This window comes from Streptomyces sp. NPDC054794 (genome assembly GCF_053611585.1).
This window is the reverse complement of record NZ_JBSHAQ010000005.1, coordinates 170134-226652: the sequence shown is the minus strand read 5'-3', so window position 1 is coordinate 226652 and position 56519 is coordinate 170134. Positions and strand designations below refer to the sequence as shown.

General features: G+C 71.4%; 53 protein-coding genes, 1 pseudogene and 1 riboswitch (2 of these 55 only partly in view). Of the genes and pseudogenes, 25 read left to right on the top strand and 29 right to left on the bottom strand.

What is annotated here, in order from left to right; genetic code table 11:
• Window positions 1-274, bottom strand: the beginning of a protein-coding gene (gene glnA, locus ACWGKT_RS07435; protein WP_453272847.1) for a type I glutamate--ammonia ligase. It extends 1136 nt beyond the left edge of the window; only the first 274 of its 1410 coding nucleotides appear in the window; the start codon lies at window positions 272-274; its stop codon lies off the left edge, out of view.
• A gap of 210 nt (window positions 275-484) precedes the next feature.
• Between glnA and ACWGKT_RS07430 the strand changes: the two genes are divergently transcribed.
• A complete protein-coding gene (locus ACWGKT_RS07430) occupies window positions 485-952 on the top strand; it encodes an RDD family protein (protein WP_356141815.1) in 468 nt (155 codons plus the stop codon).
• 106 nt (window positions 953-1058) lie between these two features.
• Here ACWGKT_RS07430 and ACWGKT_RS07425 read toward each other — a convergent pair whose 3' ends face one another.
• The 4 genes from ACWGKT_RS07425 to lipB all read right to left on the bottom strand — a co-directional run bounded on the left by ACWGKT_RS07425 (window position 1059) and on the right by lipB (window position 4133).
• A complete protein-coding gene (locus ACWGKT_RS07425; RefSeq protein WP_356141817.1) occupies window positions 1059-1760 on the bottom strand; it encodes a DUF4191 domain-containing protein in 702 nt (233 codons plus the stop codon).
• 59 nt (window positions 1761-1819) lie between these two features.
• Window positions 1820-2017 (bottom strand): SCO2195 family GlnR-regulated protein, encoded by a 198-nt coding sequence (locus ACWGKT_RS07420; protein WP_356141819.1) that lies wholly within the window; start codon window positions 2015-2017, stop codon window positions 1820-1822.
• 212 nt (window positions 2018-2229) lie between these two features.
• Window positions 2230-3195 (bottom strand): lipoyl synthase, encoded by a 966-nt coding sequence (gene lipA / locus ACWGKT_RS07415; protein WP_235456395.1) that lies wholly within the window; start codon window positions 3193-3195, stop codon window positions 2230-2232.
• A 134-nt stretch (window positions 3196-3329) separates the two neighbouring features.
• Window positions 3330-4133, bottom strand: a complete 804-nt coding sequence (lipB, locus tag ACWGKT_RS07410) for a lipoyl(octanoyl) transferase LipB (RefSeq protein WP_453272846.1) — start codon at window positions 4131-4133, stop codon at window positions 3330-3332.
• 238 nt (window positions 4134-4371) lie between these two features.
• Between lipB and ACWGKT_RS07405 the strand changes: the two genes are divergently transcribed.
• Window positions 4372-5847 carry a regulator gene (locus ACWGKT_RS07405; protein WP_356141823.1) on the top strand — a complete coding sequence of 492 codons (1476 nt, stop codon included), beginning with the start codon at window positions 4372-4374 and terminating at the stop codon, window positions 5845-5847.
• A gap of 22 nt (window positions 5848-5869) precedes the next feature.
• On the opposite strand, the gene ACWGKT_RS07400 is transcribed toward ACWGKT_RS07405, so the two are convergent.
• Both ACWGKT_RS07400 and ACWGKT_RS07395 read right to left on the bottom strand, forming a co-directional pair.
• Window positions 5870-7231 carry an NAD(P)/FAD-dependent oxidoreductase gene (locus ACWGKT_RS07400; protein WP_453272845.1) on the bottom strand — a complete coding sequence of 454 codons (1362 nt, stop codon included), beginning with the start codon at window positions 7229-7231 and terminating at the stop codon, window positions 5870-5872.
• A 199-nt stretch (window positions 7232-7430) separates the two neighbouring features.
• Window positions 7431-8330, bottom strand: coding sequence for a TIGR01777 family oxidoreductase (locus ACWGKT_RS07395; RefSeq protein ID WP_453272844.1), 900 nt, complete (start codon window positions 8328-8330; stop codon window positions 7431-7433).
• A gap of 37 nt (window positions 8331-8367) precedes the next feature.
• Between ACWGKT_RS07395 and ACWGKT_RS07390 the strand changes: the two genes are divergently transcribed.
• Window positions 8368-8856 (top strand): N-acetyltransferase family protein, encoded by a 489-nt coding sequence (locus ACWGKT_RS07390; RefSeq protein ID WP_453272843.1) that lies wholly within the window; start codon window positions 8368-8370, stop codon window positions 8854-8856.
• Window positions 8857-8887: 31 nt separating this feature from the next.
• Here ACWGKT_RS07390 and ACWGKT_RS07385 read toward each other — a convergent pair whose 3' ends face one another.
• Window positions 8888-10072: a MarP family serine protease gene (locus tag ACWGKT_RS07385; RefSeq protein ID WP_356141830.1), complete on the bottom strand. Its 1185-nt coding sequence runs from the start codon at window positions 10070-10072 to the stop codon at window positions 8888-8890.
• 188 nt (window positions 10073-10260) lie between these two features.
• Between ACWGKT_RS07385 and ACWGKT_RS07380 the strand changes: the two genes are divergently transcribed.
• Window positions 10261-11085, top strand: a complete 825-nt coding sequence (locus tag ACWGKT_RS07380; RefSeq protein WP_453272842.1) for a peptidoglycan recognition protein family protein — start codon at window positions 10261-10263, stop codon at window positions 11083-11085.
• A 101-nt stretch (window positions 11086-11186) separates the two neighbouring features.
• Complete coding sequence (locus ACWGKT_RS07375) at window positions 11187-11318, top strand: hypothetical protein (protein WP_453272841.1); 132 nt, start codon at window positions 11187-11189, stop codon at window positions 11316-11318.
• 3 nt (window positions 11319-11321) lie between these two features.
• Here ACWGKT_RS07375 and ACWGKT_RS07370 read toward each other — a convergent pair whose 3' ends face one another.
• From ACWGKT_RS07370 to ACWGKT_RS07355, 4 genes are all read right to left on the bottom strand, one after another.
• Entirely contained in the window at window positions 11322-11840 is a 519-nt protein-coding gene (locus ACWGKT_RS07370) for a DUF4240 domain-containing protein (RefSeq protein WP_235456421.1), read from the bottom strand.
• Window positions 11841-11896: 56 nt separating this feature from the next.
• A complete protein-coding gene (locus tag ACWGKT_RS07365) occupies window positions 11897-12880 on the bottom strand; it encodes a helix-turn-helix transcriptional regulator (protein ID WP_453272840.1) in 984 nt (327 codons plus the stop codon).
• Window positions 12881-12968: 88 nt separating this feature from the next.
• Window positions 12969-15671, bottom strand: a complete 2703-nt coding sequence (gene aceE / locus ACWGKT_RS07360; RefSeq protein WP_453272839.1) for a pyruvate dehydrogenase (acetyl-transferring), homodimeric type — start codon at window positions 15669-15671, stop codon at window positions 12969-12971.
• A gap of 273 nt (window positions 15672-15944) precedes the next feature.
• Entirely contained in the window at window positions 15945-16568 is a 624-nt protein-coding gene (locus tag ACWGKT_RS07355; RefSeq protein ID WP_356141840.1) for a GntR family transcriptional regulator, read from the bottom strand.
• A gap of 292 nt (window positions 16569-16860) precedes the next feature.
• On the opposite strand from ACWGKT_RS07355, the gene ACWGKT_RS07350 reads away from it, so the two are divergent.
• Window positions 16861-17610, top strand: coding sequence for a hypothetical protein (locus tag ACWGKT_RS07350; RefSeq protein WP_453272838.1), 750 nt, complete (start codon window positions 16861-16863; stop codon window positions 17608-17610).
• Window positions 17611-17670: 60 nt separating this feature from the next.
• Here the strand turns inward: ACWGKT_RS07350 and sucB are convergent, their stop codons facing one another.
• The 5 genes from sucB to ACWGKT_RS07325 all read right to left on the bottom strand — a co-directional run bounded on the left by sucB (window position 17671) and on the right by ACWGKT_RS07325 (window position 24016).
• Entirely contained in the window at window positions 17671-19071 is a 1401-nt protein-coding gene (gene sucB, locus ACWGKT_RS07345; protein ID WP_453272837.1) for a 2-oxoglutarate dehydrogenase, E2 component, dihydrolipoamide succinyltransferase, read from the bottom strand.
• Between the two features lie 62 nt (window positions 19072-19133).
• Window positions 19134-20522: a dihydrolipoyl dehydrogenase gene (lpdA, locus tag ACWGKT_RS07340; RefSeq protein WP_235454790.1), complete on the bottom strand. Its 1389-nt coding sequence runs from the start codon at window positions 20520-20522 to the stop codon at window positions 19134-19136.
• Window positions 20523-20806: 284 nt separating this feature from the next.
• Entirely contained in the window at window positions 20807-22333 is a 1527-nt protein-coding gene (locus ACWGKT_RS07335; RefSeq protein ID WP_453272836.1) for a leucyl aminopeptidase, read from the bottom strand.
• Between the two features lie 237 nt (window positions 22334-22570).
• Window positions 22571-23176: an RDD family protein gene (locus ACWGKT_RS07330; RefSeq protein ID WP_453272835.1), complete on the bottom strand. Its 606-nt coding sequence runs from the start codon at window positions 23174-23176 to the stop codon at window positions 22571-22573.
• 45 nt (window positions 23177-23221) lie between these two features.
• Window positions 23222-24016, bottom strand: coding sequence for an adenosylcobinamide-GDP ribazoletransferase (locus ACWGKT_RS07325; RefSeq protein ID WP_453272834.1), 795 nt, complete (start codon window positions 24014-24016; stop codon window positions 23222-23224).
• A gap of 72 nt (window positions 24017-24088) precedes the next feature.
• On the opposite strand from ACWGKT_RS07325, the gene ACWGKT_RS07320 reads away from it, so the two are divergent.
• A complete protein-coding gene (locus ACWGKT_RS07320) occupies window positions 24089-24853 on the top strand; it encodes a hypothetical protein (protein WP_356141851.1) in 765 nt (254 codons plus the stop codon).
• A 137-nt stretch (window positions 24854-24990) separates the two neighbouring features.
• Here the strand turns inward: ACWGKT_RS07320 and ACWGKT_RS07315 are convergent.
• The 3 genes and pseudogenes from ACWGKT_RS07315 to cobT all read right to left on the bottom strand — a co-directional run.
• Window positions 24991-25641 (bottom strand): annotated as a pseudogene (locus ACWGKT_RS07315) (hypothetical protein); the annotation flags it as partial.
• Window positions 25638-27437, bottom strand: coding sequence for a phosphatidylglycerol lysyltransferase domain-containing protein (locus ACWGKT_RS07310; RefSeq protein ID WP_453272833.1), 1800 nt, complete (start codon window positions 27435-27437; stop codon window positions 25638-25640). The pseudogene ACWGKT_RS07315 and the gene ACWGKT_RS07310, both read right to left, overlap by 4 nt.
• Before the next feature lie 135 nt (window positions 27438-27572).
• A complete protein-coding gene (gene cobT, locus ACWGKT_RS07305) occupies window positions 27573-28685 on the bottom strand; it encodes a nicotinate-nucleotide--dimethylbenzimidazole phosphoribosyltransferase (protein ID WP_356141855.1) in 1113 nt (370 codons plus the stop codon).
• 133 nt (window positions 28686-28818) lie between these two features.
• Here cobT and ACWGKT_RS07300 point away from each other — a divergent pair, with 133 nt between their 5' ends.
• Window positions 28819-29829: a class I SAM-dependent methyltransferase gene (locus ACWGKT_RS07300; RefSeq protein ID WP_453272832.1), complete on the top strand. Its 1011-nt coding sequence runs from the start codon at window positions 28819-28821 to the stop codon at window positions 29827-29829.
• Between the two features lie 33 nt (window positions 29830-29862).
• On the opposite strand, the gene ACWGKT_RS07295 is transcribed toward ACWGKT_RS07300, so the two are convergent.
• Entirely contained in the window at window positions 29863-31071 is a 1209-nt protein-coding gene (locus ACWGKT_RS07295) for a bifunctional adenosylcobinamide kinase/adenosylcobinamide-phosphate guanylyltransferase (RefSeq protein ID WP_453272831.1), read from the bottom strand.
• A 113-nt stretch (window positions 31072-31184) separates the two neighbouring features.
• Between ACWGKT_RS07295 and ACWGKT_RS07290 the strand changes: the two genes are divergently transcribed.
• The gene (locus ACWGKT_RS07290; protein ID WP_235454781.1) at window positions 31185-31397 is read left to right on the top strand and encodes a hypothetical protein; all 213 of its coding nucleotides are present in this window, start codon (window positions 31185-31187) and stop codon (window positions 31395-31397) included.
• 73 nt (window positions 31398-31470) lie between these two features.
• Here the strand turns inward: ACWGKT_RS07290 and ACWGKT_RS07285 are convergent, their stop codons facing one another.
• Window positions 31471-32172, bottom strand: coding sequence for a class I SAM-dependent methyltransferase (locus tag ACWGKT_RS07285; RefSeq protein WP_453272892.1), 702 nt, complete (start codon window positions 32170-32172; stop codon window positions 31471-31473).
• An 83-nt stretch (window positions 32173-32255) separates the two neighbouring features.
• Window positions 32256-32930, bottom strand: coding sequence for a DUF3043 domain-containing protein (locus ACWGKT_RS07280; protein ID WP_453272891.1), 675 nt, complete (start codon window positions 32928-32930; stop codon window positions 32256-32258).
• Between the two features lie 211 nt (window positions 32931-33141).
• Here ACWGKT_RS07280 and ACWGKT_RS07275 point away from each other — a divergent pair, with 211 nt between their 5' ends.
• The 4 genes from ACWGKT_RS07275 to ACWGKT_RS07260 are packed head-to-tail and all read left to right on the top strand — an operon-like array spanning window position 33142 to window position 36230.
• On the top strand, window positions 33142-33933 hold the full coding sequence (locus tag ACWGKT_RS07275; protein ID WP_235454780.1) for a PspA/IM30 family protein: 792 nt from the start codon (window positions 33142-33144) through the stop codon (window positions 33931-33933).
• Between the two features lie 29 nt (window positions 33934-33962).
• Window positions 33963-34241: a PspA-associated protein PspAA gene (gene pspAA, locus ACWGKT_RS07270; RefSeq protein ID WP_453272890.1), complete on the top strand. Its 279-nt coding sequence runs from the start codon at window positions 33963-33965 to the stop codon at window positions 34239-34241.
• 25 nt (window positions 34242-34266) lie between these two features.
• Window positions 34267-35550, top strand: coding sequence for a sensor histidine kinase (locus ACWGKT_RS07265; RefSeq protein WP_453272830.1), 1284 nt, complete (start codon window positions 34267-34269; stop codon window positions 35548-35550).
• Window positions 35547-36230, top strand: coding sequence for a response regulator (locus tag ACWGKT_RS07260; RefSeq protein WP_453272829.1), 684 nt, complete (start codon window positions 35547-35549; stop codon window positions 36228-36230). The genes ACWGKT_RS07265 and ACWGKT_RS07260 overlap by 4 nt, the downstream gene beginning before the upstream one ends.
• Window positions 36231-36430: 200 nt before the next feature.
• On the opposite strand, the gene nadA is transcribed toward ACWGKT_RS07260, so the two are convergent.
• On the bottom strand, window positions 36431-37615 hold the full coding sequence (gene nadA / locus ACWGKT_RS07255; protein ID WP_453272828.1) for a quinolinate synthase NadA: 1185 nt from the start codon (window positions 37613-37615) through the stop codon (window positions 36431-36433).
• 253 nt (window positions 37616-37868) lie between these two features.
• On the opposite strand from nadA, the gene ACWGKT_RS07250 reads away from it, so the two are divergent.
• A complete protein-coding gene (locus ACWGKT_RS07250; protein ID WP_356141870.1) occupies window positions 37869-38225 on the top strand; it encodes a HesB/IscA family protein in 357 nt (118 codons plus the stop codon).
• Between the two features lie 94 nt (window positions 38226-38319).
• Here ACWGKT_RS07250 and ACWGKT_RS07245 read toward each other — a convergent pair whose 3' ends face one another.
• Together ACWGKT_RS07245 and ACWGKT_RS07240 are read right to left on the bottom strand one after the other, a co-directional pair.
• Window positions 38320-40125, bottom strand: coding sequence for a hypothetical protein (locus ACWGKT_RS07245; RefSeq protein ID WP_453272827.1), 1806 nt, complete (start codon window positions 40123-40125; stop codon window positions 38320-38322).
• A gap of 117 nt (window positions 40126-40242) precedes the next feature.
• Complete coding sequence (locus ACWGKT_RS07240) at window positions 40243-40452, bottom strand: hypothetical protein (protein ID WP_356141874.1); 210 nt, start codon at window positions 40450-40452, stop codon at window positions 40243-40245.
• A 181-nt stretch (window positions 40453-40633) separates the two neighbouring features.
• On the opposite strand from ACWGKT_RS07240, the gene ACWGKT_RS07235 reads away from it, so the two are divergent.
• The gene (locus ACWGKT_RS07235; RefSeq protein WP_356141876.1) at window positions 40634-41608 is read left to right on the top strand and encodes a carbohydrate kinase family protein; all 975 of its coding nucleotides are present in this window, start codon (window positions 40634-40636) and stop codon (window positions 41606-41608) included.
• 1 nt (window position 41609) lies between these two features.
• On the opposite strand, the gene ACWGKT_RS07230 is transcribed toward ACWGKT_RS07235, so the two are convergent.
• Complete coding sequence (locus tag ACWGKT_RS07230) at window positions 41610-42989, bottom strand: aminotransferase class V-fold PLP-dependent enzyme (protein ID WP_453272826.1); 1380 nt, start codon at window positions 42987-42989, stop codon at window positions 41610-41612.
• A gap of 304 nt (window positions 42990-43293) precedes the next feature.
• Here ACWGKT_RS07230 and ctaC point away from each other — a divergent pair, with 304 nt between their 5' ends.
• The 4 genes from ctaC (at window position 43294) to ACWGKT_RS07210 (ending at window position 47819) form a co-directional block, all read left to right on the top strand.
• Complete coding sequence (ctaC, locus tag ACWGKT_RS07225; protein ID WP_453272825.1) at window positions 43294-44253, top strand: aa3-type cytochrome oxidase subunit II; 960 nt, start codon at window positions 43294-43296, stop codon at window positions 44251-44253.
• Complete coding sequence (gene ctaD, locus ACWGKT_RS07220; RefSeq protein ID WP_453272824.1) at window positions 44250-45986, top strand: aa3-type cytochrome oxidase subunit I; 1737 nt, start codon at window positions 44250-44252, stop codon at window positions 45984-45986. Before ctaC ends, ctaD begins: the two co-directional genes overlap by 4 nt.
• The gene (locus tag ACWGKT_RS07215) at window positions 45983-46381 is read left to right on the top strand and encodes a cytochrome c oxidase subunit 4 (RefSeq protein ID WP_235454768.1); all 399 of its coding nucleotides are present in this window, start codon (window positions 45983-45985) and stop codon (window positions 46379-46381) included. Before ctaD ends, ACWGKT_RS07215 begins: the two co-directional genes overlap by 4 nt.
• Window positions 46382-46556: 175 nt before the next feature.
• Window positions 46557-47819, top strand: coding sequence for a L,D-transpeptidase (locus tag ACWGKT_RS07210; protein WP_356140874.1), 1263 nt, complete (start codon window positions 46557-46559; stop codon window positions 47817-47819).
• A 356-nt stretch (window positions 47820-48175) separates the two neighbouring features.
• Here ACWGKT_RS07210 and ACWGKT_RS07205 read toward each other — a convergent pair whose 3' ends face one another.
• Entirely contained in the window at window positions 48176-48577 is a 402-nt protein-coding gene (locus ACWGKT_RS07205; protein WP_453272823.1) for a hypothetical protein, read from the bottom strand.
• Window positions 48578-48767: 190 nt separating this feature from the next.
• On the opposite strand from ACWGKT_RS07205, the gene ctaE reads away from it, so the two are divergent.
• The 6 genes from ctaE to ACWGKT_RS07175 all read left to right on the top strand — a co-directional run bounded on the left by ctaE (window position 48768) and on the right by ACWGKT_RS07175 (window position 55927).
• The gene (gene ctaE, locus ACWGKT_RS07200; RefSeq protein ID WP_235454765.1) at window positions 48768-49388 is read left to right on the top strand and encodes an aa3-type cytochrome oxidase subunit III; all 621 of its coding nucleotides are present in this window, start codon (window positions 48768-48770) and stop codon (window positions 49386-49388) included.
• Between the two features lie 80 nt (window positions 49389-49468).
• The gene (qcrC, locus tag ACWGKT_RS07195; RefSeq protein WP_453272822.1) at window positions 49469-50281 is read left to right on the top strand and encodes a cytochrome bc1 complex diheme cytochrome c subunit; all 813 of its coding nucleotides are present in this window, start codon (window positions 49469-49471) and stop codon (window positions 50279-50281) included.
• The gene (gene qcrA / locus ACWGKT_RS07190; protein ID WP_453272821.1) at window positions 50278-51336 is read left to right on the top strand and encodes a cytochrome bc1 complex Rieske iron-sulfur subunit; all 1059 of its coding nucleotides are present in this window, start codon (window positions 50278-50280) and stop codon (window positions 51334-51336) included. Before qcrC ends, qcrA begins: the two co-directional genes overlap by 4 nt.
• Complete coding sequence (gene qcrB / locus ACWGKT_RS07185; protein ID WP_453272820.1) at window positions 51333-52970, top strand: cytochrome bc1 complex cytochrome b subunit; 1638 nt, start codon at window positions 51333-51335, stop codon at window positions 52968-52970. Before qcrA ends, qcrB begins: the two co-directional genes overlap by 4 nt.
• A gap of 137 nt (window positions 52971-53107) precedes the next feature.
• Entirely contained in the window at window positions 53108-54172 is a 1065-nt protein-coding gene (trpD, locus tag ACWGKT_RS07180; protein ID WP_453272819.1) for an anthranilate phosphoribosyltransferase, read from the top strand.
• Window positions 54173-54258: 86 nt separating this feature from the next.
• Window positions 54259-54375: riboswitch (SAM riboswitch) on the top strand.
• A 190-nt stretch (window positions 54376-54565) separates the two neighbouring features.
• Complete coding sequence (locus tag ACWGKT_RS07175) at window positions 54566-55927, top strand: aminotransferase class V-fold PLP-dependent enzyme (RefSeq protein ID WP_453272818.1); 1362 nt, start codon at window positions 54566-54568, stop codon at window positions 55925-55927.
• A gap of 574 nt (window positions 55928-56501) precedes the next feature.
• Here ACWGKT_RS07175 and ACWGKT_RS07170 read toward each other — a convergent pair.
• Window positions 56502-56519, bottom strand: partial view of an Lrp/AsnC family transcriptional regulator gene (locus tag ACWGKT_RS07170; protein WP_356140858.1) — the 3' portion only. Its footprint extends 264 nt past the window's final position; the window shows 18 of its 282 coding nt (coding positions 265-282); its start codon lies off the right edge, out of view; its stop codon occupies window positions 56502-56504.

Here is a 56519-nt window from a genome sequence, read left to right as displayed (position 1 = left end):
GGATGAAGAAGTTGATGTTGAGCGTCTTGTCGCGGCGGAACGGGTCCACGCGGGCGGTGGACAGGTCCGCGCGGAGCGCCATGTCGGACTCGTGAATGGCCTGGAAGCCCCGGATCGAGGACCCGTCGAAGGCAAGCTCCTCGTCCGGGTCGAACGCGTCGACGGGCACCGTGAAGTGCTGCATCACGCCCGGCAGGTCGCAGAAACGGACGTCGACGAACTTGACGTCCTCGTCCGCGATGAACTTCTTGGCCTCGTCGGCGTTCTGGAACATCCAGCTCCTCCTACTCCCGACCGTCCTCGCCGGGGTGGTAGATCGTTCGTGCTGCCAGTGCGGTGGCACACTCAGGCCTCGACCCTAGGGACGGGTGATTTCTCGGGCGTGACCCATTTGTTTCGCAGAAGTTAACCGGCCACGGTTCCACCCTAGCCCCGGGACACCCCGCCGTCCCGTGGGCAATTGCGGGCGCAGTACCGTGGACGGGTGGACAACAGGCAAGCAATGGGATCGTGGCTCTCCGGGCCGCGCGCGGCCATGGAAGAGGCCGGTGCCGACTTCGGATACCGGGGCGAGCAGCTCGGTCTGCCGGAGGAGGGGCCGGGCTCGATCGCCCGCCCGGGACGCCGGCTCGGGGCGCTGGCCGTGGACTGGGGGCTGTGCGTCTTGATCGCATACGGCCTGATCACTGACGGCTACAGCCCGGCGACCAGCAACTGGGCGCTGCTCGTCTTCTTCGTGCTGGGCGTCCTGACCGTCGGCACGGTCGGCTTCACCCCCGGCAAGCGGCTCTTCGGCCTGCGGGTGGTCGGCGTGGACACCGGCCGTGTACAGCCGCTGCGGTCCCTGGTCCGCACGCTCCTGCTGTGTCTCGCCCTCCCGGCCCTGATCTGGGACCGCGACGGCCGCGGCCTGCACGACCGGCTGGCGCGGACCGTCGAGGTGCGGGTCTAGTCCCGCGTACGACGAAGGGGGCGCCCGGAGTGATCCGGGCGCCCCCTTCGTGTTGCTGGGGGTCAGCGGGCCTTCGGGCAGTGCCTGGCGGGCCTTCGGACAGTGCCTAGCGGGCCTTCGGCCCGCCCTTCGGCATCCGCATGCCCTTGGGCATCGGGCCCTTCGGCAGCGGCATGTTGCTCATCAGGTCGCCCATGGCGCGCAGCCGGTCGTTGGTCGTGGTCACCTGTGGCCCGGTCAGCACGCGCGGGAACTTCAGCATGGTCGTGCGCAGCTTCTTCAGCTCGACCTGGCCCTCGCCCGTGCCCACGATCACGTCGTGCACCGGCACGTCCGCGACGATCCGGTTCATCTTCTTCTTCTCGGCGGCCAGCAGGCCCTTCACCCGGTTCGGGTTGCCCTCGGCCACCAGCACGATGCCGGCCTTGCCGACCGCGCGATGCACCACGTCCTGGCTGCGGTTCATCGCCACCGCGGGCGTGGTCGTCCAGCCCCGGCCGATGTTGTCCAGCACGGCCGCCGCGGCGCCCGGCTGGCCCTCCATCTGCCCGAAGGCGGCCCGCTCGGCCCGGCGGCCGAACACGATCGCCGTCGCGAGGACGGCGAGCAGCACGCCCAGGATGCCGAGATAGATGGGGTGACCGATCAAGAAACCGATCGCGAGGAAGACACCGAGGATGCCGATGCCGACAGCCGCGAGTACAAGACCGATCTTCTTGTCGGCCCTGCGGGTCATCTTGTACGTCAGGGCGATCTGCTTCAGTCGCCCGGCATTCGCAGCGTCCGCTGCGGTTTCCTTCCCAGCCATGCCACGAAGTCTACGTGGCCCCGGGAGTGCCCACGACGGCAGTGCCCGGCGGGAAGGCGTCAGGGGCGGGAGGCGGCCTGTTCCAGGACTCGCTGCGCCTCGACCCGGTCCTTGGCGCGACGGCGATCCTCCAGGACGGACGTCCAGGCGTTGCGGCGGGCGGTGCGCTGTCCACCGCTCATGAGCAGGGACTCGACGGCGCGGAGCGCGTCGGTGAACGACGGGATGGCGGTGGCGCGAACGGGCGCGGCCTGCATGGCGGGGGTCTCCTCAGGACGGGAGTACGTGACGTGATACCAGGGTCACTGATTGGTGTTACCAGGGCGTGACCGACCGGTCAAACACCGATGACACCTTCACACGTGTCCCGGAAACGCTGACGCGGCCCTGACGTAGGCCCTCATCTGCGAGGACGGTCAGGACCGCGGCCAAACGGTTATTACTGCTCGGTAGCTCCTAGTGCGTGAATTCACACGGCCTGGGAGGCGATGTACGTGCCGCGCTTTTCGACCGCCATCCGGTACAGCCGCCCGGCACGGTACGAGGAGCGGACCAGCGGGCCGGACATCACCCCGGAGAAGCCGATCTGCTCGGCCTCCTCCTTGAGCTCCACGAACTCCTGCGGCTTGACCCAGCGCTCCACGGGGTGGTGCCGCACGCTCGGCCGCAGGTACTGGGTGATGGTGACCAGCTCGCAGCCGGCGTCGTGCAGCTGCTTGAGCGCCTCGACGACCTCCTCGCGGGTCTCGCCCATGCCGAGGATCAGGTTCGACTTGGTGACCAGGCCGTAGTCGCGGGCGGCCGTGATGACCTTCAGGGAGCGCTCGTAACGGAAGCCGGGGCGGATGCGCTTGAAGATCCGCGGCACCGTCTCGACGTTGTGCGCGAAGACCTCGGGGCGGGACGAGAAGACCTCTTCGAGCTGCTCCGGGACCGCGTTGAAGTCGGGGGCGAGGAGCTCGACCTTGGTGCGGCCGGCCTCGCGCTCGGCGGTCTGCTGGTGGATCTGGCGCACGGTCTCGGCGTACAGCCAGGCGCCGCCGTCCTCCAGGTCGTCGCGGGCGACGCCGGTGATGGTGGCGTAGTTCAGGTCCATGGTGACCACGGACTCGCCCACGCGGCGCGGCTCGTCCCGGTCCAGGGCCTCGGGCTTGCCGGTGTCGATCTGGCAGAAGTCGCAGCGCCGGGTGCACTGGTCGCCGCCGATGAGGAAGGTCGCCTCGCGGTCCTCCCAGCACTCGTAGATGTTCGGGCAGCCGGCTTCCTGGCAGACCGTGTGCAGGCCCTCGCTCTTCACGAGGTTCTGCATCTGCGTGTACTCGGGACCCATTTTCGCCCGGGTCTTGATCCACTCGGGCTTGCGCTCGATGGGGGTCTGGCTGTTGCGGACCTCCAGGCGCAGCATCTTGCGTCCGTCGGGTGAGACTGCGGACACGACCGGCTCCCTGCTGATTGCTTTGAGTAGTCTTCGATTCCTCGGCGTACACCAGCGTACGCCCGTGCTTGTTGGGCCCTGTCGGTGAGGCCGACCTGCGGGCCTCGGGGTCCATTCCCCCGTCGGGCGCCGCGCTAGGCGGTCGCCGTCGCCTTCTCGACCACGCGCGGCTTCAGTTCCGCATGTTCCAGGATGTCCGTCAGGTGCCGCTCGACCACCGGCAGGACCTCCTCGACGGTGAGGTCCCGGCCCAGCTCGCCTGCGAGCGAGGTGACGCCCGCGTCGCGGATGCCGCACGGGATGATCCGGTCGAACCAGACGTTGTCCGGGTTCACGTTGAAGGAGAAGCCGTGCATCGTGACGCCCTTGGCGACGCGGATGCCGATCGCGGCGATCTTGCGGTCCTCGCGGCGCTGGCCCGCGTTGGAGGGCGCGTACTCCGGGCCGTTCAGGCGGGGGTCGAACTCCTCGTCGGTCATCCGCGGGTCGAGGTCGAGGGAGAGTCCTCCGAGTGCCGGGCGCTGCTCGACCGGGTCGCCGAGGACCCACACGCCGCTGCGGCCCTCGACCCGGGTGGTCTCGACGCCGTACTCCGCGCAGGTGCGGATCAGCGCCTCCTCCAGGCGCCGCACGTGTGCGACCACGTCCACCGGGCGGGGCAGCTTCTGGATCGGGTAGCCGACCAGCTGGCCGGGGCCGTGCCAGGTGATCTTGCCGCCGCGGTCCACGTCGATGACCGGGGTGCCGTCGAGCGGTCGCTCGCTGTCCTCGGTGCGGCGGCCCGCCGTGTAGACCGGGGGGTGCTCCAGGAGCAGCACGGTGTCGGGAATCTCGTCGGCGAACCGCGCCGCGTGCACCCGGCGTTGCTCGTCCCACGCCTCCTGGTAGTCGACGGCCTCAGCGCCGAACCCCATGCGGACGAACCGCAACTCACTCACGGCAAGCGCCTCCCTCGGGCGATGGGTGTGTCAGGCATGTAACGCGCCCAAGCCACTGTACGTCCGCCTGCCACGCGTCAGCCCTGAGGGCAATCCTCACACGATCGGATGAATGAGTGGCGAAGCGTGCGACCGGCCGCTCACTCTCCGCTACATTCGCGCCGTTCACGAGGCCATAAGGGCTGCTCACAGGCAATCCGGGCACAACGCGCCCGAAAGGCAGGAGACCGCACCGCAGATGACGGAACGACCCGCGCAGCGCACCCCCAACCGCCAACTCGCCGCGCTCATCTCAGAAGCGGGGTTCTCCAACGCAGGTCTGGCCCGTCGCGTCGACCAGCTCGGCCTCGAACACGGGCTGGATCTCAGATACGACAAGACGTCCGTGACCCGGTGGCTGCGCGGGCAGCAGCCCCGAGGCACCACCCCCGCCCTCATCGCCGAGGTCTTCACGCGTCGGCTCGGGCGTCGGCTCAGCGCCCAGGACCTGGGCCTGGACGCCTGTGCGCCGGTGTACGCCGGGCTGGAGTTCGCCGCCACCCCCGAGGAGGCCGTCGACATCGTCAGCGGGCTGTGGCGCAAGGACTCCGGCAGCCACGCCGAGCTGCGCAAGATCGCCTTCACCCCGGCGGGCCTCGTCGTGCCCAGCCGGGACTGGCTGATCGGCCGGGCCGACGACAGGGTGGCCCGCGGCGAGCCCACTGTCCGGGTGCCCGTCCAGAGCCGCCCGGCCCCCGTCAAGCCCATTGCCCTGCCCGCCCAGGTCGCGCCCCCGGCGCGCCCGCGCGCCCAGTCCGAGCGCGGCCCCGGCCAGAAGGTCACCGGCGGCGACATCTCCGCGCTCCGCTCGGTCGGTGACCTGTTCCGCTCCCTCGACGACCAGTACGGCGGCGGCCACGCCCGCCAGGCGCTCGTGCGCTACCTGGAGCACGAGTGCGAGCCGATGCTGCGCGGCAGCTACGGCGAGCAGACCGGCCGCCGGCTGTTCGCCGCGGCCTCCGACCTGACCCGGCTGGCCGGCTGGACCTCGTACGACATCGCCGCGCACGGACTCGCCCAGCGCTACTTCGTCCAGGCGCTCCGGCTCGCCCAGGCGGCCGGCGACCGGGCCTACGGCTCCTACGTCCTGGTCACCATGAGCCGCCAGGCCGTCTACCTCGGGCACGGCCGGGAGGCCGTCCAACTGGCGCGGGTGGCGCAGCAGGGGGTCGGGACCAACGCCCCGCCCGTGGTCCAGGCGCTGCTGCACTCTGCCGAGGCCCGCGCGCACGGCGTACTGGGCGAGGTGCGGGCGTGCACCGGCGCGCTGGTGCGCGCCGAGCGCGCCCTGGAGGCGGCCCGGCCCGGGGACGAGGTGCCGTACTGGGCCCGCTTCTTCGACGAGGCGCAGCTCGCCGACGAGTTCGGGCACTGCCACCGGGACCTGCAGCAGTTCCGCGCCGCCGCCCAGCACGCCGAGCGCTCCCTGCAGCTGCGCGCCCCCGCCTTCGCCCGCAGCCGCCTGTTCTGCCGGGTCGTCCTCGCCACCGCCCGCCTCGGCCTCGGCGAACTCGACCAGGCGTGCACGCTGGCCGCCGAGGCGGCGGGGCAGGCGGCGGAGATGCGCTCGGTGCGGGCGCTCGAATACGTCAGGGACTTCGAGCGCCGGCTGGAGCCCTACAAGGACGCGGCGCCGGTCCGGGGGTACCGGGACAGGGTCGCGGCCCTCGGGTGACCGTGACCGGCGCCCGGCCGGTTCAGGCCGCCCGACGCATCGCCGGCAGCGGGTCCGCCCGGTGCAGCGGGCCCGCCGCGCCCAGGTCCGCCAGGATCGCCGAGGCGGCGCGGTGGGCCGAGTGCAGGGCGCCCTGGACGGTGCTGGTGTCGCGGTGGTCGCCGCAGACGTACAGGCCCGCCAGCAGCCGTACGGGGCGGCGCAGGTCGTGCGGCGGGCGCATCGCCGGGACGGCCTCGGCGGTGTGGTGCACGGCGAGGGTCTCCCAGCGGCGGGTGGAGGTGCCGTAGAGCCGCGCGAGGTGCATGCGGACGGCGGTGTCGACCTCGTCGGGCGGGGTGCCCAGCACGGTCGACGACACGAGCGCCCGGCCCGCGGGCGCGCGGCTCGGGTCGACGTTGCTGACGACCGCGGTGTGCGCGACCGGGCCGCCGCGGTCGGCGTCGAGCAGCAGCGAGGCGCCGGTGGACAGGTCCGCCGGCTCGTCCGTGGTGTGGTGCACCACCGTCACCGGGTGGAAGTCCGGTACGCGCAGGCCGGGCAGCAGCCCCGCGGCGGCCCGCGCGTCGGTGGCCAGCAGGACGGCACGGCAGCGGATCTCGCCGTGCTCCGTGGTGGTCACCGAGGTCGTGGAGACGGAGGCGGCGCGGACGCCGGTGTGCACGGTGCCGGGCGGCAGCGAGCGGGCGAGCAGCTCCGGCAGCACCTCGGCGCCGCCCTCCGGCACGCACAGCCGCCCGCTCGCGAAGGCGCGCAGCGCGAGATCGGCGCACCGGCTGGACGTGGTCAGCTCCGGGTCGCAGAGCAGGGCGGCGAGCAGCGGGCGCAGGAACGCGTCGATGGTCCGGGCGGGTACCCCGCGGGCGCCGAGGGCTTGGACGGCGGGCAGTTCGGGGCGGGCCAGCATGCGTTCGACGGGCGTACCGGCGGTGCGGGAGAGCAGCGCGCGCAGCCGGGCCTGGTCGACGGCGCCGCCCACCGGCGGGCCGGTACGTACCGGCGACACGGCCGAGCCCCGGGGAGCGCTCGCGAGGGCGCGCACGGCATGGAGTGCGCCCCTCGCGCTCCCACCGGGCGCCGGAGTGCCCGCCCGGTGCCGCCGTCCGTCGTGGTGCAGCAGCACGCCCGGCGCGAAGGAGCGCAGGACGAGGGCGTCGAGGCCCGGTGTCAGGCGCAGCTCGGGATACGACGTGGACAGGAGCTGTCCGATCCGATCGAGCCGGAAGCCGTCGACCTTCTCCGTCGACATGCGGCCGCCCACGTAGGGGGCGGCCTCCAGGACTGCGGTCGTCACTCCTGCGCTGGTCAGCCGATGGGCCGCAGAGAGGCCGGCGATCCCGGCTCCTACGACGACGACGTCCGCCTGGTACGCGGGCTCAAGCACGTGGCCCCTCCTCAGGGTTGCGCGGCCGGTGGAGACGTCATGCCCCCAACTGGCTCCAGGGATACCCGAGTTCGCGTCGAGGTTAGGTGCGTGACCGGTCAAGAACAGTCGCGCATGGACAGAGCACGGTCGCACGACGGTCGCATACGGTCACGCGTACGGTGACCGCCCTCCGTGGCACCGCGCGCGTCCGCGCCCGCTAGGTCAGCGCCGCGCGGATCGCGTCCTCCGCGGTCGGGAAGGCGAACGTGAACCCCGACTCCAACAGGCGTGTGGGCAGCACCCGTTGGCTGCCGAGGACGTCGCCGGCCATCTCGCCCAGGACCGTACGCAGCACCGGCGCCGGGACGGAGAAGAGCGTCGGGCGGTTCAGCACGCGGCCCATCGCCTCGGTGATCTCACGGTTCGTCAGGGGCTGCGGGGCGGTCACGTTGAACGGCCCGGACAGGCCGTCGGTCTCCAGGAGATGGCGGATCGCCGCCACCTCGTCGTGCAGCGCGACGTACGACCAGTACTGCCGTCCGTCCCCCAGCCGTCCGCCGAGCCCGGCCCTGAACAGCGGGAACAAGCGGCCCCAGGCCCCGCCCTGCCGGGCCACCACCAGCCCGGTGCGGACGAACACCGTCCGCACGCCCGCCTCCTGCACCGGCGCCGCGGCCTCCTCCCACTCCACGCACACGGAAGGCAGGAAACCGTCCCCGGGCGGTGTCTCCTCGTCCACGGCACGGTCCCCGGTGTCGCCGTAGATGCCGATCGCGCTGCCGTTCACGAAGACGCGCGGCGGCTCCTCCAGGGCGGCGACGGCCTCCGCCAGCGCCGCCGTGCCGAGCACCCGACTGTCCCTGATCTGCTTCTTGTACGCGTCCGTCCACCGCCGGTCGCCCACCCCGGCCCCCGCCAGGTTGACCACGGCGTCGCAGCCGACGAGCCCGGCGGCGTCCACGTACTGCCCCTCGGGGTCCCAGCAGACCTCGTCCGGGCCGTGCTGTCCATGCCGGACCAGACGCACCACCTCGTGCCCGTCCGCGGCCAGGGACCGCACCAGAGCACTGCCGATGAGACCGGACGCGCCGGCCACCGCGATTCGCGAACGTTCCATACGTCCATCCTGCCCCCTCGCGTCTAGGGTGGCCCTCATGCCGGAGCCGTACATACGCACCGCCCTGCCGGACGACGACGAGGAGTTGGGCGTCCTGGACCGGGCCACCTGGTCGCACCTGCACGCGGTCGTGCCCGCACCGCAGCCGCCGTACGCCCCCTTCTTCGACGACCGCCACAGCGCCGCCGACACCCTCGTCGCCGAGCTCGACCGGCGCATCGTCGGCTACCTCCGCCTGGGCTTCGCGACCCCGCTCGCCGCGAACGTCCACGTCCGCCAGATCCAGGGGCTCGCCGTCGCCGAGGAGGCGCGCGGGCGGGGCGTCGGCCGCGCGCTGATCAGGGCCGCCGTCGAGGAGACCCGGCGGCGCGGCGCACGCCGGATCACGCTGCGTGTGCTCGGGCACAACGCCCCGGCCCGGAAGCTGTACGAGTCCGAGGGGTTCGTCGTCGAGGGGCTGCTGCCGGAGGAGTTCCTCCTCGACGGGAAGTACGTCGACGACGTGTTCATGGGCCGCCCGGTCTGAGGCAGGGGCCGTCCGCCCGGCCCGCCGAGCCCTACGAGGTGACCAGGTCCCCGGTGTCCACCGGCGCCGTCGCGTCCGCCGCGCGCTCGGCGGCGGAGGCCACCTCGTCGGCCGTCAGGACGTAGCCCGTCTCGTCGTCGGAGGTGGAGCGGGCGAAGACCACGCCGTAGACCCGGCCGTCGGCGGTCAGCAGCGGGCCGCCGGAGTTGCCGGGACGGACCGTCGAGCGGATCGAGTAGATCTCACGGGTGACCGTCTCGTCGTTGTAGATGTTCCGGCCCGTCGCCCGCACCCGGCTCGCGACCGTCGCCGCCTGCAGGTTCAGGTCGCCGTCCTGCGGATAACCCGCGACGACCGCCGAGTCGCCGCGGGACGCGCCGTCGTCGAACCGCAGCACCGGGGCGGTCAGCTCGGGCACGTAGAGCACCGCGACGTCCTTGTCCGGGTCGAAGAGCACCACCCGCGCCTCGTACGACCGCCCGACCCCGCCGATCCGCACGCTCGGCCGGTCGATGCCCGCCACCACGTGCGCGTTGGTCATCACATGCCGCGGCGCGTACACGAACCCGCTGCCCTCGCGGCCCTGGTCACCGGAGGCGCCCTCGATCTTCACCGTGCTGCGCCGGGCGGCGTTCGTGGCGCTGGGCGTGACACTGTCCCCGGTGGGCTTGGCGACCTCGGCGGTCGACTCGTTCTCGAACGGGTTGAAGACCTGCGGGAAGCCCGCCTCCGTGAGCGCGGACGTGGCCCCCGAGAACCACGCGGGCGTGGTGTCCGGCATCGCGTCCTGCACCGCGCCGAGCAACGCCGAGTCGCGGATCGCCGTCGTCACCACCGGGGACGAGGAGGCGCCCAGCACGCTCGCCGCCACCCATGCCACGATCAGCACGGCGATCGAGTTGGCGGCCGCCCCGCCCATCCCGTCGGCCACCCGCAACGCCCCCCGGTCCAGCTCGCCGCGCAGCCGCAGCGCCAGCCGCCCCGCCAGCTCGTGCCCCAGCACCGCCGGGACCAGCACCGTCAGCACCGCGGTCACCGTGGCCGTCGTCGTCCCGCGGGTGACCAGGTCCATGATCCACGGCAGGATCCACACCCCGACGACCGCGCCGCCCACGAACCCGGCCAGCGACACACAGCCGGCCACCAGTCCGCGCCGGTATCCGGACGCCGCGTAGACAAGGATCACCAGCGCGAGCAGCAGGTCGAGAAGATCCACGGAGCCGCCTTTCTCTCTGACCCCTACTTACGGGCGGGACGGGCCCAGTGATCAGTAACGCGCGCGTGACCTCCGGGGCCGGTCACACGTGCGTCCACCCACGAAAACGTCGCGGAACGGGACGATGGTTCCGCCAGGTGGCACAGCGCACATCGCGGGCGCCCCCGCCCGGCTCGACAGTGGAACGCATGCGTGTCCCGTGTGTCCTGCGAAGAGCGTGGTGGGCCGAGCGGCGGTCCGCCGTGCGCCTGCCCCGCCACGTCCTGGTGCTGCTCGGCTGCCTGCCCGGCCTCGCCGCCGTCCTCGCGCTGGTCCTGTGCGCCCGGGGCGTCGAGCGGCCGGTCGCCCAGGCGCGCCCCGCCCAGCCCGCGCACGCCCGCCCGGCGGCGCCGCTGCACCCCGCGCCCAAGCCCCGCATCGTGCCCCGGTCGGTCTGGCTGGAACCCACCGCGAGCCACGCCCAGCCGCCGCCGCGCTACGACGACAAGGTCGTCGCGGTCTTCGTCCACCACACCGACTCGCCCAACGGCTACGCCTGCGCCGACGTGCCCCGCGTCATCCGGTACCTGTACGCGGGCCAGACCGGCGCCCGCAGCTGGGACGACATCGGCTACAACTTCCTCGTCGACCGCTGCGGCACCATCTACGAGGGCCGCGCGGGCGGCGTCGAACGCGCCGTCACCGGCGCCCACACCCAGGGCTTCAACCACCGCACCGCGGGCATCGCCGCGATCGGCACCTTCACGGCCGGGGTCCCCGTGCCGCGCGCCATGACCGACGCCATCGCCGCCGTCGCCGCCTGGAAGCTGGGCCTCGCCGACGTCGACCCGCGCGGCACCGCCCGACTGACCTCCAGCAACGGCCACAGCCGCTACGCGGCCGGTACCACCGCCGCCCTGCCCGTCCTAGCCGGCCACAACGACGGCTTCATGACCAGCTGCCCCGGCGCGGCCCTGACGGCCAGGCTCGCGGACATCAGACAGACGGCGGCCCGCCTCCAAGGGCGGCGGTGACCCCCCGGCCCACAGCCAGGCCACAGCCGCCCCGCAGCCCCCTCAGATCCCCGCGCCCCACGCCGGTTCTCTGCGCCGTCGTCACCGTCGTCACCGTCGTCTTGGGTCCGGCCGCCGTCACCGCGTCCGCCCTGGACCAGGCCAACCAGGCGCCCCTGCACCACGCGGTACGGGCCGAGCGGACGCAGGCGTACCTCCCGTCGGACACCGGCCGGCGGCGCACGGCCCCCTGAGGCTCACTCCCGGAAGCGGTCCCACAGCTTGGGGTAGCGCTCGGCCAGGATCCGCTCGTTCTCGAAGTCGAGGGGGGTGCCCTCCGGTTCCGAGGGCGCGGGCGCGATGCCCAGGTCCGGGGCGACCGTCCCGGTGAGCTGCTCGTACGCCTCGTCCGCCGCGTAGCCGAGCTCCTCGCCGTCGCCGTCGATCTCCTCGTCGAAGTCGTCCAGCAGATCGGCCAGCGAGTCCGGGTCGTGCACGGCGCCCTCGAAGGCCTCCCGGCCCTGCCCGATCAGCCAGCACCGGAAGAAGTCGAACGCGTCGTCGCTGGCCCCGTCGAGCAGCACCCAGGCGGCGCCCCACAGGTCCCAGCGGTAGGCGCGGTTGTAGCGGGCCTCGAAGTGACGGGCGAAGTCCAGGACCATCTCCGGGTCCAGCTGCAGGAGCCGCTCCACGAGCAGGTCGGCCTGGTCCTCCGGATCACCCTCGGCGGCCTCGCGCGTGGCGTCCACCAGGTCCCAGAACTCCGTCTCGTCCATCACGCGTCCAGCATCGGGCCTGAGCGGGTGGGGCGCACGTGGAGTGCGGCGGATTGTTATCGGCGCTCGCGGCCGTAGAGTGCGGCGATCCGGGCGGCGTCCCGGGCGAACCGCTCACGCAGGTTCGTGGGGGCCAGCACCTCCACCTCCGGGCCGAGCGCGGTGAGCTGGGTGTGCGCGACCTCTTCGGACTCCACCGGCACGGTCACTCTCACCCACCCGTCGTCCTCGGCCCCGGCCGCGCCCGCCAGTGCCTCGCGCGCGGAGACGGGATCGACGGCGTACGGCAGCCTGCGCACGCCCTCGGCGGACAGCCGGACGACGACCTCGGCCCGCAGGATCGACCGGGCGAACCGATCGGCCTGCCGGGCCCAGAAGCCGGGCAGGTCGAAGTCCTCGTCGCGGTCGAAGCGGGTGCCGGAGGGGTCGACGGAGGTGAATCGCTCGATCCGGTACGTGCGGAACGCCTCCTTGTCCGCGACCCGCGCGCACAGGTACCAGACGCCGGCCTTCAGCACGAGCCCGTACGGCTCGATGTCCCGCTCGACCTCCTTCTCCCCGCGCCGGTAGCGGGCGGTGACGCGGCGGTCGTCCCACACCGCGTCGGCGATCGCGGGCAGCAGCACCGGTGCCTTGGGCTCCCGGAACCAGGCGGGCGCGTCCAGATGGAAGCGCTGCGCCGCGGTGCGGGAGGCGTCGCCGAGGGAGGGCAGCAGGGCCGCCGACACCTTCAGCCGGGCGGCCGAGGCCGCGTCCTCCAGGCCCATCTCGCGCAGCGCGCCCGGCACTCCGCTGAGGAACAGCGCCTCGGCCTCGCCGCGCGCCAGCCCCGTCAGCCGCGTCCGGTACCCGCCGATCAGCCGGTAGCCCCCGGCCCGCCCCCGGTCCGCGTACACCGGCACGCCCGCCTCCGACAGCGCCTGCGCGTCCCGGGCCACCGTCCGCTCCGACACCTCCAGCTCACGGGCGAGCTCGCCGCCGGTCATGGAGACCCGGTTCTGCAGGAGGAGCACCATCTTGATGAGACGAGCCGCGCGCATGGAGCCATGATGCCGGGGCCGCCGGCAAAGGGAGCCACTCATGCCGAAGGGGTCGGCAGCCCATGGCTGCCGGCCCCTTCGATCCGCGTTACAGGCCGTACTTGTCGCGCGCTTCCTTCACCGACGTCGCCTTGACCTCGCCGCGCCGGGCCAGCTGGGCCAGGGCCGCGACGACGACGGACTGGGCGTCGACACCGAAGTGGCGGCGGGCCGCCTCACGGGTGTCCGACAGGCCGAAGCCGTCGGCGCCCAGCGAGGAGTAGTCCTGCTCGACCCACTGCGCGATCTGGTCCGGGACCTGGCGCATGTAGTCGGAGACCGCGAGCACCGGGCCCTCGGCGCCCTGCAGGGCCTGCTGGACGTACGGGACGCGCTCCTCGCCGCGCAGCAGGGCCGCGTCCGCCTCCAGGGCGTCCCGGCGCAGCTCCGTCCAGGACGTCGCCGACCACACGTCGGCCGCCACGCCCCACTCCTCGGCGAGCAGCTTCTGCGCCTCAAGGGCCCAGTGGATGGCCGTGCCGGAGCCGAGGAGCTGGATGCGCGGGGAGTTGGCCGCGGGGGACAGGCCCGCCGACTCCGCCGTGTTGAAGCGGTACAGGCCCTTGACGATGCCCTCGTCGACACCGGGGCCGGCCGGCTTCGCCGGCTGCGGCAGCGGCTCGTTGTAGACGGTGAGGTAGTAGAAGACGTTCGGGTCCTCGCCCGGTGCCGCCTCGCCGTACATACGGCGCAGACCGTCCTTGACGATCGTCGCGATCTCGTAGGCGAACGCCGGGTCGTACGTCAGCGCGGCCGGGTTTGTCGCGGCGATCACCGGCGAGTGGCCGTCGGCGTGCTGCAGGCCCTCGCCCGTCAGCGTCGTACGGCCCGCCGTGGCGCCGACGAGGAAGCCGCGGCCGAGCTGGTCGGCGAGCTGCCACATCTGGTCGGCCGTGCGCTGCCAGCCGAACATCGAGTAGAAGATGTAGAACGGGATCATCGCTTCGCCGTGCGTGGCGTACGCGGTCGACGCGGCGATGAAGTCGGCCATCGAACCGGCCTCGGTGATCCCCTCGTTGAGGATCTGGCCGTTCTTGGCCTCCTTGTAGTACATCAGCTGGTCGCGGTCGACCGGCTCGTACGTCTGGCCCTTGGGCGAGTAGATGCCCAGGGACGGGAAGAGCGACTCCATGCCGAAGGTGCGCGCCTCGTCGGGGACGATCGGCACCCAGCGCTTGCCCGTCTCCTTGTCGCGGACCAGGTCCTTGATCAGGCGGACGAAGGCCATGGTGGTGGCCACGTTCTGCGAGCCGGAGCCCTTGTCGAAGGAGGCGAACGCCTTCTCGGAGGGGGTCGGCAGCGGGGCCGGCGGCTGCGTGCGGCGGGCCGGGGCCGGGCCGCCGAGCGCCGCGCGGCGCTCCTGGAGGTACCGGACCTCGGGGGAGTCGGCGCCCGGGTGGCCGTAGGGCACCTGGCCGTCGGCGAAGGCGCTGTCCGGGATCGGCAGCTCCAGCAGGTCGCGCATCGTCTTGAACTCGTCCACCGTCAGCTTCTTCATCTGGTGGTTGGCGTTCTTCGACGCGAAGCCCTGGCCGAGCGTGAAGCCCTTGACCGTCTGGGCGAGGATCACGGTCGGCGCGCCCTTGTGCTCGACGGCGGCCTTGTAGGCGGCGTACACCTTGCGCGCCTCGTGACCACCGCGCGAGAGGTGGAAGCACTCCAGGATCTTGTCGTCGCTCAGCAGCTTCGCCAGCTCGACGAGCGCCGGGTCCTTGCCGAAGAAGTCCTGGCGGATGTAGGCGGCGTCGCGGGTCTGGTACGTCTGGACCTGGGCGTCCGGTACCTCGCGCAGTCGGCGTACGAGCGCGCCGGTGGTGTCGAGCGCGAACAGCTCGTCCCAGGCGTTGCCCCACAGGCTCTTGACGACGTTCCAGCCGGCGCCGCGGAACTGGGCCTCCAGCTCCTGCACGATCTTGAAGTTGGCGCGGACCGGGCCGTCGAGGCGCTGCAGGTTGCAGTTGATGACGAAGGTCAGGTTGTCCAGGCCCTCGCGGCTCGCCAGCGCGAGTGCCGCCGTGGACTCGGGCTCGTCCATCTCGCCGTCGCCGAGGAAGGCCCACACGTGGGAGGCGGAGAGGTCCTTGATGCCGCGGTTGGTCAGGTAGCGGTTGAAGCGCGCCTGGTAGATCGCGGACAGGGGGCCGAGGCCCATGGAGACCGTCGGGAACTCCCACAGCCAGGGCAGGCGCCGCGGGTGCGGGTACGACGGGAGTCCGTTGCCGCCCGACTCCTGGCGGAAGTTGTCCAGGTGCCGCTCGTCCAGGCGGCCGTCGAGGTAGGCGCGGGCGTAGATGCCGGGCGACGCGTGGCCCTGGATGTAGAGCTGGTCGCCGGAGCCGTCGCCCTCCTTGCCCCGGAAGAAGTGGTTGAAGCCGGTCTCGTAGAGCCAGGCCGCGGAGGCGAAGGTGGCGATGTGGCCGCCGACGCCGTACTTGCTGCCGCGGGTGACCATCGCGGCCGCGTTCCAGCGGTTCCACGCGGTGATCTTCCGCTCCATCTCCTCGTCACCGGGCACGATCGGCTCGGCGGCGGTCGGGATGGTGTTGACGTAGTCCGTCTCCAGCAGCTTCGGCAGCGCGATGCCGCCCTCCTCGGCGCGCTCCAGCGTGCGGCGCATCAGGTACGCGGCACGGTGCGGCCCGGCCTCCCTCGCGACGGCGTCCAGGGAGGCCTGCCATTCGGCGGTCTCCTCCGGGTCGCGGTCCGGGAGCTGGTCGAGCGCGCTCGGCTGGATGGCCTGGGGGTCGGTCATGTCGCCGCCTTCCTCAGTCGAAGGGGGTTCCCTCATCGGTAAGGGTTCGGGGTTGCCCTTGGTCTTTGGCAGGACAGGGCAGAGGGCTCGGGTGGAAGCCCGTCGGCGACTGTAACTCCCTGATCGATGATCGATCAAAGGTTTCAGGCCCAAAACCTCTCGATTCCGAGAAAGTCGGCACGGGGTGCCTTGGGTCGTGGCACCGGGTGACGCTTTTGGGCAGGGTTTTCGCAGGTGAGGCAGCGTTTGAGCGGGGGAGCGCTCGCGTGTTCCTCAGGCCCGCGGCGCGCAGCCCAGGACGTGGGACTTCACCAGGTCGGCGATGCGCGGATCCCGTCGCTTGAACGCGGCGACCAGTTCCTCGTGCTCCTCCGCGTACGACTGCTGCACCGTCCCCAGCCACCGGATCGACAGGGCCGTGAACACCTCGATGCCCAGCCCCTCCCAGGTGTGCAGCAGCACCGAGTTCCCCGCCGCCCGGACCAGCTCGCGGTGGAAGGCCACCGTGTGCCGCACCTGCGCCGTGCCGTCGGCCAAGCGGTCGGCCTCGTAGAGCGCGGCGACATGCGGCTCCAGCGCCGAGCAGTCCTGCGCCAGCCGCTCCGCCGCCAGCTCCGCCGCGATGGCCTCCAGACCGGCCCGCACGGGGTAGCTCTCCTCCAGGTCGGCCGCCGTGAGGTTCCGCACCCGTACGCCCTTGTTCGGCGCGGACTCGATCAGCCGCAGCGACTCCAGCTCGCGCAGCGCCTCCCGCACCGGTGTCTGGCTGACCTCCAGCTCGGTCGCGATCCGCCGCTCCACGATCCGCTCGCCCGGCTTCCAGCGCCCGCTGACGATTCCCTCCACGATGTGCTCGCGGATCTGCTCGCGCAGCGAGTGGACGACGGGCGCGGTCATGAGGGCTCCTTCACGGAGGGGCCACAGGCCCCCGAGGGCGTTTGACGTTTAGACAATAAGGCCGGAGCGCGTTTCGGGAGGGGCGCACGCGGGCGCTTACCCGCAGGTGAGACGAGACTTACACGCTTCTCGGGGCGGCTTGTTCCGTAAAGCCCCGTGCCGGACCGGCAGCGGAGCCGTCACCACCGTGTCACCGAGTACTCACGGACAGAACCCCCGACGGCCGACGCGTGTCGCGGTCGGCAGAGGGGTTTCCGGCAGGGGTACCCCCTCGGCACGACTGGGGGAAGCGATGGGCATCCGAGGGCGGGCCGCACGGCTCGGCTGCGCGGTCACGGCGGCCGCACTGGCGGCGGTCATGGGGATCACGGCGTGCGGACCCACGGGGTCGGGCACGGACCGGCCCCGGCACGGCAAGACCAAGAAGGTGAAGACCAAGGCGGCGGGCGCCGGGGCCGGCACCGTCCTGACGGCGGGCCGGGGACAGCCCGCCGGACCCGGCGGCGCCTGCGTCTTCGTGAAGCCGGACGGCGCCCAGAAGTTCGGCCACGTCGGCTGGGGCTTCCGCATCGCCGGCACGAAGCGCTGGGAGTACGGCGCGGTCGAGAACCCCACCAACAAGCTGTACACCCCGCCCGGCGGCGACATCGGTGCCTGGCACGCGCGGGGGTCGTACGACCGCATGCTCGACGACATGGCCCGCGACGCCTTCCCCCAAGCTCTCGGCTCCGCTCGAACAGGGGGGACCCCCATCCCCGGCAAGTCCACGCACCCGTACAGCCGTTATCGCTGCACGTCGTCCTCGACGAGCGACGTGCGCGCGGCCCGGAGGATGATCCGCACCGTCGAGGGGCGCGGCTTCCTCGTCGGCGTCGATCCGCGGACCGGCGAGCTCACCTCGCGGGACTGCCTCGACGCCACGTACGACGTCCTGAAGGCGTACCGCACCGAGGACCTGACCCCCGCGCCCCGCCTGTACATCCCCAACGTGTGGGTGGAGACGCTGGTCACCTGGTCCGACGGGAGGCTGACCCGCAGGTGATACGACGGTGCCCCGCCCGGAGAGGCTCCGGGCGGGGCACCGCAGGGCAACGACGAAGGCCTACAGGCCGAGCTCGACCTCGAACTCGCCCGCCTCCAGGATCGCCTTGACCGCGGTCAGGTAACGGGCCGCGTCGGCGCCGTCCACCAGACGGTGGTCGTAGGAGAGGGTCAGGTAGGTCATGTCGCGGACGCCGATGACCGTGCCCTCCTCGGTCTCGATGACCGCCGGGCGCTTGACCGTGGCACCGATGCCGAGGATCGCGACCTGGCCCGGCGGCACGATGATCGTGTCGAAGAGCGCGCCGCGCGAACCCGTGTTGGAGATGGTGAAGGTCGCGCCGGACAGCTCGTCGGGCGTGATCTTGTTGGCGCGGACCTTGCCCGCGAGCTCCGCCGTGGCCTTGGCGATGCCGGCGATGTTCAGGTCGCCCGCGTGCTTGATGACCGGGGTCATCAGGCCCTTCTCGGAGTCCACCGCGATTCCGACGTTCTCGGAGTCGAAGTAGGTGATCGTGCCCTCGGCCTCGTTGATCTTGGCGTTGATGACCGGGTGGGCCTTCAGCGCCTGGGCCGCCGCCTTCACGAAGAACGGCATCGGCGAGAGCTTGACGCCCTCGCGCGCGGCGAACGAGTCCTTGGCCTGGGCGCGCAGGCGCATCAGGCGCGTGACGTCGACCTCGACGACCGACGACAGCTGGGCCTGCTCGTGCAGCGCCTTGACCATGTTGTCGCCGATGACCTTGCGGATGCGCGGCATCTTGACGGTCTGGCCGCGCAGCGGGGAGACCTCAAGGGCCGGGGCCTTCTTGGCCGGCGCGGCAGCGGCGGCCGGAGCCGGGGCAGCGGCGGCGGCCTTCGCGGCCTCGGCGGCGGCGAGGACGTCCTGCTTGCGGATGCGGCCGCCGACGCCGGTGCCCTTGACGGTGGCCAGGTCGACGCCGTTCTCGGCGGCGAGCTTGCGCACCAGCGGGGTGACGTAGGCGCCCTCGTCCGTGGCCTGCGCGGCGGCCGGAGCGGCCGGGGCCGGGGTGACCGGAGCCGGGGCGGCGGCGACCGGGGCGGGCGCGGGCGCCGGAGCGGCCGGAGCCGGAGCCGGGGCGGCCGGAGCCACGGGGGCGGCCGGAGCCGGAGCCACGGGGGCGGCCGGAGCCGGAGCCGGGGCAGCGGCGGCGGGCGCCGGGGCCGGAGCGGCGGGGGCCGGGGCAGCGGCCGGAGCCACACCCGGGGCGCCGATGACGGCAAGCTTGGCGCCGACCTCGGCGGTCTCGTCCTCGCCGACCACGATCTCCAGGAGCACGCCGGAGGCGGGCGCCGGGATCTCGGTGTCGACCTTGTCGGTCGACACCTCCAGCAGCGGCTCGTCGGCCTCGACGCGCTCGCCCTCGGCCTTCAGCCAGCGGGTGACAGTGCCCTCGGTGACGCTCTCACCGAGCGCCGGAAGGGTTACGGAAACCGCCATGGTTTCGGTTGCTCCTTACGAATTGCGGAAGTCTGTGTCGTCGCGCCCGAAAACTGAAGGCGTCAGTCGTGGGAGTGCAGCGGCTTGCCGGCCAGGGCCAGGTGCGCCTCGCCGAGCGCCTCGTTCTGCGTCGGGTGGGCGTGGATGAGCTGCGCCACCTCGGCCGGCAGGGCCTCCCAGTTGTAGATCAGCTGAGCCTCGCCGACCTGCTCGCCCATGCGGTCGCCGACCATGTGGACGCCGACCACGGCACCGTCCTTGACCTGGACGAGCTTGATCTCGCCCGCGGTGTTCAGGATCTTGCTCTTGCCGTTGCCCGCCAGGTTGTACTTGAGAGCGACGACCTTGTCCGCGCCGTAGATCTCCTTGGCCTTGGCCTCGGTGATACCGACGGAGGCGACCTCCGGGTGGCAGTACGTCACCCGCGGGACACCGTCGTAGTCGATCGGAACCGTCTTCAGACCGGCCAGACGCTCCGCCACCAGGATGCCCTCGGCGAAGCCGACGTGCGCGAGCTGGAGCGTCGGGACCAGGTCACCGACGGCGGAGATGGTCGGGACGTTCGTCCGCATGTACTCGTCGACCAGGACGTAACCGCGGTCCATGGCGACGCCCTGCTCCTCGTAGCCCAGGCCCTGGGAGACCGGGCCACGACCCACGGCGACGAGGAGGACCTCCGCCTCGAACTCCTTGCCGTCGGCGAGGGTGACCTTGACACCGTCCTGGGTGTACTCGGCCTTCGAGAAGAAGGTGCCCAGGTTGAACTTGATGCCGCGCTTGCGGAAGGCGCGCTCAAGAAGCTTGGAGGAGTTCTCGTCCTCGACCGGGACGAGGTGCTTGAGGCCCTCGACGACGGTGACGTCCGAGCCGAAGGACTTCCACGCCGAGGCGAACTCGACGCCGATGACACCGCCGCCCAGGATGATCGCGGACTTCGGTACGCGGTCCAGGACCAGGGCGTGGTCGGAGGAGATGATCCGGTCGCCGTCGATGACCAGACCCGGCAGCGACTTCGGCACGGAGCCGGTCGCGAGGAGCACGTGGCGGCCCTGGACGCGGCGGCCGTTCACGTCGACGGAGGTCGGGGAGGACAGACGGCCCTCACCCTCGATGTAGGTCACCTTGCGGGAGGCGATGAGTCCCTGCAGGCCCTTGTACAGGCCGGAGATGACGCCGTCCTTGTACTTGTGGACGGCGGGGACGTCGATGCCCTCGAAGGTGGCCTTGACGCCGAACTGCTCGCTCTCGCGGGCCTGGTCGGCGATCTCGCCCGCGTGCAGCAGGGCCTTGGTGGGGATGCATCCCCGGTGCAGGCAGGTGCCGCCGACCTTGTCCTTCTCGATCAGGGCGACGTCCAGGCCCAGCTGAGCCCCGCGCAGGGCCGCGGCGTAACCACCGCTACCACCGCCGAGGATCACTAGGTCGAAAACGGTGCTGGCGTCGTTCGCCACGTCACGTCCTCCATGCATGTGCGCCACGCCGGTCTTCGACGACCGGTCGGCGGCTGGTGTCCGGCCGCTCTTCTTCGGCCCTGTGGTGGGGGCCCTGTCCTGCCGGGCTCCATCTTCGCACTTGTCGCTTGAGTTCGAGACGCGGGGCTGTGGTGTGAGACAGCCCACGTTCCCCCGTGACACGTTCGAGGGCAGCCCCCTGAGGGGCGCGGGGAACTGCGCGACCAGCCCCCACGCCCCCGCGGCCGCCCTACGACGGAACGGTCCGCGCCGCTAGGCGAACGTCACCCGAGGTCGCCGTCGGCCGCCCGCTCGGCGACCCGCACCAGCGTGCGCACAGCGGAACCCGTGCCTCCCTTGGGCGTGTACCCGAAGGGCCCCTGCTCGTTGAAGGCGGGCCCGGCGATGTCGAGGTGCGCCCAGGTGATCCCGTCGCCGACGAACTCGCGCAGGAAGAGACCGGCGACCAGGCCGCCGCCCGCCCGCTCGCCCATGTTCGCGATGTCCGCGGTGGGGGAGTCCATGCCCTTGCGCAGGTGCTCCGGCAGCGGCATCGGCCAGGCCGGCTCGCCGACCTCCTCCGCCGCCTCGTGCACGGTGGAGCGGAAGGTGTCGTCGTTGGCCATGATCCCGAACAGCCGGCTGCCGAGCGCCATCATCATCGCGCCGGTCAGCGTCGCCACGTCGACGATCGCGTCCGGCTTCTCCGCCGACGCCGCCCACAGCGCGTCGGCCAGGACGAGCCGGCCCTCGGCGTCCGTGTTGAGCACCTCGACGGTCTTGCCGCTGTACATGCGCAGCACGTCACCCGGGCGGACCGCGGTGCCCGACGGCATGTTCTCGGCCAGCGCCAGCCAGCCGGTGACATTGACCTCAAGACCGAGGCGGGCGGCCGCGACGACGGCGGCGAACACCGCGGCGGCGCCGCTCATGTCGCACTTCATCGTCTCGTTGTGACCGGCGGGCTTCAGCGAGATGCCGCCCGAGTCGTAGGTGATGCCCTTGCCGACGAAGGCCAGGTGCTTCTTCGCCTTCGAGTTCGTGTACGACAGCTTCACCAGGCGCGGGGCCGCCGCCGAGCCGCCGCCGACGCCCAGGATGCCGCCGTAGCCGCCCTTGGTCAGGGCCTTCTCGTCGAGCACCTGGACCTTGAGGCCGTGCTCCTTCGCCGCGTCCTGCGCGACGGCGGCGAACGCCGCCGGGGTCAGGTCGTTCGGCGGCATGTTGATCAGGTCGCGGGCGCGGTTGAGCTCCTCGGAGACCGCGGTGGCACGCGCGAGGGCCGCCTTGTGGGCGGCGTCGCGGGGCTTGCCGCCGAGCAGCGCGGCCTCGGCGAGCGGGCCCTTGCCGTTCTTCGCCTTCGGGTCCTTGCCGTTCTCCTTGTACGCGTCGAAGGAGTACGCGCCGAGCAGCACGCCCTCGCCGATCGCGCCGACGGCGTCGGCGTCGTCGACGGGCAGCGCGAAGGCGGCCTTCTTGGTGCCGGACAGGGCGCGGGCGGCGACACCCGCGGCCCGGCGCAGCGCCTCGGCGTCGAAGGAGGCCTTCTTCTCGGGCTGCGCGCCCAGGCCGACCGCCACCACGAGCGGCGCCTTGAAGCCCGCCGGGGCGGGCAGCTTCGTCAGTTCGCCCTCGGCACCGGAGGCACCGAGGGTCTCCAGGACGTCGGCGAGCCGGCCGTCGTACGCCTTGTCCACGGCCTCGGCGCCCGTCGCGACGACGGGTCCCTTGGCGCCCTTGGCGACACCGATCACGATCGCGTCGGCCCGGAGGCCGGGCGCCGCGGCGGTGCTGAGAGTGAGAGCAGTCACTGTGGTGAAATCTCGCTTCCGATGTGAAGTTGCTGTGGCCGAACGGGTGGGTCGACCGGGCCCCGGCGCCGACCCTGGGTCGCGGCCCGGGGCGCGTAGGAAACCGGGGCCTTCACCCTGTCGGCGAACACCCGGGACGAGCCTACGCGTGTGTGTGCGTTCGCTCATGCCCGCATACCGTTCACCCGGCCGTGGCGCCTGCGCCACTTACCGCCCGGGCTCCCGCTTCGTCACTTTTCAGAACGTCCGTGCCACGGGTTCGGCCTCCGCCGCGCCGAGGCCGAAGCCGGTGACCGAGGTGCCCGCCAGCCGGTCGGCGAGGGAGCGGCGGGTGGGGGAGAGCACCGGCAGCGCGTTGACGAGGAACAGGACCACGGCCAGCGCCCACACCAGCACCGACAGCACGAAGTGGCCCTCGATCAGCAGCACGCAGGCCACCGCGTACACGGCGACGTCGGCCGCGGTGGTGACGGCGGCCCGCAGGGCGGCGCGGCGCGGCCGGCTCGGGGTGACGCGCAGTCCGAGCAGGCCCTTGCCGAGGGTGCTGCCGACGAGGGCGAGACAGGCCCACTGGTAGAGGAAGGTGACGACGGCGAGCGCGGCGAAGGCCTCCTCCACGTACAGGACGGCCTTGTTCCACAGCGACAGCCCGAGGTCCGCCGACGCGTCGACGACGTCGCCGCGCGAGGTCAGCAGATCGAACCCGCCGCGGGCCGCGAGGTCCGGCACGTCGGTGACGAGCGCGGATATGCGGTGGAAGGTGAGCACGGCGAGCAGCGAGGCCGCCGCGACCACCAGCCCGAAGTCGATGAACCAGGCCACGGCACGGCGCAGCTTCGGCATGGGAGTCCCCCGATCACACTCATGTGTCCATGTCGGCGGGAGAGCCTAGCCGCCGAAGGACAGGGCCACGAGCGCCGTGGTCGCGGCCGTCTCCGCGAGGCCGCCGAACACGTCGCCGGTGATCCCGCCGAAGCGGCGGGTGCAGTGACGGAGCAGGAGTTCGGCTGCGGCGAGGGACGCGGCGAGGGCGAGGACGGTGTGGCGGCCGCCGTAAGGGCCGAGGAGTTGGCCCGCGGCCGCCACCGCCGCCGCGCAGAGCGCCGTCACGGCCAGCAGGCCCGGCACCGGGACCACGCCCGCGACCGCCGCCCCCAGCCCCTCCGGCCGGGCGGCCGGTACCCCGGTGCGGGCGGCCAGGGTGAGCGCGAGCCGCGCCGCGACCGCCGAGACGACGGCGGCGAGCGCGCCCCGGGCCCAGGAGTCGTCGTACATCCGGGCCAGCGCGGCCACTTGGGCCAGGAGCACGAGGACGAGGGTGAGCACACCGAACGGCCCGATGTCCGACTGCTTCATGATGCGCAGCGCGTCCTCGGCGGGCTTCCCGCTGCCGAGCCCGTCCGCGGTGTCGGCGAGCCCGTCGAGGTGCAGACCCCGGGTCAGCACGGCGGGTACGGCGACGGTGGCGACGGCGGCGAGCAGCGGACCCGCGTCCAGGAGCAGCGCCAGCAGGCCCGGCACCGCGGCGCAGCCGCCGACGACCAGCCCGACCAGCGGGGCGCTCAGCATCCCGGGGCGCGCGGCCCGACGGTCCCAGCGGCGCACCGTGACCGGCAGCACGGTCAGGGTGCCGAAGGCGAAGCGGAGGCCGTCGAGGGGCGCGGGCGGCGCGGTATCGGACACCGGCGCAGGTTACCGGGCGGTCGGGCGGGGATGTTCAGCTGAACAAAGGATGCTCAGGGCTAAAGTGCGCACATGGGGCACTGGCTGGACCGGAACATCGTCGAACCCGGCAAACTCCCGCTGCTCCTCGCCCTCGCCGCGTTCGTCCTGACCTTCGTGATCACCCGTGTGATCACGCGTCTGATCCGGGCGGGCCGGGGCCCGTTCGGCAACGTCAAGGCGGGCGGGCTGCACATCCACCACGTCGTGCCCGGTGTCGTCCTCATCGTCGCCGGCGGCTTCGGCGCCGTCGCCAGCGACCGGAACGGGTTCGGCATGGCCCTGTCCGCCGTCGTCTTCGGCATCGGCGCGGGCCTGGTGCTGGACGAGTTCGCGCTGATCCTGCACCTCGACGACGTCTACTGGACCGAGGAGGGCCGCAAGAGCGTCGAGGTCGTCGTCGTCACCGCCGCCCTCGTCGCACTGCTGCTCGCCGGGTTCCTGCCGTTCGGCGTCAACGACCTCACCCAGGACGAGCTCCAGGACCGCGGCACCGTCGTCCTGACCATCGCGGCGAACTTCTTCTTCTCGCTGATCGCGCTGAGCAAGGGCAAGGTCCGCACGGCGCTCTTCGGAATCGTCGTCCCCGTGATCGCCCTCGTGGGAATGGTCCGGCTGGCCCTGCCCGGCTCCCCCTGGGCGCGGCGCTTCTACCGCGACCGCCCGCGTGCCCGCGCCCGGTCCGTCCTGCGCGCCTACCGGCACGACCGCCGCTGGGTCGGCCGCAGCCGCGCCCTTCAGGACTGGATCGGCGGCCGTCCCGACCCGGACCCGGCCCGATTCCCCGGCCACCGGTGACGGCGCCGCCGCACCTGACGGAACCACTGCCACTGGTGCGGCCGCCACCACCGACGGCGCCGCCACCGTTGACGCGGCAGCCGCGACCTGCACCGTTGACGCGGCAGTCGCGACCGCCACCGCCGCGACCACTGACGCCGCCGCTGCCACAGCGCGGGCGGCAGCACGCACAGCGCCGTCACGCCCGCGATGGCCGCCAGATGCTCCTTGCCGGCGAGGTTCTCCTTGATCAGCACCTCGACCACCATCGCCGCCACCACCGCACCGGCGGTGACGTACGCCCCGTACCGCCAGCCGACATACACGGCGAGGCCCACCACGGCGGCCGACGGACCGGTGTCCACGACCCGCGCGTCCGAGGCCGGCAGGCCGAGCGGGGCGTCCGGGCCCAGCGCGATGCCTGCGCGGGCGTAGAGCGTGCCGGCGAGCGTCGCGACGTACGCGACGGCCAGGGTCCGCCGCCGGCCCAGGCAGAGCTCGGCGATCCCGAACACGAACAGGATCTGGGCGAGCGCGCCCCACACCGGCAGGTCGAGCGCCGGGACGAACAGGGACAGCGGGGTGCGCAGGAGGGCCGACCACAGCGGGTCCTCGGCCCTGACCGTGCCCACGTCCGTTATGAACCGGTACCCCCACGGCCGGCTCTGCGTGAAGTGCAGCAGCGCCGTCAGGCACACCGCCCCGCCCGTCATCGGGATCGCCCGCAGGTGCCGCTTCAGCAGCGGCTCGCGCACGGTGACGTGAAGCAGTCCCCATTCGGCGCGGGCCCAGCGGGCGAGCGAGTTCATCTGTGTGTCTCCAGGTGCTTGCGGTGCAGCCACTTGGGCAGCCCCGGCGCCTCCAGGAACCCCTCCGCGCGGGCCGACGCGAGTCCGATGCGCGGCAGGTCCGCGCTCTTCTCGAAGAGCAGGAACCGCGGCTCCCAGATGGGCCGGTACTTGGCGTTGGCGCGGTACAGCGACTCGATCTGCCACCAGCGTGAGAAGAAGCTGAGCAGGGAGCGCCACAGCCTCAGCACCGGCCCGGCGCCGAGACGTGCGCCGCGTTCGAAGACGGAGCGGAACATGGCGAAGTTGAGGGAGACCTGAGTGATCTTGATCTCGCCGGCGCGGCGCAGGAGTTCGATGACCATGAACTCCATCAGGCCGTTGTCCGAATCCCGGTCGCGGCGCATGAGGTCCAGGGACAGGCCGTGCGGTCCCCACGGCACGAAGGACAGCAGCGCCCTGAGCCGGCCGCTCGCGTCCGTGCACTCCAGCATCACGCACTGCCCGTCGTCCGGATCGCCGAGCCGGCCCAGCGCCATGCTGAACCCGCGCTCGGTGGCCCCGTCGCGCCAGTCGTCCGCGCGCTCGATCAGGTACGCCATCTCGTCCGCCGGGATGTCCGCGTGCCGCCGGATCCGCACCTCGTAGCCGGCTCGCTTGACCCGGTTGTAGGCCTGCCGGACGGTGCGCATCGCCCGTCCCTCCAGGGTGAACTCGGCGACGTCCACGATCGCCTCGTCGCCGAGTTCGAGGGCGTCCAGGCCGTGCCGCGCGTACACGGTCCCGGCCTCCTCGCTCGCGCCCATCACGGCCGGGATCCAGGCATGCGCCCGTGCCTCGGCGAGCCACGGCACGATCGCCCCGGGCCAGGCCTCCGGGTCGCCGAGCGGGTCCCCCGAGGCCAGGGACACCCCGCCCACGACCCGGTAGGCCACCGCCGCCTTCCCGGTCGGCGACCACACGACGCTCTTCTCCCGGCGCAGCGCGAAGTAGCCGAGCGAGTCCCGCTCGCCGTTGCGGTCGAGCAGCGCCCGCAGCCGCTTCTCGTCGTCCTCGGTGAGCGCGTCGACGGCGCGCCGGGAGCGGAAGGCGGCGTACAGGACGGCGAGGACGAGGGCCGTGCTGAGCACGTTGATGACGACGTTGACCCAGTTCGGGGTGGAGATCCCGGGGAAGCGGGACTCGTCGGCGGAGACCGAGATCAGCCGCAGCGTGCCGTAGTGCCAGCGCTCCAGGAACGTCGAGTGGGCGGCGGCGTCCGGGGCCCGGTCGGTGGCCGTCACCAGGAGGGCGGCCAGCAGGGAGGCGACGAGGCCGCCGCCGATCGCGACGGTGGCGGCGAGTTTGGGGTTGGCCCGGTCGCCCTTGGCGTAGAACTGCCGGCGGCCGACGAGCAGCGCGGCGACGAAGGCGGCCGTCAGGCCCAGGGAGATCCAGTTCTGCGCGTACTGCCTGATCTCCGGGAACGCCATGGCGAGCGCGAACAGGGCCAGGAACAGGCCGCTCAGCACGAGGTTCAGGATCCACGCGGCACGCTTGCGGCGGCGCATGGTGATCGCGAGGAAGGCGGTGAACACGCCGGAGGCGAAGCCGGCGGTCAGCAGGTAGGGCGTGAAGAAGTTCTCGTGGTTGTGCCGCCGTACGTCCTGCCCCAGGGAGACCCACACCGCGCTGAGGAAGTTGATGAAGGCGACGGCCCGCAGGTACCAGACGGCGAAGGCGGCCCCCCACGAGGAGGCCGCACCACCGGCGCGCACCATGTCACCCGGGCGCCCCGGGTTGGCTTCCTGCTCCGCGGCAATTCGGGCATCTCCCATAGAGGAGGATGATATGTGTGGATACCCGGCGAACCACGTCTTCGGGCGGCGACAAGTTTCCCCGAGCCCGAGCCCAAGCCCAAGCCCGATCCTGAAGCCGAACCCGCGGGCTGCCGTGCCGTTGCCGCCGGCCCGCTAGTCCTCCTCGGCCTCCGGAGTCTTTGACGTCTCCGACAGCTCTGACGTCTCGGGCTTCTCGGTCGGCTCCCGCTCGGGAAGCTCCGCGGCCAGTGCGGCCGCGGACTGCACCAGGGGCAGGGCGAGGAGCGCGCCCGCGGCCTCGCCGACGGTGACGCCCTGGTCCAGGAGCGGTTCGAGGGCCATGCGGTCCAGCGCCTTCGCCTGCCCCGGCTCCCCGCTGTTGTGCCCGGCCAGCCACCAGTCCGGCGCCCGGAACGCGATGCGCTGTCCGACCAGCGCGCACGCGGACGCCACCACCCCGTCCAGGATCACCGGCAGCTTCCGCACCGCGGCCTGCAGCAGGAACCCGGTCATCGCCGCGAGGTCGGCGCCGCCCACGGTCGCCAGCAGCAACAACTGGTCCCCGAGCACCGGCCGCGCCCGCCGCAGCGCGTCCCGCACGGCCGCGCACTTGCGCATCCAGGTGAGGTCGTCGATCGCGAGCCCGCCCCGCCCGGTCACCACCGATGCGTCCGTCCCGCACAGCGCCGCCACGAGCACGGCCGCCGCCGTGGTCCCGCCCACGCTCACATCGCCGAGCACCACCAGATCCGTACCGGAGTCGGCCTCCTCGTCGGCCACCGCGACCCCCGCAAGGAAGGCCGCCTCGGCCTCCTGCTGGGTCAGCGCGTCCTCGATGTCGATACGACCGCTGCCGCGCCGCACCCGGTGCCGTACGACCTCCGCCGGCAACGCGTCCGGCTCGCAGTCCAGCGCCATGTCCACGACCCGCACCGGCACCCCGAACCGGCGCGCCAGCACCGCGACCGGGCTGCCGCCCTCCAGCACCGACCGCACCAGCGTCACCGCGCTGCCCGCGGGCCGGGCCGAGACGCCCAGTTCGGCGATCCCGTGGTCACCGGCGAAGAGCACCACCCGCGGCCGGTCGACCGTCCGGACCGGTACGGCCCCCTGCGCGGCGGCCAGCCACTCACCCAGCTCGTCGAGGCGCCCCAGGGACCCGGGCGGCACGAGCAGACGTTCCCGGTGTGCCTCGGCGTCACGGCGCACGCCCCCGTCCGGGCGCTCGATCAGATCGGTGAAGTCGTCGAGATTAAGGGAGCTCATTCGCCGAACAGTACCGGCAGCGAACGAGGGGTTCCGCGCCACATCGCCACCACACCACCACGATGTCTTTGCACCCAAGATCCGGATCCCATACGTTCCGTTTTGCAGCGGATTGTCGTACAGGGAGCCGCCCATGCAGTCCTCGCCCCCCACCCCGCAGTCCACCGACGGATTCCACGAACCGCGCCGCGAGGACTGCCCCTGGTGCGGCTCGACGAGCCTGCGCACCCGGCTGCGCGCGCCCGGCACCCTGCGGTACGGCTCCGGCACCTTCGTCGTCGACGAATGCCGGGACTGCGCCCACGCCTTCCAGAACCCCCGGCTGACCGCGGAGGGACTCGCCTTCCATCACCGGGCCTTCTACGAGGGGACCGTCGAAGGCACCGCGGACTTCACCGAACGGATCCCCGCCGCCCGCACCCGCCGCCGGCACCACCGGGCCGCCGCCCGCGCGGTGCTGACCCTGCCCGATCCGGAGAGCCGTGAGCCGGAGAGCTGGCTGGACGTCGGCACGGGCCACGCCCACTTCCCGGAGACGGCCAAGGAACTGTTCCCGTACACCGCGTTCGACGGCCTGGACCCCACCGAGCGCGTCGAGCGGGCCCGCGCGGCCGGCCATGTCGAGGAGGCCCACCTGGGCCACCTCACCACCCCCGAGGTCCTCGCCCGCCTGCGCTCCCGCTACGACGTGGTCAGCATGTTCCACCACCTGGAACACACCCCCGACCCGCGCGCCGAACTCCGCGCCGCCCTGACCGCCCTGCGCCCCGGCGGCCATCTCCTCGTCGAAGTCTCCGACCCACACAGCGCGTTCGCCGTACTGCTGGGCAAGTGGTGGCTCCCCGGCGGCGGACCCCGCCACCTGCACCTGCTGCCCCTGGACAACCTCCGCGCGGAGCTGGAGGCCCAGGGCTGCGCCGTCGTCGCGACCGACCGCAGAGCCGCCCACCTGCCCTACGACCTGTCAATCGCCCTCTCCCTGGCCCTCGCCCACCTCCTGCCCAAGAGATGGCTGCGGGTGACCACCCCGCTGGTGGCCGCGGCCACGGTCCTGGACCACGCCCTGGCCCCGCTGCTCCGCCGCACCCGCTTCTCCAACGCCTACCGCGTCATCGCCCGCAAGGACACCGGGCCGGGGGCGTAGCCCTCACCCACGCCGCCCCCACGCGCACGGCCCTCACCCGCGCAGCACCAGGGCCTGGCCCGCGACGACCAGGAGCACCTGCTCGCACTCGGTCGCGAACGCCGCGTTCAGCCGCCCCAGTTCGTCGCGGTAGCGCCGCCCGGACGCCGTGGCGGGCACGATCCCCGACCCCACCTCGTTGGACACGGCGACGACGGTCCGCCGGGTGGCGCGCACCGCCGTCGTCAACTCCCGTACCCGCTCGCGCAGGGCGCGCTCCCCGCCGGCCGCCCACTCCGCGTCGTCCCACGCCCCGACGGAGTCCATCGCGGCCGTCAGCCACAGCGACAGACAGTCGATCAGCAGCGGCGGACCGTCCTGCGCCAGCAGGGGCACGAGGTCGCACGTCTCTGTCGTACGCCACGAGCCCGGCCGCCGGTCCCGGTGCGCGGCCACCCGTGCCGCCCACTCCGTGTCCCCGTTGCGCGAACCGCCCGTCGCCACGTACAGCACGTCCGGGAACGACTCCAGCCGGCGCTCGGCCTCCACGGACTTCCCCGACCGGGCACCGCCCAGCACCAGCGTGCGGCGCGGCACGTCCGGAACGTCCTCGTACGCCCCCACCACCAGCGTCGTCCCGTCCGGCACCGCCCGCGCGCCCGCCGCGGCCAGCCGTCGCCGCAGCTCCGGGCCCGGCGGCACGTCATGGTCCAGGTGCACGGCGACGACGTCCGTCGTCGGCCCGACCGAGCCCACCGCCCGCAGCCTGGCCAGCGCGTCCGGGCGCCCCACGACGTCCGCGAGCACCATGTCGTACACCTCGGCGGAGACCGACCCCTCCTCCAACCCGGCCGGCGCGCCCCCCGGCGGCAGATACAGCAGCCGCTGCCCGTCCGGCCCGGTCACCGCGTACCCGGTGCCGCCCGCGTCCATCGCCAGCGCGCGCACCCGATGCCCCGTCAGCAGCGTCAACTCCCGGCCGTCCGGCACCCGTACCGGTTGCGGCAGGCCGGCCGGCACCTCCACGGCCGGTCCCTCGTGCGGATGCGAGAGCAGCACCTGGCGTACACCGCCCAGCGAGTGCCCCGCCCGTGCCGCCGCGAACGCCGCGCCGGGCGTCAGGTCGAGCATCAGCGCCTCGTCGACCAGCAGCGCGGTGGCCGCCCGCGCGTCCGGCCCTAGCGCGGACGCGCACACCGCGCAGGGGCAGTCGGAGCGGGGCAGGCCCGCCGGGGCACCGGTGCCGAGCAAAGTCACTTCCACGGACCTGATTTTCGCCTGTCGCCGCTGGTCTTGCGCATCCGACTAGGCTGCGGGCAGGAGCCGGACCAAGATCCGGCTGCTGCTCCGCATGTGCTCAGACCAGGGAGGCGTACATGGCGGCATGGACGTGGCGGTTCGAGAAGGCCGACGGGACGGAGGTCCAGCCCGCGGTGGAGCCGGAGGAGTTCACCACGCAGGGGGATGCCGAATCGTGGATCGGTGAGCACTGGAAGGCCCTGCTCGAAGGCGGCGCGGACCAGGTACGGCTGTTCGAGGACGCCACGGAGATCTACGGCCCGATGAACCTGCACGCCGACGAGTCGTAAAGGCGCCGAGGCGGCAGGGGGGCGGTCGCCGCAGTCACCGCGAACCGCCCCTCGTCACCGGTGCCGGACTCGGTCAGCCCCGTACCCCGCACAGGTGCAGCAGCGCCGCCACACCCCGGTAGGGATCCGTCCGGCCCGCCCGCTCCTCCGCGGCCAGCAGGGTGTTCACGTCGGCCGGGATCTCCGCCCCGTCCGCCGCCGTGTCGGTGAAGACCCGCACCCCGTACCAGGCGTGCAGCGGCGCCCCGATCCCGGCCAGCGCCGCCGTCAGGGTGTCCAGCCGGTCGGCCCGCACGTCGAGCCCCAGCCGGTTGCGGTAGGCGGTCGTGTCGAACGCCGCGAGCGCACCCGCCCAGTCCCCGCTCAGCCCCGGCCGGACGGCCAGCGCGTCCCCGTTGCGCACCAGCAGCGACAGCAGCCCGCCGGGCGCCAGCATCCGGGCCAGCCCGGCCAGCAGCGCGTCGGGATCCTCGACGTACATGAGCACGCCGTGGCACAGCACCACGTCGAAGCTGCCCGGCAGGAAGTGGACGCCCGTGTCCCGCCCGTCGCCCTCGACGATCCGCATCCGCTCGCGGATCCCCTCCGGCTCACCGGACAGGGCCTCCCGCGCGGCCGTGATCATCGTGGTGTCCCGCTCGACACCGGTCACCTGATGGCCGGCCCGGGCCAGCCGCAGCGCCTGCGTGCCCTGGCCCATCCCCACGTCGAGCACCCGCAGTCGCTGCCCGACCGGGAACCGCCCGGCTATCTGCTCGTCGAGCTGCCGGGCCACCAGCTCCTGGCGTACGACATCACGCAATCCGCCGAGTCTGCTCAGCCACACGCGTGCCGCGCCCCCCGAGAAAGAGTCTGCGCTCAGGGCCGCTCTCCGCGCTTGACCTGCGGCTTGGGTAGCCGGAGCCGACGCATCTGGAGGGAGCGCATCAGGGCGTAGGCGACCGCGCCCCGCTTGTTCGTGTCGGGGAAGCGCTCCGCCAGCCGCTTCTTCAGCCGGAACCCGGACAGGATCGAGTCGAGCACGATCAGCACGATCACGACCAGCCACAGCAGCAGCGCGATGTTCTGCAGCGCGGGCACCTGCACCACGCTCAGCACCAGGATGACCACGGCCAGCGGCAGGAAGAACTCCGCCACGTTGAAGCGCGCGTCGACCCAGTCGCGGGCGAACTTGCGGACCGGGCCCTTGTCGCGGGCCGGCAGGTACCGCTCGTCGCCGCCCGCCAGCGCCTGGCGCTGCCGGTCCAGGGCCTGGCGGCGCTCATCGCGCTGCCGCTTGGCGGCGTCCTTGCGGGTCGTCGGGGTACTGGCGACGCTGCGGCGCTGGGACTGGGCCTCACTGCGCTTGGGCGTGGGCCGACCCTTCGGGGCCTGCGGGTCACGGGGCTGCTTGGAGTCGGTCACCGGCGCCTTGTCGGCGGGGGCGGCCTTCTCGTCCTTGGCACGGCTACGAAACACAAAACCCAAGGGTACGGGGTGGCGGGGCGTAGACCCCAGCCCGGCGGGGAACGATCCGGCAACACCGATCGTCAGTACGGGACAGACGGGACGTTGCAGACGGTTCACCCGGTGGCCACCCCGAGGGTCACCTACTCCCTACGCCGGAGCGGGTACGTACGCAGTCGTCCTTGGGGAGGACAGCATCCGCCCCCGAACGGTGCGGTAATGGACGCAGGGCCCGTACTGTGGGTTCTGTCGCAGGATCTGTGAGCTGGAGTCCGTCAGAAGGGGGCGCGCGAAGCCCATGAGCGGTGTCATGAAGCGTATGGGGATGATCTTCCGCGCGAAGGCGAACAAGGCCCTTGACCGGGCCGAGGACCCGCGCGAGACCCTCGATTACTCGTACCAGAAGCAGCTGGAGCTGCTCCAGAAGGTCCGCCGCGGCGTCGCGGACGTGGCCACCTCGCGCAAGCGCCTGGAACTCCAGCTCAACCAGCTCCAGCAGCAGTCCACCAAGCTGGAGGACCAGGGCCGCAAGGCGCTCGCGCTGGGCCGCGAGGACCTCGCCCGCGAGGCGCTGTCCCGCCGCGCCGCCCTCCAGCAGCAGGTCACGGACCTCGAAACGCAGCACACGACCCTCCAGGGCGAGGAGGAGAAGCTCACCCTGGCGGCCCAGCGACTCCAGGCCAAGGTCGACGCCTTCCGTACGAAGAAGGAGACGATCAAGGCCACGTACACCGCCGCCCAGGCGCAGACCCGCATCGGCGAGGCCTTCACCGGCATCTCCGAGGAGATGGGCGACGTCGGCCTGGCCATCCAGCGTGCCGAGGACAAGACGGCCCAGCTCCAGGCCCGGGCCGGCGCCATCGACGAGCTGCTCGCCTCCGGCGCCCTCGACGACCCGTCCGGCATGGCCAAGGACGACATCCAGGCCGAGCTGGACCGGCTCTCCGGTGGTACGGATGTAGAGCTGGAACTCCAGCGCATGAAGGCGGAGCTGGCGGGCGGATCGCCCCAGCAGGCGATCGAGGGCGGTACGGGCCAGGGACAGCAGTCCCAGCAGCCGCAGGACACCCCGCGCTTCGACAAGCAGTAGCCGACGTCCTGGAGGGCGAGATGGCGGACATGATCGTACGGATCATGGGCGAGGGGCAGGTGAGGCTGGCCGAAAGCCACCTCACCGAACTCAACAAGCTGGACGACGAGCTGCTGGCCGAGATGGAGAACGGCGACGGCCCCGGCTTCCGCCGCACCCTTCGGGCCCTCCTGGCCAAGGTCCGCGACCTCGGCGAACCCGTGCCCGACGACTCCCTCGACCCCTCCGACCTCATCCTCCCCTCCGAGGACGCGACCCTGGAGGAGGTCCGGGACCTGCTCAGCGACGACGGTCTCATTCCGGGGTGAGTCCCGGGCACGTACTGTTCCCTTCGTGAGCACCCTTGAGCGCGCCAGGTGCCGCCTGAAAGCACACCCCCTGGCCCTGGACGCGGCTCTCGCGGCCGGCGTCCTCGTGTGCATGGTCGTCGGATCCTTCGCGGACTCCCGCGGCGGCAACGGCGTGACCTGGGGCGTGCGCACCCCGGACCTGCTCAGCCTGCTCCTCATCACCATCGGCGCCGTGGCCCTGGTGTTCCGGCGCATCGCCCCCAAGACGGTCCTCGCCGTCACCGGCACGGTCTCCCTCGTCGAGAGCGTCACCGGCGACCCCCGGGCCCCGGTCGCGATGTCCGCCGTCGTCGCCCTCTACACCGTCGCCTCGACCACCGACCGGACCACCACCTGGCGCGTCGGCCTGCTCACCATGACCGTGCTGACCGGCGCGGCCATGCTCGCCGGCCCGCTTCCCTGGTACGCGCAGGAGAACCTCGCCATCTTCGCCTGGACCGGCATCGGCGCCACCGCCGGCGACGCGGTGCGCAGCCGTCGCGCGTTCGTCAAGGCCATCCGGGAGCGGGCCGAGCGGGCCGAGCGCACCCGGGAGGAGGAGGCCCGCCGCCGCGTCGCCGAGGAGCGGCTGCGCATCGCCCGCGACCTGCACGACGTCGTCGCCCACCACATCGCGCTGGTCAACGTCCAGGCGGGAGTCGCCGCCCATGTGATGGACAAGCGCCCGGACCAGGCCAAGGAGGCCCTCGCGCACGTCCGCGAGGCCAGCCGCTCCGCGCTCAACGAACTGCGCGCCACCGTCGGCCTGCTCCGCCAGACCGGCGACCCCGAGGCTCCCACCGAACCCGCGCCCGGCCTCAGCCGCCTCGACGACCTCGCCGGCACCTTCCGCAACGCCGGTCTGCGGGTCGAGGTCGCCCGCGCCGACCAGGGCACCACGCTCCCCGCCGCCGTCGACCTGGCCGCCTACCGGATCATCCAGGAGGCACTCACCAACGTGCGCAAGCACGCGGGCCCCGCCGCGAGGGCCGAGGTCAGCGTCGTACGCGTGGGCCCGAACATCGAGGTCACCGTCCTCGACGACGGCTCGGGAGAGGGCGGGTCCGGCGCGGCGGGCGGCGGTTCGACGGCCGTCGGCTCCGCGGGCGACGACCCGGGGGAGGACGCCGCCCCCGAGGCCGGCGGCGGCCACGGGCTGCTCGGCATGCGGGAGCGGGTCACCGCCCTGCGCGGCACCCTCACCACCGGCCCCCGGTACGGCGGCGGCTTCCGGGTGCATGCGATCCTGCCGATCAAGACAGCCACCGCCACGGGGGAGCCCGCATGACGATCCGTGTCCTGCTCGTCGACGACCAGGCACTGCTGCGCAGCGCTTTTCGTGTGCTGGTCGACTCGGAGCCGGACATGGAGGTCGTCGGCGAGGCCTCCGACGGGGCGGAGGCGGTCCTGCTGACCAAGGAGAAGCAGGCCGACGTCGTCCTCATGGACATCCGGATGCCCGGCACCGACGGCCTCGCCGCCACCCGGCAGATCAGCGCCGACGCCGCCCTCGGGCACGTCCGCGTGGTCATCCTGACGACCTTCGAGGTCGACGACTACGTGGTGCAGGCACTGCGTGCCGGTGCCTCCGGCTTCCTCGGCAAGGGTTCCGAGCCCGAGGAACTGCTGAACGCGATCCGGCTCGCCGCGAGCGGCGAGGCTCTGCTCTCCCCGACCGCCACCAAGGGCCTTATCGCCCGCTTCCTGGCCCAGGGCGACGGCGCGGACGACGGCCGCGACCCGGCCCGCGGCGACCGGCTCGACGCCCTCACCGTCCGGGAGCGCGAGGTCCTCGTCCAGGTCGCCGGCGGGCAGTCCAACGACGAGATCGCCGAGCGCCTGGAGGTCAGCCCGCTGACCGTGAAGACGCACGTCAACCGTGCCATGGCCAAGCTGGGCGCACGGGACCGCGCACAGCTCGTGGTGATCGCCTACGAGTCCGGGCTGGTACGTCCGAGGACGGACTGACCTCCACCCGCGTGTACTGCGGCCGGAGTAGGCGCCGGACAGGGAACGGGACCTGGGGCCTACGGATCTGCTCCCACGGACGAGCCGGAGCCGGCGGGCGTGTGACCCCGTAAGAGGCACATGACCTTGTAAGCCGCAACGGCCGGGTCCGAACTGAGAGTTCGGACCCGGCCGTTGCGCATGCCCGCGGACGGTTGCCTCTACGGCAGGGCCAGCATGCGTTCCAGGGCCAGCTTCGCGAACTTCTCCGTCTCCCGGTCGACCTCGATGCGGTTGACCAGGTTGCCCTCGGCGAGGGACTCCAGGGCCCAGACCAGGTGGGGGAGGTCGATGCGGTTCATGGTGGAGCAGAAGCAGACCGTCTTGTCGAGGAAGACGATCTCCTTGCCCTCGGGCGCGAAACGGTTCGCCAGGCGGCGGACCAGGTTCAGCTCCGTGCCGATGGCCCACTTGGAGCCGGCCGGGGCGGCCTCCAGGGCCTTGATGATGTACTCCGTCGAGCCGACGTAGTCGGCGGCGGCCACGACCTCGTGCTTGCACTCGGGGTGGACCAGCACGTTCACGCCGGGGATCCGGGCGCGCACATCGTTCACGGAGTCCAGGCCGAAGCGGCCGTGGACCGAGCAGTGGCCGCGCCACAGGATCATCTTGGCCGCGCGCAGCTCGTCCGCGGTCAGCCCGCCGTTCGGCTTGTGCGGGTTGTAGACCACGCAGTCGTCGAGGGACATGCCCATGTCGCGGACGGCGGTGTTGCGGCCGAGGTGCTGGTCCGGCAGGAACAGCACCTTGTCGCCCTGCTCGAAGGCCCACTCCAGGGCCCGCTTCGCGTTGGACGAGGTGCAGATCGTGCCGCCGTGCCTGCCCGTGAACGCCTTGATGTCCGCGGACGAGTTCATGTACGAGACGGGCACGACCTGGTCGGCTATGCCGGCCTCCGTCAGCACGTCCCAGCACTCCGCGACCTGCTCCGCGGTGGCCATGTCGGCCATGGAGCAGCCGGCGGCGAGGTCGGGCAGCACGACCTTCTGGTCGTCGGTCGTCAGGATGTCGGCCGACTCGGCCATGAAGTGCACACCGCAGAACACGATGTACTCGGCCTCCGGGCGGGCCGCCGCGTCGCGCGCCAGCTTGAAGGAGTCGCCCGTGACGTCCGCGAACTGGATGACCTCGTCGCGCTGGTAGTGGTGGCCGAGCACGAACACCTTGTCGCCGAGCTTCGCCTTGGCCGCGCGGGCGCGCTCGACCAGGTCGGGGTCGGACGGCGAGGGCAGGTCGCCGGGGCATTCGACGCCGCGCTCGCTCTTCGGGTCGGCCTCACGGCCGAGGAGCAGCAGGGCGAGGGGAGTCGGCTGGACGTCGAGCTCCGGGGTCTGGGCGGTGGTCACGACACGCACCCTTTCTTCTTTTCGTCGAACTGACGCTATCTATCATAACCCGCTTCACGTCACTTTGACGATGGTCATAGCGTCTATGTGACGTGAATCCCGGCGGACCCGACCGTCGCTCACTGTCCGCTCCACCGCGTATGTGCGAGCATGAGGAGGAAGAGGACGCAAGTGCTCGGCCCGGAATGAATCCGCGGGCCCGACGGTTGCACTCGTCGGCAAGCAGTCTCCGTACAACCCGGGAGAGATGTAGATGTCCGTATCGGACGAGACCAGCACCGTCACCGACGGCATCGTTCTGACCGACGCCGCCGCGTCCAAGGTCAAGGCCCTGCTCGACCAGGAAGGCCGTGACGACCTCGCGCTGCGCGTGGCCGTCCAGCCCGGCGGCTGCTCCGGCCTGCGCTATCAGCTCTTCTTCGACGAGCGTTCCCTCGACGGCGACGTCGAGAAGGACTTCGGCGGGGTCAAGGTCGTCACCGACCGCATGAGCGCCCCGTACCTGGGCGGCGCCACCGTCGACTTCGTGGACACGATCGAGAAGCAGGGCTTCACCATCGACAACCCGAACGCGACCGGCTCCTGCGCCTGCGGCGACTCCTTCAGCTGAGTCGCACCCTGAACTGAACACCGCGAAGGCGGCGGCCCCCTCCGACAGGGCCGCCGCCTTCGTGCTTTCGTGATCCGCCCGAAGAGCCCGGGCTCTAGCGGGCCGAGGGCGGTGCGGGCAGTCGGGCTCCCGGCTTGGTGAGCGGGACGGCCGAGCCGTCCGTGCCGACGACCTTTCGGGTGCCGAGCGGCTGGTCCAGCCGCACGGTCTGCGCGTACTGCTTGGCGATCAGGACGCACACCTTGTCCGGCCACGGCGTCTCCGTCACCCTGACCGTCACCTCGTCCGCGCTCTCCTCCGCGGACGCCTTGTAGTCGGCGCACACCCCGCCCGTGAAGCTCACGGTCAGTTCCCTGTCGTCGGACGTGTAGCCGTCCACCTTGACGTTCCGCGCGGTCGGCGCCTCGGTCGCGGTCGGCCGGTCACCCGGCGAGGTCGGGGCCGCGGACGGCGCCGTGGACGGTGCCGACGCCGGCACCAGGTACTTCGGGTCGATCGCCGGATGGGTCACCGTGAAGGTGCCCCGCGCGTCCGTGCCCCGCACCTCGAACAGCCAGGACGGCACCAGCGCCTGCCGCCCGTCCACCGAGTGCGAGGCCAGCCCGAACACCGCGTGCTCGACCGTCACCGCGGCCGTGTCCTGCTTCGGCGCCGTCGTCGAGGAGCCGCACGGCTGCTCCAGACGGTCCTTCATCGGTACGGGGCTGGCGCAGCCGCCGATGCCCATGCGGTGGTCGGTGTGCGGCGCCGCGTTCATCAGGTCAAGGGTCTTGCGCGCGCTCAGGACGGGGTACGTGTCGCTCTTGGCCGGCGACTTCAGCAGCCCGTTGCCGCCGATCACCTCGCCCTGCTTGTCGACGGTCAGCCCCGTCGTCCAGCCGTACGTGGGCAGTCCGCCCACCACCGGGTCGGCGTTCACCACCCGCTGGGCGCCCATGACCTGGTTCGCGTCCACCTTCGCGTCGTCCTGGCCCAGCGCCTTCAGGATCGGTGCCGCCGCCTTCTTCGCGGCCGTCACGGTCACCGGGTCGTCCGCCGGGGCGCCCGGGTCCTGCGCGCAGACGAGGGTGCCCTTGCAGTTGTCGGTGCCCGGCGCGTACCGGCTGAAGGTCCAGGAGCCGGGCGCCTCCTTGTTCACCCGCAGGCTCGGCCCCGCGGCGTCCCGGCCGACCCGCCAGGTCTGTCCCTCGGCCACCGGCGTCCCGTCGATCCCGAGCGCCTTGGCCAGCCGGGCCACCTCGTCCTGGGTGACCTGGCCCTGCGCCCGGTACACGGCCGCCGAGCCGGGGCCGTCCGGCAGCGAGCCGCCGACCTCGTAGCGCACGCCGTACGGATTGGGTTCACCGGGCGCGATGCCCTCCGTACCCCCCTCGGAGACACCGTCGAGCGCGAGCGGCGGGGGAGTCCCGTCCCCGCCGGGCGCCGACGATCCCGTACCGCCGCGGGAGTCGCCGTTCGCGTGGGCGGCCAGGTACGTCCCGCCGATGCCGACCAGCAGCACGGCGGCCGCGACGGAGGCAGCGACCAGTGGAGACTTCCGCCGCCCGGACCGCTCACCGCCGTCTCCGTCGGCGTCCCTGTCGGCCGCGACGACCCTGGTCTGCACGACCGGCGCGTCGGCCTCGACCGGCGCCTCGGCCTCGACAGAGGCCTCAGGGGCAGGAGGCGTCTCGGCCTCAGCAGAGGCCTCACCGTCAACAGAGGCCTCAGCCTCGCCAGAGGCCTCGCCATCGACAGGCGTCCCGGCCTCGCCAGAGGCCTCACCGTCAAGAGGGATCTCAGCCTCGGCAGAAGCCTCGCCGTCGGCAGAGGCTTCAGCGGCAACAGAGGCCTCACCCTCAACCTCGGCGCCGGCCACGGCGCCCGCGTCGTCGTCGCGGTCGGGTCGCTCGGTGTTCACCGCATCGCTCCTTGTGGGGTCGTATCGCGCATCCCCTTCTCGGGGGACGGCGATGGGACGCACCGGGGGAGCGCACGGTTCCCTGATCGGGCGCCGGTTCAGCCGACCGGCGCAGTCTCAGTCCCCGTAGTCGGACATCGCGTCCAGGAGCCGCGCCGACTTGGCCGGAACGGACACCCCGTGGATGAGTGACGGCGACACCGGGTGGGAATGGACGTGAGGGGGAACCGCCCAGTGGGGGGCCATCCGGGCACAGTCACCGCGCAGCGACGCCAGGTCGCCGTCGGGGTCGGCCGGAGCGGGGGCAGAGACCTTCAGGTTCGTCATAGGCGCCACCGTAAGCACGCCGAGGTGCGCGAAGAAAGATCTACTATCGGGTAGTTTTGCCAGCTTCAGGCCGTTGCCCGCACCGGGTAGCGTGAACTGTCGACCCGCCCTCCCGTCTCCCACCACCCTTCCAACGAGCGCTATCGCGCGCTCCTTCCCATTTCTCAGGAGCGTCCACGCCGTGCGCATCGCAGTCACCGGCTCCATCGCCACCGACCACCTCATGACCTTCCCCGGCCGATTCGCCGACCAGTTCGTCGCGGACCAGCTGCACACGGTCTCGCTCTCCTTCCTGGTCGACAATCTCGACGTACGCCGCGGAGGCGTCGGCGCGAACATCGCGTTCGGCATGGGGCAGCTCGGCTCGAAGCCGATCCTGGTCGGCGCCGCGGGCTTCGACTTCGACGACTACCGTGCCTGGCTCGACCGGCACGGCGTCGACACCGACTCGGTCCGTATCTCCGAGACCCTGCACACCGCCCGCTTCGTGTGCACCACCGACGCCGACCACAACCAGATCGGCTCCTTCTACACCGGTGCCATGAGCGAGGCCCGGCTCATCGAGCTGAAGACCGTCGCCGACCGCGTCGGCGGCCTCGACCTGGTCCTCATCGGCGCCGACGACCCGGAGGGCATGCTCCGCCACACCGAGGAGTGCCGCTCCCGGAACATCCCGTTCGCCGCCGACTTCTCCCAGCAGATCGCCCGCATGGACGGCGAAGAGATCCGGATACTGCTGGACGGCGCGACGTACCTCTTCTCCAACGAGTACGAGAAGGGCCTGATCGAGTCCAAGACCGGCTGGACCGACGAGGAGATCCTCGGCAAGGTCGGCCACCGCGTCACCACCCTCGGCTCGCGCGGCGTCCGCATCGAGCGGGCCGGCGAGGACCCGATCGAGGTCGGCTGCCCCGAGGAGGAGCGCAAGGCCGACCCCACCGGCGTCGGCGACGCCTTCCGCGCCGGTTTCCTGTCCGGTCTCGCCTGGGGCGTCTCCCAGGAGCGCGCCGCCCAGGTCGGCTGCATGCTCGCCACCCTCGTCATCGAGACGGTCGGAACCCAGGAGTACCAACTGCGCCGCGCCCACTTCATGGACCGCTTCACCAAGGCGTACGGCCACGACGCCGCCGCCGAGGTCAAGCGGCACCTGGCCTAGTTCAGGACACCCGGCGGACCACATAGGCCGAGCCGTGGTCCGCCGGCTCCTCGCCGACGTACTCCTGGCCCCGCATCTCGCACCACGCGGGGATGTCCAGCCGCGCGGCCTCGTCGTCCGCCAGTACCCGTACCGTGCCGCCCACCGGTACGTCCCCGATGACCTTCGCCAGCTCGATGACCGGGATCGGGCACCGCTTGCCGAGGGCGTCCACCACCAGCACGTCGGCCTCCGGGGCCGTGGTCGCCGGCGCCGGGGCGCCCAGCTTCTCCCGTACTCCCGCCACCACGCCCGGCAGCACCGCCAGGAACCGCTCCACGTCCTCCCGCGCCGTCCCCGGCGGCAGCGACACCCGGACGTTCCCCTCGCTCAGCACCCCCATCGCCCTCAGCACATGGCTCGGCGTCAGCGTGCTGCTCGTACAGGACGATCCGGACGAGACGGAGAAACCCTCCCGGTCCAACTCGTGCAGCACGGTCTCCCCGTCGACATAGAGACAGGAGAAGGTGACGATCCCGGGCACCCGCCGCTCCGGATCGCCGACCACCTCCACGTCCGGCACCAACTCCGGTACCCGCGCCCGGATCCGCTCCGTCAGTTCCCGCAGCCGCACCGACTCCTGGGCCGCCTCGGCCCGTACCGCCCGCAGCGAGGCCGCGGCGGCGACGATCGCCGGGAGGTTCTCGAACCCGGCCGCCCGCCCCGACTCCCTTTCGTCCACGGGCCCTTGGGCCGCGAACCGCACCCCCTTGCGCACCACGAGCAGCCCGACCCCGGACGGCCCGCCCCATTTGTGGGCGCTCGCCGTCAGCAGCGACCAGTCGCCCTCCACCCGTCCCCAGCCCAGCGACTGGGCCGCGTCCACCAGCAGCGGCACCCCGGCCGCCCGGCACACCTCGGCCACCTCCGCCACCGGCTGCGCGGTGCCCACCTCGTGGTTGGCCGACTGCAGGCACGCCAGTGCGGTGTCCGCGCGCAGGGCGTCCGCGTACGACGCCGTGGTCACCGCCCCCGTCCGCAGCACCGGCACCCGGGTCACCGTCCCGCCGTCCGCCTCCCACGCCTCAGCCGAATGGAGCACTGAGGAGTGTTCGACCGCTGACACGATCAGGTGACGCCCGACCCGCCGCCGCCCGGCCAACGCCCCCGCGACCCCGCTGTGCACGGCACGCGTACCGGACGAGGTGAACACCAGCTCATCGGTCCGGCACCCCACGGCCTCCGCGGCCGCCTCCCGCGCGGCGTCCAGCAGCAACCGCGCCCGCCGGCCTTCCCGGTACAGCCGGGACGGGTCGGCCCACCCCTCGTCCAGGGAGGCCAACAACGCCTGACGGGCCACAGGATGAAGGGGAGCGCTGGAGGCGGAGTCGAAGTAGGACATACAGCAACGTTAAAGCTTCCGCAGGTCAGGCAGGGGTGCGGGACCGTGCCCAGGTGCGGCTGCGCCCCGCGGAGGCGAGCAACCACAGCGATCCCGCACCCGCCGAACCACCCGAACCCCCGAGCTACTGGGCGCTTTCGGGTGACCCGTAGCGCGTATGGCACCCTCCCCGCGAACCCCCGGAGGGCGTCGGCTAGGGTTTGGTCCGCATAAACATCCAAACCCCTGCCCGACGCAGGGCGGCGACCGACCAGCGAGAAGGCCGCAGCCGACCGCGCGGGCGAGACTCTCGGGAAGGCGCTACGTGAGTCCCAACGGCTCCGACCGCTCGCCGCGGCGCCCGATGCGGCGGAAGCTGCTGCAGGCATTGACCGCGGGCCTGGTCCTGGCGACCGCTACCGGTTGCACATACAAGGACTTCCCCCGCCTTGGTATGCCCACCCCGGTCACGGAAGAGGCTCCGCGGATCCTCTCCCTGTGGCAGGGCTCCTGGGCTGCCGCGCTCGCCGTCGGCGTGCTGGTGTGGGGCCTGATCCTGTGGAGCGCCATGTTCCACCGGCGCAGCCGCACCAAGGTCGAGGTACCTCCGCAGACCCGGTACAACATGCCGATCGAGGCCCTGTACACGGTGGTCCCGATCATCATCATCTCGGTCCTGTTCTACTTCACGGCCCGGGACGAGACGAAGCTCCTGGACCTCTCCAAGAAGCCCGACGTCACGGTCAACGTGGTCGGCTTCCAGTGGAGCTGGGGCTTCAACTACATCGCGGACGTCCCCGGTTCCACCGGCAACGCCAAGACGTCTCCGGAACTGCTCGCCATTCCGGACCGGTTCAAGAAGGACTTCCCGGCGAACGCCGGCGGCGTCTACGACGTCGGCACGCCGGGCACGAGGAACCCGCAGACCGGCAACCCCGGCCCGACCCTCTGGCTCCCCGAGGGCAAGACGGTTCGCTTCGTCCTCACCTCGCGTGACGTCATCCACTCCTTCTGGGTGGTGCCCTTCCTGATGAAGCAGGACGTCATCCCGGGCCACACCAACGCCTTCCAGGTGATCCCCAACCACGAGGGCACCTTCATGGGCAAGTGCGCCGAACTCTGCGGCGTCGACCACTCCCGGATGCTGTTCAACGTGAAGGTCGTCTCGCCCGAGCGTTACGAGCAGCACCTCAAGGACCTCGCCAAGAAGGGGCAGACCGGTTACATTCCCGCCGGCATCGCGCAGACGCCGCACGAGAAGAACCGGGAGACGAACAACCTGTGAGCATCCTCAACGAACCCCAGGGTGCCGGGGCAGCCGAAGACTCGTATGAGAACGAGCTGCCGGTCAGGCGCAAGCAGCCCGGCAATGTCGTGGTGAAGTGGCTGACGACCACCGACCACAAGACGATCGGAACGCTGTACCTCGTCACGTCGTTCGCGTTCTTCCTGATCGGCGGCGTCATGGCGCTGCTCATGCGTGCCGAGCTGGCCCGTCCGGGCCTGCAGATCATGTCGAACGAGCAGTTCAACCAGGCGTTCACGATGCACGGCACGATCATGCTGCTGATGTTCGCGACGCCGCTGTTCGCCGGCTTCACGAACTGGATCATGCCGCTCCAGATCGGTGCCCCCGACGTCGCGTTCCCGCGGCTGAACATGTTCGCCTACTGGCTCTACCTGTTCGGCTCGACGATCGCGGTCGGTGGCTTCCTCACCCCGGACGGCGCGGCCGACTTCGGCTGGTTCGCCTACTCCCCGCTGTCGGACGCGGTCCGCTCGCCGGGCATCGGCGCCGACATGTGGATCATGGGTCTGGCCTTCTCCGGCTTCGGCACCATCCTCGGTGCGGTCAACTTCATCACCACGATCATCTGCATGCGTGCCCCGGGCATGACCATGTTCCGGATGCCGATCTTCGTGTGGAACGTGCTGCTGACCGCCGTCCTGGTCCTGCTCGCCTTCCCGGTCCTGGCCGCCGCGCTGTTCGCCCTGGAGGCGGACCGTAAATTCGGCGCCCATGTGTTCGACGCGGCAAATGGCGGCGCACTGCTGTGGCAACACCTCTTCTGGTTCTTCGGACACCCAGAGGTGTACATCATCGCGCTGCCGTTCTTCGGCATCATCTCCGAGGTCATCCCGGTCTTCTCCCGCAAGCCGATGTTCGGCTACATGGGTCTGATCGCCGCGACCATCTCGATCGCCGGTCTGTCCGTGACCGTGTGGGCCCACCACATGTACGTCACCGGCGGTGTGCTGCTGCCGTTCTTCTCCTTCATGACCTTCCTGATCGCGGTCCCGACCGGTGTGAAGTTCTTCAACTGGATCGGCACCATGTGGAAGGGCTCGCTCTCGTTCGAGACGCCCATGCTGTGGGCCACCGGCTTCCTGATCACCTTCACGTTCGGTGGTCTGACCGGTGTCATCCTGGCCTCGCCGCCGATGGACTTCCACGTCTCCGACTCGTACTTCGTGGTGGCCCACTTCCACTACGTGGTCTTCGGTACGGTCGTCTTCGCGATGTTCTCCGGCTTCCACTTCTGGTGGCCGAAGATGACGGGCAAGATGCTCGACGAGCGCCTCGGCAAGATCACCTTCTGGACGCTGTTCATCGGCTTCCACGGCACCTTCCTGGTCCAGCACTGGCTGGGTGCGGAGGGCATGCCGCGTCGTTACGCCGACTACCTGGCGGCCGACGGCTTCACCACGCTGAACACGATCTCGACGATCAGCTCCTTCCTGCTCGGCCTGTCGATCCTGCCGTTCCTCTACAACGTGTGGAAGACGGCCAAGTACGGCAAGAAGGTCGAGGTCGACGACCCGTGGGGCTACGGCCGTTCGCTCGAATGGGCGACGTCCTGCCCGCCGCCGCGGCACAACTTCCTCACCCTGCCGCGGATCCGCAGTGAATCCCCGGCGTTCGACCTGCACCACCCGGAGATCGCCGCCATGGAGCAGCTGGAGTTCGCCGGTCACGGCACCAGCGCCATCGCGGGCAACAAGGAGGCCGGCAAGTGAAGATCCAGGGCCGGATGTTCATGTGGCTGAGCGTCTTCGTCCTCGCCATCGCGATCGTGTACGGCGTGTGGTCGAAGGAGCCGGCCGGTACCACGGCGCTCTTCCTGGCGTTCGGCCTGTGCATCATGGTCGGCTTCTACCTGGGCTTCACCGCCCGGCGGGTCGACGCGGGTGCTCAGGACAACAAGGAGGCCGACGTCGCGGACGACGCGGGCGAGCTGGGCTTCTTCAGCCCGCACAGCTGGCAGCCGCTCGCCCTCGGCATCGGTGGCGCGCTGGCCTTCCTCGGTGTGGCGGTCGGCTGGTGGCTGCTGTACTTCTCGGCACCGATCATCCTGGTCGGCCTGTTCGGCTGGGTCTTCGAGTACTACCACGGTGAGAACCGCACCCAGTAGCACGCGCCGAGCGCTTCGGAAGCCCGGACACCCCCTCGGGGAGTCCGGGCTTCCGCCTTTCCCGGAGGGCTCCGGCGGGGCCCGTACGGCTCTGTGGGCGCCCTTCGGGTGCGACCGTTCCCTCGTCCGCCTCACCCACCGCGCCCCGGCTCGCGAACCTTCCTAGCGTGAGGTCATGAGCACCTCTCCGCGCACCCGCACCGTCGTCGGCTGCACGCTGCTGGCGACCGCCCTCGGCGCGGCCGTCACCGCCTGCAGCGCGGACGGCGACCCGCTGTCCGCGAAGCCGTACGACGCGGCGGACCAGATCTCCTTCAACACCCCCACCCAGGCGGGGAAGAAGGCCGACCCGGACAAACCCCTGGAGATCACCTCCGAGAGCGGTGACGGGCGCATCACGGACGTCACGGCCACGGACGCCACGGGCCGCTACGTGGCGGGCGAACTCGACGCCGACGGCAGCCGCTGGCACAGCACCGCCCCGCTCGCCGCCAACGCCCACTACACGGTGCGGGTCAGCACGGAGGACGACGACGGCGCACCCGGCCGCAAGGTCATCACCTTCGACACCAGCGCGCCCACCACCCGCAAGACCCTGGACGTCACGTTCGGGCCGAAGGCGGGCCAGTACGGCGTCGGGCAGCCCATCACGGCCGACCTCAACCAGCCGGTCAAGGACAAGGCCCAGCGTGCCGTGGTCGAAGGCGCCCTCAGGGTGGACTCCACGCCCGCGGTGGCCGGCTCCTGGTACTGGGTGAGCGACAAGCAGCTGCACTTCCGCCCCAAGGACTACTGGCCCGCGCACGCCACCATCCAGGTGCACAGCAACCTGGAGGGCATCAGGGTCGCCGACCGCCTGTGGGGCGGCAAGGCCAAACCCCTGCGGATCACCACCGGGGACAAGCTGCTCGCCGTCACGGACGCCGCCACGCACCAGATGAAGGTGTACAAGAACGGCCAGGAGATCAACCAGATCCCCATCACCACCGGCAAGGCCGGCTACGAGACCCGCAACGGTGTCAAGGTCGTACTGGAGAAGCAGTACTTCGTACGGATGCGCGGCACCACGGTCGGCATCTCCGAGGGCGACCCCGACTCGTACGATCTGCCGGTCTACTACGCGACCCGGGTCACCTGGTCCGGCGAGTACGTGCACGCCGCGCCGTGGTCCGTCGGCTCACAGGGCCTCGAGAACGTCAGCCACGGCTGCACCGGTATGAACAACACCAACGCCGAATGGTTCTTCAACACCTTCCACCCGGGCGACCTGGTCCAGGTCATCAACTCCAACGGCCACGAGATGGAGCCGTTCGGCAACGGCTTCGGCGACTGGAACGTCGCCTGGGCGAAGTGGCGCACGGGCAGCGCCCTGGCCCAGGGCACGAAGGACAGCCCGAGTCCGGAGGAGGCGGACCGGCTCCGGCCGACGGCCGTGTGACCCGTCCGGACGGCCGCAGGACGCGGCCGCACGGCCGTGAGGCATCTCGGGGTGCGGGGCGTCCAACACCCCCCGCACCCCGCTCCGCCAGGCCCTGTCGTCAAACTCCCGCCTGCCTCGCGACGCCATGCACGCTCCCCCAAGCTCTTCGAGCAGGGGACCCCCACTCGCCGCACCGGCCCCTGACCCAAGTACATCCAGTACGAGGGCCAGGAGCCGGCACTCCCCCAGCCTTCGGCCGGGCGGACCCCCAGAGCACGCTCCCCCAAGCTCTCGGCTCCGCTCGAGCAGGGGGGACCCCCATGACGCCGCAAGGCCCGCCCTGCGGGCGGACGACGTGAGTTCGACGACAGGACCTAGGCGCTCAGCAGCCTCTGTCGGCGCAGCAGGGCGGCCAGGGCCGCCGCGAACTCCACCGGCTCCACAGGCAGCGTCACAGCACCGTCCGCGCGGCTCCACGTGGCGAGCCAGGCGTCCTGCGGGCGTCCGATCAGCACGAGCACCGGCGGGCAGTTGAAGACCTCGTCCTTGATCTGCCGGCACACGCCCATGCCGCCCATGGGCACGGCCTCGCCGTCGAGCACGCAGACGTCGATCCCGCCCTTGTCCAGTTCGGTCAGCACCGCCTGGGGCGTCGCGCACTCCACGAACTCCACCACGGGGACGTCCGGAGCCGGCCGCCGGCCCGTGGCGAGCCGGACTTGTTCGCGGGTGTTGGAGTCGTCGCTGTAGACCAGCACCGTGGCGGTCGGCTGCATTGTTCCTCCGGGACGTCAGCGTCGTACGGACAGGACCGATGCGGCGGATGCTACCCCTTCCGACACCTTGTCAACACTGGCTCGGACACGACTTCGAAGGACCCCTTGATGGGCCATCCGGGCAGTACACACGGTACGGACACTCCGAACGGCACCCCCCGGAGTGAGGGCGGGATAAGCGACCGACATAATGTCGGTCGTGGCGACAGCAACGACAGTAGATACCGGGCACGCGCACCCGTCGGTCAACCGGCCGAACCTCACCAGCGTCGGAACCATCATCTGGCTGAGTTCCGAGCTGATGTTCTTCGCGGCCCTCTTCGCGATGTACTTCACCCTGCGATCGGTGACCGGTCCCGAGCACTGGAAGCACATGGCCGAGGCCTTGAACTTCCCCTTCTCGGCGACGAACACCACGGTCCTGGTGCTCTCCTCCTTCACCTGCCAGATGGGCGTGTTCGCGGCCGAGCGCGGCGACGTGAAGAAGCTCCGGGCCTGGTTCATCGTCACCTTCATCATGGGTGCGATCTTCATCGGCGGTCAGATCTACGAGTACACCGAGCTGGTGAAGAAGGACGGGCTCTCGCTCTCCTCCGACCCGTACGGCTCGGTGTTCTACCTGACCACCGGTTTCCACGGCATGCACGTGACGGGCGGCCTCATCGCCTTCCTGTTCGTCCTCGGCCGCACCTACGCGGCGAAGAGGTTCACCCACGAGCAGGCGACCGCGGCCATCGTCGTGTCCTACTACTGGCACTTCGTCGATGTCGTCTGGATCGGCCTCTTCGCCACGATCTACATGATCAAGTAGCCGGGCCCGATCCCGCGTGCGTTCCAGAAACGCACTTCCCAGAAGCATCGACGCAGAAGATCCTGACACCGGGGTAATCCGTGAAAAAGCTCTCCGCACGACGACGCCATCCGTTGGCGGCGGTCGTCGTCCTACTCCTCGCGCTGGCGGCCACGGGGGGGCTGTACTCCGCGTTCGCGCCCGCGAGCAAGGCGCAGGCAGATGAAACCGCCCAGTCCCTGACCATCGAACAGGGCAAGAAGCTCTACGAGGTCGGCTGCGCCAGCTGCCACGGCACCGGTGGCCAGGGCTCCTCCGACGGGCCGAGCCTGGTCGGCGTGGGCGCCGCGGCCGTCGACTTCCAGGTCGGCACCGGCCGTATGCCCGCCGCCACCTCCCAGGGCGCCCAGGTCCCGCGCAAGAAGCCCACCTACACCCAGCCCCAGATCGACATGCTCGCGGCGTACATCGCCTCGCTGGGTGCCGGTCCCGAGGTGCCGACGAAGGAGCAGTACGGCCCGGAGGGTGCGGACATCGCCGCGGGTGGCGAACTGTTCCGCACCAACTGCGCGCAGTGCCACAACTTCACCGGCAAGGGTGGCGCGCTGACCGACGGCAAGTACGCTCCGACCCTTGAGGGTGTCGACCCGAAGCACATCTACGAGGCCATGCAGACGGGCCCGCAGAACATGCCGTCCTTCCCCGACACCACCATGACGGAGAAGAACAAGAAGGACATCATCGCGTACCTGAACGCGGTCGACGGCAGCGGGACGCAGAACCCGGGCGGTCTTGAGCTGGGCGGCCTCGGGCCGGTCACCGAGGGTCTGTTCGCCTGGATCTTCGGTCTCGGCGCCCTGATCGCGGTCGCCGTCTGGGTCGCCGCTCGGACCGCAAAGGCCAAGAAGTCATGAGTAGCCAAGACATTCCAGAAGAGAACCTGCCCGCTGAGCAGGAAGCCGCGCGCGGCGCGGTAGGCGTCGCGGACGAGAAGAACCCGTTCGCCAACCCGGGCCTCCCGCCGCACGAGCACCGGATCCAGGACATCGACGAGCGGGCCGCCAAGCGGTCCGAGCGCGTCGTCGCCCTGCTGTTCACGGTGTCGATGCTGGCCACCGTCGCCTTCATCGCCGCGTACGTGGCGATCCCGTCCGACAAGTCGATCTTCGTCTTCCCGATCGGCCACATCAGCGCGCTGAACTTCGCGCTGGGGCTGACCCTCGGCACGGCGCTGTTCTGCATCGGCGCGGGCGCGGTCCACTGGGCCCGCACCCTGATGTCCGACGTGGAGATCACCGACGAGCGTCACCCGATCGAGGCCCCGGCCGAGGTCCGCGCGAAGGTTCTCGCGGACTTCAAGCAGGGCGCCAAGGAATCCGCGATCGGCCGTCGCGGTCTGATCCGCACCACGATGTTCGGTGCGCTCACGCTGGTGCCGCTCGCCGGCGTCGTGCTGCTGCGCGACCTCGGCCCGCTGCCCGGGACCTCGCTCCGCCACACCCTGTGGTCCAAGGGCAAGCTGCTCGTCAACATGAACACCAACGAGCCGCTGCGTCCCGAGGACGTCGCCGTCGGCTCGCTGACCTTCGCCAAGCCCGAGGGCCTGGAGGAGACCGACGAGGAGTTCCAGACCGAGATCGCCAAGGCGGCCCTGATGATCGTCCGGCTGCAGCCGGACAACATCAAGGACAAGCGCGAGCTCGAGTGGTCGCACGAGGGCATCGTGGCGTACTCGAAGATCTGCACCCACGTCGGTTGCCCGATCTCGCTGTACGAGCAGCAGACGCACCACGTGCTGTGCCCCTGCCACCAGTCCACCTTCGACCTCTCCGACGGTGCCCGAGTGATCTTCGGTCCCGCCGGTCACGCCCTGCCGCAGCTCCGCATCGGCGTGAACGACGAGGGCTACCTCGAGGCGCTCGGCGACTTCGAAGAGCCCGTCGGTCCTGCATTCTGGGAGCGCGGATGAGCACTGCGACGAACGAAGAGTCCCGCTCGCGCGGGAAGGCACCGGCCGGCGAGCGCGTCGCCGACTGGGCCGATGGCCGACTCGGGATCTACTCCCTGGCCAAGTCCAACATGCGCAAGATCTTCCCCGACCACTGGTCGTTCATGTTGGGCGAAGTGTGCATGTACAGCTTCATCATCATCATCCTCACGGGTGTGTACCTGACGCTGTTCTTCCACCCGTCGATGAACGAGGTGGAGTACCACGGCAGCTACGTCCCGCTGCAGGGACAGCTGATGTCCGAGGCGTTCAGCTCGACGCTGCACATCTCCTTCGACGTGCGCGGTGGTCTGCTCATGCGGCAGATCCACCACTGGGCCGCGCTGATCTTCCTGGCCGGCATGTTCGTGCACATGATGCGCGTGTTCTTCACCGGCGCGTTCCGCAAGCCGCGTGAGATCAACTGGCTGTTCGGCTTCCTGCTGTTCGTCCTGGGCATGTTCACCGGCTTCACCGGTTACTCGCTCCCGGACGACCTGCTCTCCGGCACCGGTGTCCGCTTCATGGAGGGCGCGATCCTGTCCGTGCCGATCGTCGGCACGTACCTGTCGTACTTCCTCTTCGGCGGCCAGTTCCCCGGCCACGACTTCGTGGCCCGGTTCTACTCGGTGCACATCCTGCTGCTGCCGGGCATCATGCTGGGCCTGATGGTGGCCCACCTGATCCTGGTCTTCTACCACAAGCACACGCAGTTCGCGGGTCCCGGCAAGTCCGAGAAGAACGTCGTCGGCATGCCGCTGCTGCCGGTCTACATGGCCAAGGCCGGAGGCTTCTTCTTCCTGGTCTTCGGTGTCATCGCGGCCATCGCCGCGGTCGCGCAGATCAACCCGATCTGGGCCATGGGCCCCTACCGTCCGGACCAGGTGTCCACCGGCGCCCAGCCCGACTGGTACATGGGCTTCTCCGAGGGTCTGATTCGCTTCATGCCGGGCTGGGAGGTCAACTTCTGGGGTCACACGCTCGTCCTGGGCGTGTTCATCCCGCTGGTGATCTTCCCGCTGGTCCTGGTCGCGATCGCGGTCTACCCGTTCATCGAGTCCTGGATCACCGGCGACAAGAGCGAGCACCACATCCTGGACCGCCCGCGCAACGCCCCCACGCGCACCGGCCTCGGTGTCGCCTGGATGACGGTGTACCTGACGCTGCTGATCGGCGGCGGCAACGACCTGTGGGCCACGCACTTCCACCTGTCGATCAACGCGGTCACCTGGTTCGTCCGGATCTTCGTGTTCGTCGGACCGGTTCTCGCGTTCCTCATCACCAAGCGGATCTGCCTCGGCCTGCAGCGCCGGGACCGGGACAAGGTGCTGCACGGTCGCGAGACCGGCATCATCAAGCGCCTGCCGCACGGTGAGTTCATCGAGGTCCACGAGCCGCTCAGCCAGGAGCAGCTGCACACCCTCACGGCTCACCACCAGTACGAGCCGGCCGAGATCGGCCCGCTGGTCGACGAGAACGGTGTCGAGCGCAAGGTGGCGGGCACGCAGAAGCTGCGCGCCAAGCTCAGCGACGCGCTCTACGGCGAGGACTCCCAGATCCCGAAGCCCACCGTCGAGGAGTACAAGGAGATCACGAGCGGCCACGGCCACCACTGATCGCTGCGCACGCCACGCCACGGCAGGGGCCCCGTCCGGTGTTCGGACGGGGCCCTTCGCCGTGTCCTGCGGCTGGATAGGGTGGACCTCGTCGAGACTCGCGTTCCGGAATCCGGGACCTCACCCAGGAGCGGCTTATGAGCGCTGTGACCCCCGCTGGAGGCGACACCGCGGCGGGCCGTTCCTGGCCCGAGGTACTGAACGCCCTGCTCGACGGCCGTGACCAGAGCGCCGACGCGACGGCCTGGGCCATGGACCGGATCATGCGCGGCGAGGCGACCGACGCGCAGATCGCCGGGTTCGTGGTGGCCCTGCGGGCCAAGGGCGAAACCGTCGAGGAGATCACCGGTGTGGTCCGGGCGATGTACGAGCACGCCAAGGTGATCGAGGTGTCGGGCCGTACGGTCGACATCGTCGGCACCGGCGGCGACGGCGCGAAGACGGTGAACATCTCCACCATGTCGGCGCTCGTGGTGGCCGGCACGGGCGCGAAGGTCGTCAAGCACGGCAACCGCGCGGCCTCGTCCGCCTCGGGTTCCTCGGACGTCCTGGAGAAGCTCGGCGTCAACCTCGACCTGACCCCCCAGCGGGTGGCCGAGGTGGCGGAGGAGGCGGGCATCACCTTCTGCTTCGCGGTCAAGTTCCACCCGGCGCTGCGTCATGTCGCCGCGGCGCGCGGCCAGTTGGGCATCCGGACCGTCTTCAACGCCCTCGGCCCGCTGACCAACCCGGCGAAGGTGAAGTCCCAGGCGATCGGTGTCGCCGACCCGCGCATGGCGCCGATCATCGCGGGCGTCCTCGCCGAACGCGGCAACTCCTCCCTGGTGTTCCGCGGCGACGACGGTCTCGACGAGCTGACCACGACGTCCACCTCCCACGTCTGGGTCGTCCGGGACGGCAAGGTCTCCGAGGAGACCTTCGACCCGCGCGACGTCGGCCTCGAACTGGTGCCGGTGGACGCCCTGCGCGGCGCCGACCCGTCCTACAACGCGGAGGTCGCGCGGCGCCTGCTGGACGGCGAGAAGGGCCCGGTACGGGACGCGGTGCTGCTGAACTCGGCGGCGGCCCTGGTGGCTCTGGAGCCGACGGGGGAGCCGCTGGCCGAGCAGCTGCGGGCCGGCATGGCCAAGGCGGCGGAGTCGATCGACTCGGGGGCGGCCAAGCGCACGCTGGAGCGCTGGGTGGCGGTCAGCAACGCCTGACCCCCGGCACGATGTGACGCGGGGCGCAGTCCGGATGCCGGACTGCGCCTTGCGCTTCGAAGATCGTGTGGCAGGATACTGAACCAGGTCATGAGTGACAGTCATTCGGCCCCGGCCGACTGTCCGGCAACCCTCCGTCCGTGGCGGGGTGCCCCGGGTGAAGACCAGGTCGCAGGCAACGAGGTCTGCGGCAAGCGCGGACCCCTCGCCCGCTCCGCAGGAGCGCAGTACCAGGGGTCCTGGTCGTCGAGGGAGCCTTCCGTGAGCAAGCGAATGCGATAGGGCCGCAGAGCCCCGCCTCCGCACACCCCTTTTCACCCTTTCCCATGTCGAGCCGTGCCCGAGGCACGTGTGCTCGCGTGGTGTTCACACCTGCCTCACGGGAGTACCCCCATGTCTGTCTCCACCGCTGTCCCCGCCCAGTCCGTTTGTGCCCCGCTGCCCGTTCTGGGCCGGGATGTCACCGTCCCGCTCGTGACCGGCGGCGAAGTCACCTACGCGGCCCTCGACTACGCGGCGAGCGCCCCCGCCCTCCAGCGCGTCTGGGACGACGTGGCGGCCTACGCGCCGTACTACGGCAGCGTCCACCGCGGTGCCGGCTACCTCTCGCAGCTCTCCACCGACCTCTTCGAGACCGCCCGCAGGACGGTCGCCGAGTTCCTCGACTGCCGCGAGGCCGACCAGGTCATCTTCACCCGGTCCACCACCGACTCGCTCAACCTGCTCGCCGCCGCGCTGCCCGCCGACTGCCAGGTCTTCGTCTTCGAGACCGAGCACCACGCCTCCCTCCTGCCCTGGAAGGACGCCCGGGTCACCTACCTGGACGCCCCGCGCACCCCGCGGCGGGCCGTCGAGACGCTGGAGCGCGCCCTGGCCGAACGGGACCCGCACGGACCGGCCCTGGTCTGCGTCACCGGCGCCTCGAACGTCACCGGCGAGCTGTGGCCGGTCCGTGAGCTGGCCGCCGCCGCGCACGCGCACGGCGCCCGGATCGTCCTGGACGCCGCCCAGCTGGCCCCGCACCACCCGGTCTCCGTCCAGGACCTCGAGGTCGACTGGGTCGCCTTCTCCGGGCACAAGCTGTACGCCCCGTTCGGTACCGGCGTCCTGGCCGGCCGCGCCGACTGGTTGCGCGCGGCCGAGCCCTACCTCGCGGGCGGCGGCGCGAGCCGCGCGGTCACGCGGCGCGAGGACGGGGGAGTGGACGTGGAGTGGCACGAGACCGCCGCCCGCCACGAGGCCGGCTCGCCGAACGTCATCGGCGCCTATGCCGTCGCGTCCGCCTGCAAGGCGCTCACGGAGGCGGGCTTCGAGGCCCTGGTCGCCCGCGAGCGGTACCTGGTCGACACCGTCCGCGCGGGCCTGGCGGAGGTCCCCGAGGTCAGGATCCTGTCCCTCTTCGGCGACGACGCCCCCCGCGTCGGTGTCCTGTCCTTCGTGGTCGAGGGCTGGAACAGCTCCCACTTCGCCGCCGCGCTCTCCGCCGAGTACGGCATCGGCGTCCGCGACGGCCTCTTCTGCGCCCACCCGCTGGTGCGCACCCTCCTCGGCGGCGACCCGCAGGCCCAGGGCGAGTGCGGCGCCCCCGAGGCCGCCCCCGGCGAGAAGTCCCTCAACGCCATCCGCGTCAGCTTCGGCGCGGGCACCCCGGACGAGCACGTCGAACGCTTCGTCGGTGCCGTGCGGGAACTGGTCCGCGACGGCGCCAAGTGGCAGTACCGCACCCAGGACGGCCGCTGCGTCCCGGCGGTCTGACCACGGCACTACGCGGCCCGGGGTGCTCGCAGCGGCGCCTTCGGGCGGTCGTCGTACAGGTCCCCGGCGGGGGCGCTGGGGGTGGGTGCGGAACGCACGTCGAGTGCTTCGTCGGTGCCGTGCGGGAACTGGCCCTTGACGGCGCCAAGTGGCAGTACCGCACCCAGGACGGCCGCTGTGTTCCGGCGGTCTGACCACGGCACTACGCGGCCCGGGGTGTTCGCGGCAGCGCCTTCGGGCGGTCGTCGTACAGGTCCCCGGCGGGGGCGCTGGGGGTGGGTGCGGAACGCACGTCGAGTGCTTCGTCGGTGCCGTGAAGGGACTGGCCCTTGACGGCGCGAAGTGGCGGCTCCGCACCGAGGGCGGCCGCCGCGTCGCGGCGGCCTGACCCCGGCATTACGGCCCGGGGGCGCTCGTGGCGGCGTCCTCGGGCGGTCGTCGCGCAGGCCCCCGGCCGGGGCGCTGGGAGGTAGGTGCGGACGAGCACGTCGAGTGCTTCGTCGGTGCCGGCCGTCTGGACACGGCGCTGCGGCCCGGGGGCGTTCGTCGCGAAGGCCCCCGGCCAGGGGCCGTCCTAGTTGTCCAGACCGAT

Excerpts from the sequence above, each read along its gene's own strand:
- ACWGKT_RS07210 (WP_356140874.1), top strand. The coding sequence starts at position 46,557 with ATGAGCACCTCTCCGCGCACCCGCACCGTCGTCGGCTGCACGCTGCTG.
- pspAA (WP_453272890.1), top strand. The coding sequence starts at position 33,963 with ATGATCGTACGGATCATGGGCGAGGGGCAGGTGAGGCTGGCCGAAAGC.
- ACWGKT_RS07425 (WP_356141817.1), bottom strand. The coding sequence starts at position 1,760 with ATGGCTGGGAAGGAAACCGCAGCGGACGCTGCGAATGCCGGGCGACTG.
- ACWGKT_RS07405 (WP_356141823.1), top strand. The coding sequence starts at position 4,372 with ATGACGGAACGACCCGCGCAGCGCACCCCCAACCGCCAACTCGCCGCG.
- ACWGKT_RS07290 (WP_235454781.1), top strand. The coding sequence starts at position 31,185 with ATGGCGGCATGGACGTGGCGGTTCGAGAAGGCCGACGGGACGGAGGTC.
- ACWGKT_RS07390 (WP_453272843.1), top strand. The coding sequence starts at position 8,368 with ATGCCGGAGCCGTACATACGCACCGCCCTGCCGGACGACGACGAGGAG.
- trpD (WP_453272819.1), top strand. The coding sequence starts at position 53,108 with ATGAGCGCTGTGACCCCCGCTGGAGGCGACACCGCGGCGGGCCGTTCC.
- ACWGKT_RS07275 (WP_235454780.1), top strand. The coding sequence starts at position 33,142 with ATGAGCGGTGTCATGAAGCGTATGGGGATGATCTTCCGCGCGAAGGCG.
- ACWGKT_RS07365 (WP_453272840.1), bottom strand. The coding sequence starts at position 12,880 with ATGCGCGCGGCTCGTCTCATCAAGATGGTGCTCCTCCTGCAGAACCGG.
- ACWGKT_RS07260 (WP_453272829.1), top strand. The coding sequence starts at position 35,547 with ATGACGATCCGTGTCCTGCTCGTCGACGACCAGGCACTGCTGCGCAGC.
- ACWGKT_RS07250 (WP_356141870.1), top strand. The coding sequence starts at position 37,869 with ATGTCCGTATCGGACGAGACCAGCACCGTCACCGACGGCATCGTTCTG.
- ACWGKT_RS07350 (WP_453272838.1), top strand. The coding sequence starts at position 16,861 with ATGGGCATCCGAGGGCGGGCCGCACGGCTCGGCTGCGCGGTCACGGCG.
- ACWGKT_RS07175 (WP_453272818.1), top strand. The coding sequence starts at position 54,566 with ATGTCTGTCTCCACCGCTGTCCCCGCCCAGTCCGTTTGTGCCCCGCTG.
- ACWGKT_RS07355 (WP_356141840.1), bottom strand. The coding sequence starts at position 16,568 with ATGACCGCGCCCGTCGTCCACTCGCTGCGCGAGCAGATCCGCGAGCAC.
- qcrA (WP_453272821.1), top strand. The coding sequence starts at position 50,278 with ATGAGTAGCCAAGACATTCCAGAAGAGAACCTGCCCGCTGAGCAGGAA.
- ACWGKT_RS07300 (WP_453272832.1), top strand. The coding sequence starts at position 28,819 with ATGCAGTCCTCGCCCCCCACCCCGCAGTCCACCGACGGATTCCACGAA.
- ACWGKT_RS07320 (WP_356141851.1), top strand. The coding sequence starts at position 24,089 with ATGGGGCACTGGCTGGACCGGAACATCGTCGAACCCGGCAAACTCCCG.
- ACWGKT_RS07310 (WP_453272833.1), bottom strand. The coding sequence starts at position 27,437 with ATGGGAGATGCCCGAATTGCCGCGGAGCAGGAAGCCAACCCGGGGCGC.
- ACWGKT_RS07330 (WP_453272835.1), bottom strand. The coding sequence starts at position 23,176 with ATGCCGAAGCTGCGCCGTGCCGTGGCCTGGTTCATCGACTTCGGGCTG.
- aceE (WP_453272839.1), bottom strand. The coding sequence starts at position 15,671 with ATGACCGACCCCCAGGCCATCCAGCCGAGCGCGCTCGACCAGCTCCCG.
- sucB (WP_453272837.1), bottom strand. The coding sequence starts at position 19,071 with ATGGCGGTTTCCGTAACCCTTCCGGCGCTCGGTGAGAGCGTCACCGAG.
- ACWGKT_RS07380 (WP_453272842.1), top strand. The coding sequence starts at position 10,261 with ATGCGTGTCCCGTGTGTCCTGCGAAGAGCGTGGTGGGCCGAGCGGCGG.
- cobT (WP_356141855.1), bottom strand. The coding sequence starts at position 28,685 with ATGAGCTCCCTTAATCTCGACGACTTCACCGATCTGATCGAGCGCCCG.
- ACWGKT_RS07230 (WP_453272826.1), bottom strand. The coding sequence starts at position 42,989 with ATGTCCTACTTCGACTCCGCCTCCAGCGCTCCCCTTCATCCTGTGGCC.
- ACWGKT_RS07205 (WP_453272823.1), bottom strand. The coding sequence starts at position 48,577 with ATGCAGCCGACCGCCACGGTGCTGGTCTACAGCGACGACTCCAACACC.
- ACWGKT_RS07395 (WP_453272844.1), bottom strand. The coding sequence starts at position 8,330 with ATGGAACGTTCGCGAATCGCGGTGGCCGGCGCGTCCGGTCTCATCGGC.
- ACWGKT_RS07240 (WP_356141874.1), bottom strand. The coding sequence starts at position 40,452 with ATGACGAACCTGAAGGTCTCTGCCCCCGCTCCGGCCGACCCCGACGGC.
- ACWGKT_RS07370 (WP_235456421.1), bottom strand. The coding sequence starts at position 11,840 with ATGGACGAGACGGAGTTCTGGGACCTGGTGGACGCCACGCGCGAGGCC.
- ACWGKT_RS07420 (WP_356141819.1), bottom strand. The coding sequence starts at position 2,017 with ATGCAGGCCGCGCCCGTTCGCGCCACCGCCATCCCGTCGTTCACCGAC.
- qcrB (WP_453272820.1), top strand. The coding sequence starts at position 51,333 with ATGAGCACTGCGACGAACGAAGAGTCCCGCTCGCGCGGGAAGGCACCG.
- ctaE (WP_235454765.1), top strand. The coding sequence starts at position 48,768 with ATGTCGGTCGTGGCGACAGCAACGACAGTAGATACCGGGCACGCGCAC.